Annotated in this window: 59 protein-coding genes (1 of these 59 running past the window's edge); 34 read left to right on the forward strand and 25 right to left on the reverse strand. The window is 69.5% G+C overall.

Annotated elements, in window-relative coordinates:
- Positions 1-239: 239 nt before the first annotated feature.
- Positions 240-1,778: an OmpA family protein gene (locus SM418_RS35170; RefSeq protein WP_371945912.1), complete on the forward strand. Its 1,539-nt coding sequence runs from the start codon at positions 240-242 to the stop codon at positions 1,776-1,778.
- A gap of 44 nt (positions 1,779-1,822) precedes the next feature.
- Here SM418_RS35170 and SM418_RS35175 read toward each other — a convergent pair whose 3' ends face one another.
- Genes SM418_RS35175 through pdhA form a run of 3 tightly spaced genes read right to left on the reverse strand, consistent with a single transcriptional unit; the run spans position 1,823 to position 5,300 of the window.
- Positions 1,823-3,190 carry a dihydrolipoamide acetyltransferase family protein gene (locus SM418_RS35175; RefSeq protein ID WP_371945913.1) on the reverse strand — a complete coding sequence of 456 codons (1,368 nt, stop codon included), beginning with the start codon at positions 3,188-3,190 and terminating at the stop codon, positions 1,823-1,825.
- Between the two features lie 5 nt (positions 3,191-3,195).
- The gene (locus SM418_RS35180) at positions 3,196-4,173 is read right to left on the reverse strand and encodes an alpha-ketoacid dehydrogenase subunit beta (RefSeq protein ID WP_371945914.1); all 978 of its coding nucleotides are present in this window, start codon (positions 4,171-4,173) and stop codon (positions 3,196-3,198) included.
- Positions 4,170-5,300: a pyruvate dehydrogenase (acetyl-transferring) E1 component subunit alpha gene (pdhA, locus tag SM418_RS35185; RefSeq protein WP_371945915.1), complete on the reverse strand. Its 1,131-nt coding sequence runs from the start codon at positions 5,298-5,300 to the stop codon at positions 4,170-4,172. Before pdhA ends, SM418_RS35180 begins: the two co-directional genes overlap by 4 nt.
- Positions 5,301-5,515: 215 nt before the next feature.
- On the opposite strand from pdhA, the gene SM418_RS35190 reads away from it, so the two are divergent.
- The gene (locus tag SM418_RS35190; protein ID WP_371945916.1) at positions 5,516-6,646 is read left to right on the forward strand and encodes a hypothetical protein; all 1,131 of its coding nucleotides are present in this window, start codon (positions 5,516-5,518) and stop codon (positions 6,644-6,646) included.
- A 2-nt stretch (positions 6,647-6,648) separates the two neighbouring features.
- Here the strand turns inward: SM418_RS35190 and SM418_RS35195 are convergent, their stop codons facing one another.
- Both SM418_RS35195 and SM418_RS35200 read right to left on the reverse strand, forming a co-directional pair.
- On the reverse strand, positions 6,649-9,057 hold the full coding sequence (locus tag SM418_RS35195; protein ID WP_371945917.1) for a hypothetical protein: 2,409 nt from the start codon (positions 9,055-9,057) through the stop codon (positions 6,649-6,651).
- Positions 9,058-9,143: 86 nt separating this feature from the next.
- Complete coding sequence (locus SM418_RS35200) at positions 9,144-10,763, reverse strand: hypothetical protein (protein WP_371945918.1); 1,620 nt, start codon at positions 10,761-10,763, stop codon at positions 9,144-9,146.
- A 95-nt stretch (positions 10,764-10,858) separates the two neighbouring features.
- Between SM418_RS35200 and purS the strand changes: the two genes are divergently transcribed.
- The 5 genes from purS to SM418_RS35225 all read left to right on the forward strand — a co-directional run bounded on the left by purS (position 10,859) and on the right by SM418_RS35225 (position 16,412).
- Entirely contained in the window at positions 10,859-11,101 is a 243-nt protein-coding gene (purS, locus tag SM418_RS35205) for a phosphoribosylformylglycinamidine synthase subunit PurS (protein WP_371945974.1), read from the forward strand.
- 264 nt (positions 11,102-11,365) lie between these two features.
- Positions 11,366-11,818, forward strand: coding sequence for an ATP-binding protein (locus SM418_RS35210; RefSeq protein ID WP_371945919.1), 453 nt, complete (start codon positions 11,366-11,368; stop codon positions 11,816-11,818).
- 101 nt (positions 11,819-11,919) lie between these two features.
- Complete coding sequence (purQ, locus tag SM418_RS35215; protein ID WP_371945920.1) at positions 11,920-12,600, forward strand: phosphoribosylformylglycinamidine synthase subunit PurQ; 681 nt, start codon at positions 11,920-11,922, stop codon at positions 12,598-12,600.
- Between the two features lie 1,199 nt (positions 12,601-13,799).
- Positions 13,800-16,094: a phosphoribosylformylglycinamidine synthase subunit PurL gene (gene purL, locus SM418_RS35220; protein ID WP_504230355.1), complete on the forward strand. Its 2,295-nt coding sequence runs from the start codon at positions 13,800-13,802 to the stop codon at positions 16,092-16,094.
- Positions 16,095-16,193: 99 nt separating this feature from the next.
- Positions 16,194-16,412, forward strand: coding sequence for a PLDc N-terminal domain-containing protein (locus SM418_RS35225; protein ID WP_371945922.1), 219 nt, complete (start codon positions 16,194-16,196; stop codon positions 16,410-16,412).
- Positions 16,413-16,765: 353 nt separating this feature from the next.
- On the opposite strand, the gene SM418_RS35230 is transcribed toward SM418_RS35225, so the two are convergent.
- Entirely contained in the window at positions 16,766-16,936 is a 171-nt protein-coding gene (locus SM418_RS35230) for a hypothetical protein (RefSeq protein ID WP_371945923.1), read from the reverse strand.
- A 229-nt stretch (positions 16,937-17,165) separates the two neighbouring features.
- On the opposite strand from SM418_RS35230, the gene SM418_RS35235 reads away from it, so the two are divergent.
- The gene (locus tag SM418_RS35235; protein WP_371945924.1) at positions 17,166-17,456 is read left to right on the forward strand and encodes a tyrosine-type recombinase/integrase; all 291 of its coding nucleotides are present in this window, start codon (positions 17,166-17,168) and stop codon (positions 17,454-17,456) included.
- Positions 17,457-17,485: 29 nt separating this feature from the next.
- Here the strand turns inward: SM418_RS35235 and SM418_RS35240 are convergent, their stop codons facing one another.
- The 3 genes from SM418_RS35240 to SM418_RS35250 all read right to left on the reverse strand — a co-directional run bounded on the left by SM418_RS35240 (position 17,486) and on the right by SM418_RS35250 (position 21,806).
- Positions 17,486-18,388 (reverse strand): coiled-coil domain-containing protein, encoded by a 903-nt coding sequence (locus SM418_RS35240; RefSeq protein ID WP_371945925.1) that lies wholly within the window; start codon positions 18,386-18,388, stop codon positions 17,486-17,488.
- A gap of 249 nt (positions 18,389-18,637) precedes the next feature.
- Complete coding sequence (locus SM418_RS35245) at positions 18,638-19,801, reverse strand: S8 family peptidase (RefSeq protein ID WP_371945926.1); 1,164 nt, start codon at positions 19,799-19,801, stop codon at positions 18,638-18,640.
- Positions 19,802-19,943: 142 nt separating this feature from the next.
- Positions 19,944-21,806 (reverse strand): serine/threonine protein kinase, encoded by a 1,863-nt coding sequence (locus SM418_RS35250; protein ID WP_371945927.1) that lies wholly within the window; start codon positions 21,804-21,806, stop codon positions 19,944-19,946.
- 186 nt (positions 21,807-21,992) lie between these two features.
- Here SM418_RS35250 and SM418_RS35255 point away from each other — a divergent pair, with 186 nt between their 5' ends.
- From SM418_RS35255 to purM, 4 genes are all read left to right on the forward strand, one after another.
- Positions 21,993-22,436 (forward strand): sterol carrier family protein, encoded by a 444-nt coding sequence (locus tag SM418_RS35255; protein ID WP_371945928.1) that lies wholly within the window; start codon positions 21,993-21,995, stop codon positions 22,434-22,436.
- A 43-nt stretch (positions 22,437-22,479) separates the two neighbouring features.
- Positions 22,480-23,106 (forward strand): LamG domain-containing protein, encoded by a 627-nt coding sequence (locus SM418_RS35260; RefSeq protein ID WP_371945929.1) that lies wholly within the window; start codon positions 22,480-22,482, stop codon positions 23,104-23,106.
- 488 nt (positions 23,107-23,594) lie between these two features.
- Positions 23,595-25,049, forward strand: coding sequence for an amidophosphoribosyltransferase (gene purF / locus SM418_RS35265; protein ID WP_371945930.1), 1,455 nt, complete (start codon positions 23,595-23,597; stop codon positions 25,047-25,049).
- Complete coding sequence (gene purM / locus SM418_RS35270) at positions 25,046-26,071, forward strand: phosphoribosylformylglycinamidine cyclo-ligase (RefSeq protein ID WP_371945931.1); 1,026 nt, start codon at positions 25,046-25,048, stop codon at positions 26,069-26,071. The genes purF and purM overlap by 4 nt, the downstream gene beginning before the upstream one ends.
- A 250-nt stretch (positions 26,072-26,321) precedes the next feature.
- On the opposite strand, the gene SM418_RS35275 is transcribed toward purM, so the two are convergent.
- Positions 26,322-26,528, reverse strand: a complete 207-nt coding sequence (locus SM418_RS35275; protein WP_371945932.1) for a DUF3073 domain-containing protein — start codon at positions 26,526-26,528, stop codon at positions 26,322-26,324.
- Positions 26,529-26,871: 343 nt separating this feature from the next.
- Positions 26,872-27,954, reverse strand: a complete 1,083-nt coding sequence (locus SM418_RS35280) for a Leu/Phe/Val dehydrogenase (protein ID WP_371945933.1) — start codon at positions 27,952-27,954, stop codon at positions 26,872-26,874.
- An 85-nt stretch (positions 27,955-28,039) separates the two neighbouring features.
- Between SM418_RS35280 and SM418_RS35285 the strand changes: the two genes are divergently transcribed.
- Both SM418_RS35285 and bldC read left to right on the forward strand, forming a co-directional pair.
- Positions 28,040-28,957: a DUF8083 family protein gene (locus tag SM418_RS35285; protein WP_504230354.1), complete on the forward strand. Its 918-nt coding sequence runs from the start codon at positions 28,040-28,042 to the stop codon at positions 28,955-28,957.
- Between the two features lie 273 nt (positions 28,958-29,230).
- On the forward strand, positions 29,231-29,434 hold the full coding sequence (gene bldC / locus SM418_RS35290; protein WP_012850682.1) for a developmental transcriptional regulator BldC: 204 nt from the start codon (positions 29,231-29,233) through the stop codon (positions 29,432-29,434).
- A 265-nt stretch (positions 29,435-29,699) separates the two neighbouring features.
- Here bldC and SM418_RS35295 read toward each other — a convergent pair whose 3' ends face one another.
- The gene (locus SM418_RS35295; RefSeq protein WP_371945935.1) at positions 29,700-30,389 is read right to left on the reverse strand and encodes a TetR/AcrR family transcriptional regulator; all 690 of its coding nucleotides are present in this window, start codon (positions 30,387-30,389) and stop codon (positions 29,700-29,702) included.
- Positions 30,390-30,659: 270 nt separating this feature from the next.
- On the opposite strand from SM418_RS35295, the gene SM418_RS35300 reads away from it, so the two are divergent.
- The 4 genes from SM418_RS35300 (at position 30,660) to SM418_RS35315 (ending at position 34,737) form a co-directional block, all read left to right on the forward strand.
- On the forward strand, positions 30,660-31,766 hold the full coding sequence (locus SM418_RS35300) for a LacI family DNA-binding transcriptional regulator (RefSeq protein WP_371945936.1): 1,107 nt from the start codon (positions 30,660-30,662) through the stop codon (positions 31,764-31,766).
- Positions 31,767-32,067: 301 nt separating this feature from the next.
- Positions 32,068-32,304, forward strand: coding sequence for a hypothetical protein (locus tag SM418_RS35305; protein ID WP_371945937.1), 237 nt, complete (start codon positions 32,068-32,070; stop codon positions 32,302-32,304).
- An 86-nt stretch (positions 32,305-32,390) separates the two neighbouring features.
- Complete coding sequence (locus tag SM418_RS35310; protein WP_371945938.1) at positions 32,391-33,212, forward strand: N-acetylmuramoyl-L-alanine amidase; 822 nt, start codon at positions 32,391-32,393, stop codon at positions 33,210-33,212.
- A gap of 109 nt (positions 33,213-33,321) precedes the next feature.
- Positions 33,322-34,737 carry a DUF7059 domain-containing protein gene (locus SM418_RS35315; RefSeq protein WP_371945939.1) on the forward strand — a complete coding sequence of 472 codons (1,416 nt, stop codon included), beginning with the start codon at positions 33,322-33,324 and terminating at the stop codon, positions 34,735-34,737.
- A gap of 62 nt (positions 34,738-34,799) precedes the next feature.
- Here the strand turns inward: SM418_RS35315 and SM418_RS35320 are convergent, their stop codons facing one another.
- A complete protein-coding gene (locus tag SM418_RS35320) occupies positions 34,800-35,870 on the reverse strand; it encodes a quinone-dependent dihydroorotate dehydrogenase (RefSeq protein ID WP_371945940.1) in 1,071 nt (356 codons plus the stop codon).
- A gap of 251 nt (positions 35,871-36,121) precedes the next feature.
- Here SM418_RS35320 and SM418_RS35325 point away from each other — a divergent pair, with 251 nt between their 5' ends.
- Positions 36,122-36,316: a DUF6243 family protein gene (locus SM418_RS35325; RefSeq protein ID WP_371945941.1), complete on the forward strand. Its 195-nt coding sequence runs from the start codon at positions 36,122-36,124 to the stop codon at positions 36,314-36,316.
- Between the two features lie 55 nt (positions 36,317-36,371).
- On the opposite strand, the gene SM418_RS35330 is transcribed toward SM418_RS35325, so the two are convergent.
- A complete protein-coding gene (locus SM418_RS35330; protein WP_371945942.1) occupies positions 36,372-37,412 on the reverse strand; it encodes a phage tail tape measure protein in 1,041 nt (346 codons plus the stop codon).
- A gap of 186 nt (positions 37,413-37,598) precedes the next feature.
- Between SM418_RS35330 and SM418_RS35335 the strand changes: the two genes are divergently transcribed.
- From SM418_RS35335 to SM418_RS35345, 3 genes are all read left to right on the forward strand, one after another.
- Positions 37,599-38,612 carry an SCO0930 family lipoprotein gene (locus SM418_RS35335; protein ID WP_371945943.1) on the forward strand — a complete coding sequence of 338 codons (1,014 nt, stop codon included), beginning with the start codon at positions 37,599-37,601 and terminating at the stop codon, positions 38,610-38,612.
- A gap of 433 nt (positions 38,613-39,045) precedes the next feature.
- On the forward strand, positions 39,046-39,702 hold the full coding sequence (locus SM418_RS35340; RefSeq protein ID WP_371945944.1) for a nucleotidyl cyclase domain-containing protein: 657 nt from the start codon (positions 39,046-39,048) through the stop codon (positions 39,700-39,702).
- 200 nt (positions 39,703-39,902) lie between these two features.
- Positions 39,903-40,604, forward strand: coding sequence for a class I SAM-dependent methyltransferase (locus SM418_RS35345; RefSeq protein WP_371945945.1), 702 nt, complete (start codon positions 39,903-39,905; stop codon positions 40,602-40,604).
- A gap of 4 nt (positions 40,605-40,608) precedes the next feature.
- Here SM418_RS35345 and SM418_RS35350 read toward each other — a convergent pair whose 3' ends face one another.
- Positions 40,609-41,634 (reverse strand): helix-turn-helix domain-containing protein, encoded by a 1,026-nt coding sequence (locus tag SM418_RS35350; RefSeq protein ID WP_371945946.1) that lies wholly within the window; start codon positions 41,632-41,634, stop codon positions 40,609-40,611.
- Between the two features lie 392 nt (positions 41,635-42,026).
- On the opposite strand from SM418_RS35350, the gene SM418_RS35355 reads away from it, so the two are divergent.
- Both SM418_RS35355 and SM418_RS35360 read left to right on the forward strand, forming a co-directional pair.
- Positions 42,027-42,611, forward strand: a complete 585-nt coding sequence (locus SM418_RS35355; RefSeq protein ID WP_371945947.1) for an NlpC/P60 family protein — start codon at positions 42,027-42,029, stop codon at positions 42,609-42,611.
- Between the two features lie 152 nt (positions 42,612-42,763).
- Positions 42,764-43,288, forward strand: coding sequence for a DinB family protein (locus tag SM418_RS35360; protein ID WP_371945948.1), 525 nt, complete (start codon positions 42,764-42,766; stop codon positions 43,286-43,288).
- A 9-nt stretch (positions 43,289-43,297) separates the two neighbouring features.
- On the opposite strand, the gene SM418_RS35365 is transcribed toward SM418_RS35360, so the two are convergent.
- On the reverse strand, positions 43,298-43,831 hold the full coding sequence (locus SM418_RS35365) for a GNAT family N-acetyltransferase (RefSeq protein WP_371945949.1): 534 nt from the start codon (positions 43,829-43,831) through the stop codon (positions 43,298-43,300).
- A 93-nt stretch (positions 43,832-43,924) separates the two neighbouring features.
- Here SM418_RS35365 and SM418_RS35370 point away from each other — a divergent pair, with 93 nt between their 5' ends.
- Together SM418_RS35370 and SM418_RS35375 are read left to right on the forward strand one after the other, a co-directional pair.
- Positions 43,925-44,404 carry an RrF2 family transcriptional regulator gene (locus tag SM418_RS35370; protein ID WP_371945950.1) on the forward strand — a complete coding sequence of 160 codons (480 nt, stop codon included), beginning with the start codon at positions 43,925-43,927 and terminating at the stop codon, positions 44,402-44,404.
- An 80-nt stretch (positions 44,405-44,484) separates the two neighbouring features.
- The gene (locus SM418_RS35375; protein WP_371945951.1) at positions 44,485-44,934 is read left to right on the forward strand and encodes a carboxymuconolactone decarboxylase family protein; all 450 of its coding nucleotides are present in this window, start codon (positions 44,485-44,487) and stop codon (positions 44,932-44,934) included.
- 31 nt (positions 44,935-44,965) lie between these two features.
- Here the strand turns inward: SM418_RS35375 and SM418_RS35380 are convergent, their stop codons facing one another.
- Positions 44,966-45,466, reverse strand: a complete 501-nt coding sequence (locus SM418_RS35380; RefSeq protein ID WP_371945952.1) for a nuclear transport factor 2 family protein — start codon at positions 45,464-45,466, stop codon at positions 44,966-44,968.
- A gap of 102 nt (positions 45,467-45,568) precedes the next feature.
- On the opposite strand from SM418_RS35380, the gene SM418_RS35385 reads away from it, so the two are divergent.
- Positions 45,569-46,546 carry an alpha/beta fold hydrolase gene (locus tag SM418_RS35385; protein WP_371945953.1) on the forward strand — a complete coding sequence of 326 codons (978 nt, stop codon included), beginning with the start codon at positions 45,569-45,571 and terminating at the stop codon, positions 46,544-46,546.
- A gap of 150 nt (positions 46,547-46,696) precedes the next feature.
- Positions 46,697-46,897, forward strand: a complete 201-nt coding sequence (locus SM418_RS35390; RefSeq protein WP_371945954.1) for a hypothetical protein — start codon at positions 46,697-46,699, stop codon at positions 46,895-46,897.
- A 66-nt stretch (positions 46,898-46,963) separates the two neighbouring features.
- Here SM418_RS35390 and SM418_RS35395 read toward each other — a convergent pair whose 3' ends face one another.
- Positions 46,964-47,494, reverse strand: a complete 531-nt coding sequence (locus SM418_RS35395) for a TetR/AcrR family transcriptional regulator (RefSeq protein ID WP_371966146.1) — start codon at positions 47,492-47,494, stop codon at positions 46,964-46,966.
- A gap of 12 nt (positions 47,495-47,506) precedes the next feature.
- Positions 47,507-48,673 (reverse strand): acyl-CoA dehydrogenase family protein, encoded by a 1,167-nt coding sequence (locus SM418_RS35400; RefSeq protein WP_371945956.1) that lies wholly within the window; start codon positions 48,671-48,673, stop codon positions 47,507-47,509.
- Positions 48,674-48,799: 126 nt separating this feature from the next.
- Here SM418_RS35400 and SM418_RS35405 point away from each other — a divergent pair, with 126 nt between their 5' ends.
- From SM418_RS35405 to SM418_RS35415, 3 genes are all read left to right on the forward strand, one after another.
- Positions 48,800-49,384, forward strand: a complete 585-nt coding sequence (locus SM418_RS35405; RefSeq protein WP_371945957.1) for a TIGR03086 family metal-binding protein — start codon at positions 48,800-48,802, stop codon at positions 49,382-49,384.
- Between the two features lie 421 nt (positions 49,385-49,805).
- Positions 49,806-50,090: a hypothetical protein gene (locus SM418_RS35410; protein WP_371945958.1), complete on the forward strand. Its 285-nt coding sequence runs from the start codon at positions 49,806-49,808 to the stop codon at positions 50,088-50,090.
- A gap of 154 nt (positions 50,091-50,244) precedes the next feature.
- A complete protein-coding gene (locus SM418_RS35415; protein WP_371945959.1) occupies positions 50,245-50,616 on the forward strand; it encodes a hypothetical protein in 372 nt (123 codons plus the stop codon).
- Between the two features lie 303 nt (positions 50,617-50,919).
- Here the strand turns inward: SM418_RS35415 and SM418_RS35420 are convergent, their stop codons facing one another.
- On the reverse strand, positions 50,920-51,456 hold the full coding sequence (locus SM418_RS35420; protein ID WP_371945960.1) for a gamma carbonic anhydrase family protein: 537 nt from the start codon (positions 51,454-51,456) through the stop codon (positions 50,920-50,922).
- A gap of 53 nt (positions 51,457-51,509) precedes the next feature.
- Here SM418_RS35420 and SM418_RS35425 point away from each other — a divergent pair, with 53 nt between their 5' ends.
- The gene (locus SM418_RS35425; RefSeq protein WP_371945975.1) at positions 51,510-51,974 is read left to right on the forward strand and encodes a nucleoside hydrolase; all 465 of its coding nucleotides are present in this window, start codon (positions 51,510-51,512) and stop codon (positions 51,972-51,974) included.
- A gap of 302 nt (positions 51,975-52,276) precedes the next feature.
- Here SM418_RS35425 and SM418_RS35430 read toward each other — a convergent pair whose 3' ends face one another.
- From SM418_RS35430 to SM418_RS35440, 3 genes are read right to left on the reverse strand one after another with little or no spacing between them, the layout of a single operon-like run.
- A complete protein-coding gene (locus SM418_RS35430) occupies positions 52,277-52,462 on the reverse strand; it encodes a DUF397 domain-containing protein (protein WP_371945961.1) in 186 nt (61 codons plus the stop codon).
- Complete coding sequence (locus tag SM418_RS35435) at positions 52,459-53,082, reverse strand: DUF5753 domain-containing protein (protein WP_371945962.1); 624 nt, start codon at positions 53,080-53,082, stop codon at positions 52,459-52,461. The genes SM418_RS35430 and SM418_RS35435 overlap by 4 nt, the downstream gene beginning before the upstream one ends.
- Entirely contained in the window at positions 53,046-53,282 is a 237-nt protein-coding gene (locus tag SM418_RS35440) for a helix-turn-helix domain-containing protein (protein WP_371945963.1), read from the reverse strand. The genes SM418_RS35435 and SM418_RS35440 overlap by 37 nt, the downstream gene beginning before the upstream one ends.
- Positions 53,283-53,414: 132 nt before the next feature.
- Here SM418_RS35440 and SM418_RS35445 point away from each other — a divergent pair, with 132 nt between their 5' ends.
- Together SM418_RS35445 and SM418_RS35450 are read left to right on the forward strand one after the other, a co-directional pair.
- Positions 53,415-53,846 carry an ATP-binding protein gene (locus SM418_RS35445; protein WP_371945964.1) on the forward strand — a complete coding sequence of 144 codons (432 nt, stop codon included), beginning with the start codon at positions 53,415-53,417 and terminating at the stop codon, positions 53,844-53,846.
- A 128-nt stretch (positions 53,847-53,974) separates the two neighbouring features.
- Positions 53,975-54,181, forward strand: coding sequence for a hypothetical protein (locus SM418_RS35450; RefSeq protein ID WP_371945965.1), 207 nt, complete (start codon positions 53,975-53,977; stop codon positions 54,179-54,181).
- Positions 54,182-54,209: 28 nt separating this feature from the next.
- On the opposite strand, the gene fahA is transcribed toward SM418_RS35450, so the two are convergent.
- Together fahA and SM418_RS35460 are read right to left on the reverse strand one after the other, a co-directional pair.
- A complete protein-coding gene (fahA, locus tag SM418_RS35455) occupies positions 54,210-55,376 on the reverse strand; it encodes a fumarylacetoacetase (protein WP_371945966.1) in 1,167 nt (388 codons plus the stop codon).
- On the reverse strand, positions 55,373-55,427 hold the end of the coding sequence (locus SM418_RS35460; RefSeq protein ID WP_371945967.1) for a hypothetical protein. 782 nt of this gene lie beyond the right edge of the window; only the last 55 of its 837 coding nucleotides appear in the window; the start codon falls outside the window, past its right edge — the gene reads right to left on this strand; its stop codon occupies positions 55,373-55,375. The genes fahA and SM418_RS35460 overlap by 4 nt, the downstream gene beginning before the upstream one ends.

The following is a 55,427-nucleotide window of genomic DNA, read 5'->3' on the forward strand; positions in this document are numbered from 1 at the left end:
AATCAACCGGCCCTCACCGAACAACACCTCAATCTGCGCACGCTCACCGAGCGTAAGACGACGTCCTGGCACAACAAGATCCTTCCAGAAGGACCTCGTTGCAACAGACACTAGAAACCGCCCCTGCCATAACAACGACACGCCGCAAGTCAACGTGTGAGGTGGGGTGTGTGGCGGGGGGTGACGGCGTTCACTACCATCGGCCGGGTCCCCGCCCGTTTCCCCCGACCGGATGGGCTATGCGCGCTTCGCCCCTCGCCGTCTCCCTCGCCGGCATGCTCCTCGTCGCCGGTTGCGCCGACAGCAGCAAGGCCGAGAAGGTGGCGCCGCCGACCGTCACGGTTGGCGGTGCTTCGAGTCCCGCCGCGCAGAGTGGCGGGGCGTACTCGAAGGAGGGCTGGTTCGGCGGCGCTGACGGCCTGCACGCGCGGGTCGACATCAGAGGCGTCGAGCGGCAGGCGGCCAAGGCGGTGCTGCGGTACAGCGTGACGTCGCTGGACTCGTCCACGAAGTCCGTCCCGTTCGAGATCGCGCTGGTCGATCCGGTCGGACGCCGGCTCTACAAGCCGACCGGGACGACGAGCGGCTCCGGCTTCACGCCAGGTGCCACGCGAGAGATGGCCGCCGAGTACCCGCCGATGCCGACGGACGTCCAGAAGGTCACGGCGCTCACGCCGGGGACGGCCGGGGAGTTCACCGGCATCCCGGTGACGAATGCCGTCTCGTCCAGCCCGAGTGCTCCTTCCACGACTCCTTCCACGGCCCCCACCACGCCGTCGTCCACGCCGTCGGTCGGTGTCGAGCCGTCCGTGGGAGCCGAGCCCTTCGGCCGCTTCACTTCGTTGACGCCGTCGCCGTCCACGTCCCCCAAGACTGGGGCGAACCCAGTGGACTTGTACGACATCGTCGAGGGTGAGACGAAGGACGTGACGTCCAGCAAGTCGGACATCACCCTCAACTTGCGCTCCGACGTGCTTTTCGACGCCGACTCGGCGAAGCTTTCGAGCCGCGCGAAGGCCGTTCTGGACGAGGCCGCGCAGCAGATCAAGGCGAAGGCCACGCGCTCGCTGACGTTCGAGGGGCACACCGACGGCAAGGGCGTGGACTCGCAGAACTTCAAGCTGTCGCAGGAGCGCGCCCAGGCCGTCATGACGGAGATGAAGTCGCGGCTCGGCGACGACTTCACCTACATCGCGCGGGGCCGGGGCGAGGCCGAGCCGGTCGCCAAGGAGGGCGGCTCGGACGACGTCGCAGCGCGCGCCCGCAACCGCCGCGTCGAGATCTACTACCAGGTCAAGGAGACCACGACGTCCGGCTCCGGAGGCGGCGCCGCCGCGCCCGCCGCGTTCCACACCGAGGACGGCGCGAAGGTGGCGAGCCGCTACGGCCGCTTCGGCGCGGCCAAACGGCGCATCGACGTCAAACGCTTCTACCGGGACGGCGCCTACATCGTCGCCGTCTTCGACATCGTGAACGAGGGCCCCGGAACCACCCCACCGGACGCGTCCTACCCGCACAGGGACTATCCGGGAGGCGTGTTCAACGCGTTCTCCATCCAGGTTCCGGGCGGGAAGGACGTCTACCGTCCCGCCCGGGTCGGGGCCGGGACGCCGGGCAGCCCCAGCCAGTACGTCGATCCTGGACGCGCCGTCTTCCGCACCGCCGTGCACCAGCCCGTCCGGGGCTTCGTCTACATGCCCGTACCGCCGGGCAAGGTCACGTCCGTCGTCTTCAACGCCGGCCCCTTCGGCAAGGTCGACAACGTCCCCGTTTCCTGAACCGCCCGTGGGGCCGGCACGGGCCGGCCCCACGGGATCGGTCGTCAGCTCCAGGCGAGCATGCGGATCGGGTCTTCCAGCATGTCGCCGACGTCGCGGAGGACGCGGGAGCCCAGTTCGCCGTCGACGATGCGGTGGTCGAACGACAGGGCGAGCGTGGTGACCTTGCGGATCGCCAGTTCGCCCTCGTGGACCCACGGCATGTCCCGGATCTGGCCGAAGGCCAGGATCGCGGCCTCACCCGGGGTGAGGATCGGTGTTCCGGTGTCCACGCCGAACACGCCGACGTTGGTGATGGAGATCGTCCCGTCGGAGAGGTCGGCCGGGGACGACTTGCCCGCGCGCGCCTTCTCCGCCAGTTCGTTCAGCGCGCGCGCGAGGCCGGGCAGGTCGAGGTCCTGCGCGTCCTTCACCTTGGGCACGATGAGGCCGCGTTCAGTAGCCGCGGCGATGCCCAGGTTCACGTAGCGCTTGACGACGATTTCCGCGCCGTTCGGAACGTCCTCCCATGTGGAGTTCACCATCGGGTGCCGTCGGACTGCCGTGAGCAGCGCGCGCGCCACCAGCAATAGCGGCGACACCTTCACGTCCGTGAACTCGGGAAGTTCACGGAGCCGCTTGACGGTCTCCATGGTGCGGGTCACGTCCACCTGGAGGAACTCGGTGACGTGCGGTGCCGTGAACGCCGAACCGGACATCGCCGCTGCCGTCGCCTTGCGCACCCCCTTGACCGGCACTCGCTCCTCGCGGGGTCCGGCCTGCACGGGTACCTGGGGGGCGGCCTGCGCGGCGAGGACGTCGTCCCGCGTGATCGAGCCCTGCGGACCCGAGCCCGTCACGGTGGCGAGGTCGACGCCGAGCTCCTTGGCCAGCTTCCGGACGGGCGGCTTCGCCAGCGGCAATCCGTTATCCACAGGCTGTGGACGACGCGTCGGCGGCGCGGACGGCTTCGGCTGGGCGGGGACCGGTGGCGCGGCGCCGTTGGCCGCTTTGCGCGGACGGCGCTTGGTCGCCCCCTCCTTGACCCCGTACCCGACCAGCACGGGCTGGCGCTTCGGCTCCTCCGCCGCAACGACACCCGGCTCGTTCGCCGTCGGCACGCCCTCCTCGCGGAGCGCGGCCGCCTGCGCCGGAGGCTCGGACACCGGCGTCGCCACGCCGCCCTCGCCGCCGGCGTCCACCGAGATGATCGGCACCCCGACGTCGACGGTCTGGCCCTCGGTGACCAGCAGCTCGGTCACCACGCCGTCGAACGGGCACGGCAGCTCCACGATGGCCTTCGCCGTCTCGATCTCGACGATGGTCTGCCCGTCCTCGACGGTGTCCCCGGGCTGGACGTGCCACTTGACGATCTCCGCCTCCGTCAGGCCCTCGCCCACGTCCGGCAGCTTGAACAGTTTCGGCTCGCTCACCGGCGTCACCACGCGAAGGTCCGGTCGACCGCGTCCAGGATGCGATCGATGTCGGGCAGGTAATGGTCCTCAAGGCGGGACGGCGGGTACGGGGTGGAGAACCCGCCGACGCGCAGCACCGGCGCCTCCAGCCGGTAGAAGCAGTGCTCGGTGATCCGCGCGGCCAGCTCGGCGCCGAACCCGCTGAACACCGGCGCCTCGTGCACGACCACGCAGCGTCCCGTCCGGTTCACCGACTCCGTCACGGTGCCGGTGTCGAGCGGGTTGAGCGAGCGCAGGTCGATGACCTCCAGCGACCGTCCCTCCTCGGACCCCGCCGCGGCCGCCTCCAGGCACGTCTTCACCGACGGCCCGTACGCGAGCACCGTCACGTGCTCGCCCGGCTGGACGACCTGGGCCTGGTGCAGCGGCGTCCAGTCCGTCGAGTCGACGTCCACCTCGGCCTTGTCCCAGTACCGGCGCTTCGGCTCGAAGAAGATCACCGGGTCGGGGGACGCGATCGACTGCTGGATCATCGAGAACGCGTCCACCGGGTTCGAGCAGGTCACCACGCGCAGGCCCGCCGTGTGCGTGAAGTACGCCTCGGGAGACTCCGAATGGTGCTCCACCGCGCCGATGCCGCCGCCGCACGGAATCCGGACGACCACCGGCAGCGACAGCGCCCCGAGCGAGCGCATCCGCATCTTCGCCAGCTGCGTGATGATCTGGTCGGCGGCCGGGTACACGAACCCGTCGAACTGGATCTCGACCACGGGGCGGTACCCGCGCAGCGCGAGACCGATCGCCGTCCCGACGATGCCCGACTCGGCAAGCGGCGTGTCGATGACGCGTTCCTCGCCGAAGTCCTTCTGCAGGCCGTCCGTGATCCGGAAGACCCCGCCGAGCTTCCCGACGTCCTCACCCATGACGAGGACCTTCGGGTCGTTCTCCATGGCCTTGCGCAGGCCCTCGTTCATCGCCTTGCCGAGCGTCAGGGCGGTCACTTCGCCTCCTCCTCGAACGACGCCAGGTAGGCGGCGAACTGCTCCTGCTCCTCCGTCATCAGCGGATGCCGCTCGGCGTACACCTCGTCGAACATCGACAGCGGCTCCGGGTCCGGCATCGCCCGGCAGCCCTCGCGCAGCTCCTTCGCCAGCAGCCTGGCCTCGTCCTCCACCTTCTCGAAGAACCCCGCGTCCGCCAGATCGTTCCGGACGAGGTACGCCTTGACGCGCTCGATGGGGTCCTTGAGCTTCCACGCCTCTTCTTCGGCCTTAAGCCGGTATCGCGTGGGATCGTCCGTCGTCGTGTGGGCGCCCATCCGGTACGTGTAGGCCTCGACGAGCGTCGGCCCCTGACCTGTCCGCGCGTTCTCCAGGGCCTTCCTGGTCACCGCGAGGCACGCGAACACGTCGTTCCCGTCCACCCGCAGACCCGGGAACCCGAATCCCTGCGCCCTCTTGTACAGCGGGATCCGCGACTGCTTCTCCAGCGGCTCGGAGATCGCCCACTGATTGTTCTGGCAGAAGAACACGATCGGCGCGTTGAACACGGACGCGAACACGAACGACTCGTTCACGTCGCCCTGCGAGGTCGCGCCGTCCCCGAAGTAGGCGATCGTGGCACCCGCCGACGGCGTGCCCAGCACCCCGTCCCGCTGGATGCCCATCGCGTACCCGGCCGCGTGCAGCGTCTGGCTGCCGATCACGATGGTGTACAGGTGGAACCCGTGTTCGGCGGGATCCCACCCGCCATGGTTGACGCCCCGGAACAGCCCCAGGAGCTTCAGCGGCTCGACGTCCCGGCACCACGCGACGCCATGCTCGCGATAGGTCGGGAACACCATGTCGTGCTCGGTCAGCGCCCGCCCAGACCCGATCTGAGCTGCCTCCTGCCCCAGCAGCGACGCCCACAGGCCGAGCTCGCCCTGCCGGGTCAGCGCCACGGCCTCCAGGTCGATCCGCCGCACGATCACCAGGTCGCGGTACAGGTCGCGGACGTCCTCGGCGCTGAGGTCCAGTGGATAGTCGGGATGCTCGACGCGCTCCCCCTCCGGGGTGAGCAGCTGGACGAGCTCGGGCTCGGCGAGCGCCGGGGTGTCGGGCGCGCCGCGCACGGAGTCGATCGTCATCGATGACACTCCTCGTTCGGGGCCGGGAACACGGGATCGCCGCGCCGCCGGCCGATGTCAACGGCCACCGCCCCCGGTAAGGGACAAAAGCCGCAATGCCATCGTGGCAGACATCACACCCTGCGATGCAAGTCCCGCCATCGTGATCCCTACCCCACCTCCGAGCCCTGACCCAAACGCGACACAGTCCACGCCGGTCCTGGCATCATCGACAGGTGCGTTACACGAGGGTCATCGCGCCAGTAGCCCTCCTGGCGATCGTGACCGCCTGCACCCGAGACACCCCGTCCTTCAACCCGACCCCGCACCCCACCCGCCCCGGCCAGGTAGTGGTGATCGCAGGCAACGGGGAGAGCGGCTCGGCCATGAGCGGCCGGTGGGCGCTGCGCTCGCCTATCATCCCCGTCGGCGCCCTTGCGGCCGCGCCGGACGGCACGCTCTACCTTCCGGTCCGGCAGAGCGGTGAGAACGCGTCGGTACGGATCGCGCGAATCGCGACCGATGGCCGATTGAGCCTCGTCGGGCCGCCCATCGAATGGCATCGTGCGGACAAGGTGGTCGTGGGGGCGCGGAATTTGTGGATATTGGGTACCGGACCGGAGCCCTCGCTCATCAGGTACTCGATGTCCGGCGCGGAGGAAGTCCGCTATCTCAGTTTGAGAACCCGGCGGGATGGGCCGACGCTCATTGATGAACGAGATGATCCGTCCTCTGAGGATGCGCAGCGGAGCGAACGGGAGAGATGGCTGTCGGGTGAGCATCATCCAGCCGCCGCAGCAGTCCGGACCGATGGGACACCGGTAGTCGCCCTGCGGTCGGGGGAGCTTTTCACAGTGCCGTCACCAGGCAAGATCCGCCGGTGGCGGCCACAGGGTTACGCAGCGGCCTTGGACGATCTCATGCGGCGGGGCGGAAAGGTCGACGTCTTCACGCGGGCCGTACACGCCCTGGTCGCTGATGGCGATGGACTGACCGTCCTCACCAGCGCCGGAGTCATCGCGATTCCGGTCCGAGGGCGGGTGAAGGGCGTTCCGATCGACTATCCGGAACGCCCGGGCTACGGGATCACCTGGGCGGGGGGCGGGAAGACCGCGGACGGCACGCTGGTCCTGGCGACACAGGCGAACCCGCCGGCCGCGTCTGTTCTCGTCAAAGTGCTTCCCGATGGTCGGGTAAGCCGACTCGAACCCGATTGGCCCGCCACCTGCACCGGAGGACCGGCAAGTCTGGCAAGCGGTCAGCCAGGTACCGACCTCATCGGCTTGGCGGTTCGCCCGAAGGACGGCGTGATCGCCGCCGACACTGCCTGTCGAAGGCTGTACGAGATCCGAAGCACTCGACCGTAGAATCATCCACGGGCTGTCCAGGTCGGCGGCGGGTCGACGTCCGACCGGGGTACGGCAGGCGATCCAGTATTGGTGAAACCACTGTTGGCCTGTTCTATCAGGTTCTCTCCAGTGCGGCCGTCACTCAGTTGGAGTTCGCCCCAGCGGCGTAAGACTTCCAGGGCTACATTGTCAATCTTCTTCAGCCTTCCGTCTGCTTGAAAAAATTTGCTGATGTCATAGGTCGTGCCGTCGACGTTGACCTTGGGGTTTCGATCGGTGCCGTCATGGAAAAGACTGATTGCGAGCTCCGTCTTTACGACAGTGCCCCAGCCGTAGCCAACAGTTTGTGTGTTCTCGTCGATGCTGCCGAGCTTTTCCTTCTCGGCTTTACTGAGCAACTGCTCCGGATCGTTGACGATGATTTCTGGCAAGAATTTCCCAGTAAGCCCTGCGCCGGGGAGCGAGGAGAACAATGACTCCGTCAGGCCTCTTGCGGCCTCACCCTCCTTCTGGGCGGCGGCAAGCGCCTCGTTCTCGGCCTTGCCCTGGTCGATGTAGCCGCTCTTGAGGCCGTGGATGATATTTCCCTCTAGGTGGCCGACACGGCTCATCGCGTCTACCAGAGGGACTTGATGGACGCCGCCACGTGCGGCGCCGGCCAGCAGCAGTCGCTCGTAGGATTGCGCAGCCAGTAGGAGCGTTCTACGGCTCTCCTCGTTCGCAGTGAACGTTGATAAAAATTGTTGTGTGGTCCAGCCTGACAGGCGGAACGTCTTCCCTTCGGTGACCGGATCATCATCGAGCAAGGGCGTCGATGGGTCCTCGTCCCCAATGCTTGCGGAAAAACTGCCGATGTAACGCGTGGCGACAGAAAGTAGCGCTTTTTGTAGTTCTTCTGGCAGATCAAAACGGGCTCCGCCGTTGCGGATTCCGTCCGGTGCGGCGATGATGTCGTTTCCGGTGAGGAACTTGCGCACATCGGCGCGTGCCAGGCCGTTCCAACGGGAGACCGCCCAGACCACCTGACGAGCGATGTCCGCGGCCTCGCTCTCGTGTCCCGGAGACGGGCGGATGGCTAGTGCGATGACCGACCCCGCTCGCTTTCCTCCGTCCGGCCAGTCCGGAGCGAGCAACGCGGATGCGTACGTTTGGCCGGGAAGGCGGGTCAGCCAGGGAGGAACCTGGGCCGGGAGGAACTTGGAATTTCGCGGGTCGGTGGTCGCCAGCGCGGCTGGAAGCCTGCCGAGGGCAAGGAGGCGCGCTGCCTCCTGGTTCTTCTCCGAAGCGATCTCGCCGAGAATAGTTAAGGCCGGATCGTATTGCTGGACGCTTCTATGGTCAGCGAGAGTCAGTCCCCAGGCAGCGGCCCACCGTGTGTCGTTGTCGGTCCATCGTGGCTCCTGAAAACCCTTTTCCGTCCAGGTCATACGGTAGGTGGCGTGCTGCTGCCGCCAGCGGAGCGCTGCCTGCCCGAGGGCGGCGAGAGTTTCCGCTCCCCAAGGACCGTTGCCAAGTCTGACCAATAGGGCTTGGCCGGGCATGTCTGCGCCAGCGGGGCCAAGGGCTTTGCCTGCTATCCCTTCGGTTTCCTTCCTGCGGGATAAGGCTGCCAGGGCGGTGCCCATGTCGCCCACTGTCTTCTTGTCTTCGGGGGTCAGGCCGCTGGTCTTGTGCAACTGGTGGAGGCGGTAGGGAAGTTTGCCCACGGAACCTGCCGGGACGTTGGAGAAGAACGTTGCCAGGTAGGCCGTGTTCTTGCTGTTCTCCCGGAGGGTGCGGGCTATCTCGGCCATCAGGGCCGGGGTGGCGGCGCCCGGGTGGGCGGTGTGTTTCTGCCAGGCGCGGGCCTGGAGGCGGGCCAGGTCGGTCATCTCCTTTTCGCCGAAACGTTCCAGGTCAGGGATCTGTATGACCGGGCCTTGGATCAGGGGGGTTGCGCCGACCTCGGTTTCGGCGAGGGCGTACATGATGCGGGTGCGCATCCGGGCGGCCTGGGTGCGGCACCAGGCGGCGGCGTCGTCGCATGGTGCGGTGCTCGGGATGTCCGGGTGGGCGAGGGCCAGGTGGCCGCGGATCATCTTGCCGCGGTGGGGGAGGTCGCCGGCCGCACGGGTCAGGGCCGTTTCGAGGCGTTCCAGGGCGGACGGGGAGACGGACGCGACGCCGGGTTTGCCGGCGGCCGGGGTGACCCGGGGGATGTCCGGCGGGTCGAGGACGAGCGGGACCTGGTTGAAACGGGCGACGGTGCGTTCGACGTCCAGCATCAGGCGGTTCAGTGCCCGGTTGTAACCCTGCAGGTCGGTGGTGAACGCGGCTGCGGAGCCGCCCTGCCAGGTCTGCGGTCCCATGAGGCGGGTGACCTCGGACATCGCCTTTGAGACCGCTTGGAGTTCGGCGTTCACGGCGCGCGCGTCGATCTTCAAGGTCATGACCCGCCTCCTTTCGCCCTGTGGACGTTAATGAAAGGGGAGGCGTCAGGTGCGGAAAGGCTGTTTCGGGCGGCGTGAAACGCGGTTTATTCGCGGGAGAGGGCCCGGGTGGCGCCGGCGGCGACCGTCAGGCCGAGGACGAGGCCGGCGGCGACGATGAGGTTCGCTATCCACTGGTAGACGCCCCTGGGGGCGAACTCGATCTCCTGGCCGAGGCTGCCGATGGGCAGGAGCAGGTCGAGCGTGTAGAAGAACGCGTTGAAATGCGGCTTGTGGCCGTCGTCCAGGACGTCGGGCCTGTGCACGGAGAAGACGATCGTTCCGAACGCCAGGAGGCCGATCAGCCAGCTGGCGGCGCGGAACGGGCGGTAGCCGTAGCCGACGAGGACGTCCTGCAACCAGCCGACGATCTTTCGTGGGAGGCCCTGGGTCTGGCGGCGGTCGCGGGCCTTGGCGAGCAGGACGGAGCGGCCGTCGGCGTCCAGGCCGAGGGAGCGGTAGGTCTGGGCGAGGCGCTCGTAGGGCTGCGGGGCGTAGCCGTCGGTGTCGCGGCGCAGCCAGGCGAGCCGTTCGCGGGCGCTGAGGGGCGGTTCGAGGGTCTCGTACTGGAGTCCGTCGAGCTGGAGGCGTTCGGGCCAGGAGGCGGCGTCGTCGCGGAGCAGGTTGATGCGCGCGTAGGAGAGGTCGGCGGTGCCCTCGATCGGTTCGGCGGTGCGCAGGAGCAGTTCCTCGGCCTGGACGCGCTGCAGGCTGAGGGCCGTCCCGTTTTCGTGGCGCAACCAGGCGTCGCGCAGGCTGAGCTGTCCGGTGACGCGGGCGCCGGAGAAGCTGACGGCGCCGACGGCGGTGAAGCCGTCGGAGCAGTAGACGTCGGTCTCGACGGCGAGGTCGTCGGCGTTGAGGGCGGTGCGCTGCGGGGCGGACAGGCTCGCACCGACGAAGGACAGGTAGCCGCCGACGCGGGCGCCGCGCAGCCGGATCTCGCCTTCGGCGGCGAATCCGCCGTCGCAGAACACGTTCGCGGCCACGTCCAGGCGGCTGGCGTACAGGGCGACGCCGGACGGGTTGTACAGCCGCGCGCCCCGGAAGATCAGCTGGCCGCCGATGCGGGCGCCGGGCAGCCGGACCTCGCCGTTGGCGACGAACCCTTGGTCGCAGTAGACGTTCGCCTCGACGGCGAGGCGGTCGGCGAGCAGCGCGTCCCCGCCCGGGTTGGTCAGCTGGACGCCCGACATGTTCAGGATGCCGGTGATGTTCGCGCCGTCCAGCCACAGGCCGCCGTTGATCCGGCTCCCCTCCAGCCACAGGTGGCCGTCCACCCGGGTCCCGGACGCGACCAGGCCGGGCAGGCGGCAGCGCATCAGGTGGACGCTGGTCATGCTCGCCCAGTACAGGTGCGGCGCCTCGTCGAACGAGCAGCCGGTGAGCGCCAGCGGGACGGTGACGTCCGCGTGCCCGAGGTTCAGCGACCCGGTGATGCGGGCGCCGGCGAGCCGGACGGCGGCGACCTGTCCCGGCTCGGGCTCGACCGCGCCGACGAGGAGCGCGACGAGTACCTCGGCCCTGACCACCCGATCGTGGCCCCACCGGTCGGACTGCCCGACGTCGTCGAACGCCGGATCGCCGGTGGACAGATCGACGGATTCGCCCTTCGGGAAGGCCTTCCACAGGCGGCGTTCCGAGGCGGTCAGGTCGTCTGGATTCATCGGGTGGCTCCGGGGGGTGCGGGCGGCTCCTGAAGAGCCATGGTGCCGTACGCTTCAGATCGTAAGGAAAAGTGCAGATCAGTGAGGGGGCGGTCGTGGCGCGTGTCGTCGTGGACGTCATGCTGAAGCCGGAGATCCTCGACCCGCAGGGCCAGGCGATCGCCAGGAAACTGCCGCAGATGGGCTTCGAGGGCGTGGTCGCCGTCCGGCAGGGCAAGCGGTTCGAGGTCGAGTTGGAGGGGGAGGCCGACGAGGCGGCACTGGAGCGGGTCGGCAAGATCGCCGAAACGCTGCTGGCCAATCCGGTCATCGAGAACTACGAGGTGCGCGTTCTCTGATCGGCTCTGACTGGTTCTGGCCGGCTCCGGCCGGGACCGGGGTCGGCCGGAAATGGCGGGGAATACTGATCGGTATCGGGATGAATCCGGTACGTTCCAAACCGTTGCGCGGCCCCGCGAGATTTCCCGGAACGACCCGTGAGTACCGCGATTACGGAGTAATCCGCCGGGGAACTGTTAGCTGCGTCGAGTCGTCGAGCACGCTCCGGGGCCGGGGGAACGGTCGTTGAGCCCGGGGCAATGACACGAGGTGTCGGGGTGGACATGAGGTTCTCGCTCGCGCTGCCGCGCGAGGCGCTGAGCATCCCGGTGATCCGGCGGGTGGTGGGGGACGCACTGCGGGGGCTGGGCGTATCCGAGGACTGCGTCGACGATGTCCTGGTCGCCACCTCCGAGGCGTGTACGAACGTCGTCCAGCACGCCCGCGCGACCGGGGACTACGAGGTGACGGGACACGTCGACCACGGCGTGTGCATGCTCAAGATCATGGACCGGGGGCGCGGGCCGCGGCCGGCCCCGGCCGCGGCGCCGCAGGATCGCGGCATTTTGAGCGAGTCCGGACGCGGGATTAAAATCATGCGGGCGCTGGTGGACGACCTGAACATCGACTCCTCCCCCGACAGGGGCACCGTCGTTCACCTGCGGAAGCGGCTGACCTGGCGTGACGGGGCCCTGGTAGGCCGCCTCGACGCCCGCCTCATGCACAACGCCGGGTAGATTAGGACGCGCGCGGGGGGTATGCGACGCGCGTAGCGGGGTGCTCGGCGGAGGAGATCCCGACCGTCCCGGCCGCACCTCATTTCGGAGGAACAGAACAGATGGACGCTGCCCGGGTGGGGATCATCACCTTCCCTGGTTCTCTGGACGACAAGGACGCCGCACGTGCCGTCCGGCTGTCCGGCGCCGAGCCGGTGGCCCTCTGGCACGCAGACCACGACCTGCGGAGCGTCGACGCGGTCGTGCTGCCCGGCGGGTTCTCCTACGGGGACTACCTGCGGGCTGGGGCGATCGCCCGGTTCGCGCCGTTGATGACCGAGCTGGTGGCCGCCGCGAAGGCGGGGCTGCCCGTGCTCGGCATCTGCAACGGCTTCCAGGTCCTGTGCGAGTCGCACCTGCTGCCGGGCGCGCTGCTCCCGAACGCGGGCCTGCACTTCGTCTGCCGCGACCAGCGGCTGCGGGTGGAGAACGCCGACACCGCCTGGACCGGCGAGTACAGCGAGGGCCAGGAGCTGGTGATCCCGATCAAGAACCGGGACGGCCGCTACGCCGCCGACCGGGAGACCCTGATCGAACTGGCCGACACCGGCCGGATCGTCGCCCGTTACGTCGACCTGAACCCGAACGGCTCCCTCGACGACATCGCCGGCATCTGCAACGAGGCCGGAAACGTGGTCGGGCTCATGCCCCACCCCGAGCATGCCGTGGAGTCACTGACCGGTCCGTCCACCGACGGGCTCGGTTTCTTCACCTCTGTCGTCAAGAGACTGGTCAACGCATGAGTGAGCAACGGCCCCACGCTTCCGGACGAGCCGCCCGGGACGCCTCGGACGAGCCGTCGATGGAGTGGCTCGGGGAGCTCAAGTCCGACGCGGACGACCCCGAGCTCCAGCCCGTCAACCCGGCGGTGACCCAGGGTTTCAAGGCCATCATCGAGGAGGACCGGCACGCCGACCAGGCGGGTCGGGCGGCGCAGCGGGACCCCGCCGTCCAGGCCTCTCCCAGGCTGTTCACGGGCCCCATGCCCGTCCTGGACGGCGAGCAGCCGTCTCCGCCCTCGGAAACCCCCGAAGGGCCGGAACAGGAGTTCGCCCGTGCCCTGGAGGAGGAGCGCGGCGCCGGCGACCCCTCGTCCACCAATGTGGACCCGTCGCTGACCGGGCCCGACCTGACCGGGCCCGACCTGAACGGGTACGCCGCGCCTCGCCCGCCGGCGATGCCCGGCGGCTCCGGCACCGGCCCGCAACCTGCCGTCGGGACGGGCACGGGCCCGCAGCCCGCCGTGGGTTCCGGCACGGGGCCCCAGCCCGCCGTCGGCCCCGGCGCCGGGCCGCAGCCTCTCGTCGACCTCGACTCGGGCCCGCTGGCCCGCCCCGAGCGGCCTGGCACGGGCCCGCAGCCCGCCGTCAGTCCCGGTAGCGGTCCGCAGCCCGTCGTCGAGCTGAACTCCGGGCCGCTGTCGCCTGGCACAGGTCCGCAGCAGGCCGTCGGTACGGGTACCGGCCCGCAGCCTGTCGTCGAGTTGAACTCTGGTCCGCTGGCACGTCCTGAGGGATCTGGCACGGGCCCGCAGCCCGCCGTCAGTCCTGGCAGTGGCCCGCAGCCCATCCTTGAACTGAACTCTGGCCCATTGGCGCGTCCTGACGGCCCTGGGACGGGCCCGCAGCCGGTCGTCGGCACGGGTACCGGACCGCAGCCTGCGGTGAGCCCCGGTAGCGGCCCGCAGCCTGTTGTTGACCTGAACGCCGGCCCGCTGCTGCCCGTCCGTGCCGAAGGTCCCGGAACGGGCCCGCAGCCTCGCGTCGGCCACGGGACAGGGCCCCAGCCTCGCGTCGGCCAAGGGACAGGTCCTCAGCCGGCCGTCGGCCGGGGGACGGGCCCGCAGCCCGCGCTCGGCCCGGGCAGCGGTCCGCAACCGACCGTCGGGTCCGGGACGGGCCCTCAGCCGTCCATCGGACGGGGGGCAGGTCCGCTGCCCGCGATCGAGGGCTCCGCCCCGGTCGACCAGGGCACCGACACGGTCGCCGTCGCCGCGGCGACCCCCGAGCGTCAGCAGCCGTACGTCGAGCTGGGGATGAACGAGGAGGAGTACCGGCGCGTCCGGCACATCCTCGGGCGCCGTCCCACGTCGGCGGAGCTGGCGATCTACTCGGTCATGTGGAGCGAGCACTGCTCCTACAAGAGCTCCAAGGTGCACCTCCGCCAGTTCGGCGACAAGGCCCCGAAGACGGACAAGCTGCTAGTCGGCATGGGGGAGAACGCCGGTGTCGTGGACATCGGCCAGGGCTGGGCGGTGACCTTCAAGGTCGAGTCGCACAACCACCCCTCGTACGTGGAGCCGTACCAGGGCGCCGCTACGGGCGTCGGCGGGATCGTCCGCGACATCATGTCGATGGGTGCCCGCCCCATCGCGGTGATGGACTCGCTCCGGTTCGGCCCTGCGGAGGCTCCCGACACGCAACGCGTCCTGCCTGGCGTAGTGGCCGGTGTAGGCGGCTACGGAAACTCCCTGGGGCTGCCCAACATTGGCGGTGAGACCGTCTTCGACGCCTGCTACGAGCAGAACCCGCTCGTGAACGCCCTGTGCGTCGGCGTGATGAAGCACGAGGACATCAAGCGCGCCGTGGCCCCCGGCCCCGGCAACAAGGTGATCCTTTTCGGCGCCCTGACCGGGCCGGACGGCATCGGCGGCGCGTCCGTCCTGGCCTCGGCGACGTTCGACGAGGAGTCGCACCAGAAGCGGCCGTCGGTCCAGGTGGGCGACCCGTTCATGGAGAAGCTGCTCATCGAGTGCTGCCTGGAGCTGTTCCGCGAGGACCTCGTGGTCGGCATCCAGGACCTCGGCGCGGCCGGCGTGTCCTGCGCGACGACGGAGCTGGCCGCCGCCGGCACCGGCGGCATGCACGTCGACCTCGACGCCGTCCCGCTCCGCGACCAGACGCTCCGCCCTGAGGAGATCCTCATGAGCGAGTCGCAGGAGCGCATGATGGCGGTGGTCGCGCCGGGCAAGGTCGACCGCTTCATGGAGATCTGCGCCCGCTGGGAGATCCCGGCGACGGTGATCGGGACGGTCACCGACACGCGCCGGCTGGTCATGACGTGGCGGGGCGAGACGATCGTCGACATCCCGCCGGTCACGGCCGCCGACGAGGGCCCGGTCTACAACCGCCCGTTCGAGCCGCCGCACGACCTCGGCGCGCTGCAGGCCGACACTCCTGGACGGCTCACCCGTCCGTCCAACGGCGACGAGCTGCGCCGGACCGTCCTGTGGCTGGCCGGGTCCCCGAACCTCGCCAGCAAGACGTGGGTGACGTCACAGTACGACCGGTACGTCCTGGGCAACACCGTGAGCGCCATGCCCGAGAACGCGGGCGTGGTGCGCATCGACGACGAGTCCGGGCTCGGCATCGCGCTCTCCCTGGACGGCAACGGCCGCTACGCGCGCCTCGACCCGTACTCGGGCGCGCAGCTCGCCCTCTCCGAGGCGTACCGCAACGTCGCCGCGACGGGCGCGCGGCCCCTGGCCGTCACGAACTGCCTCAACTTCGGCTCCCCGGAGGACCCGGGCGTCATGTGGCAGTTCGCGCGCGCGGTCGAGGGCCTCGCGGACGGCTGCCAGTACCTGGGCATCCCGGTCACCGGCGGCAACGTCAGCTTCTACAACCAGACCGGCGAGACCCCGATCAACCCGACGCCGGTCATCGGCGTCCTGGGCGTCCACGACGACGTCCGCCGCCGGGTGAACATGTCGCTGACCAGCGACGGCGCCACGATCGCGCTGCTCGGCGAGACCCGCGAGGAGTTCGGCGGCTCGGAATGGGCGCACGTCGTCTACAACCACCTGGGCGGGCTGCCGCCACTGGTCGACCTGAAGGCCGAGGCCGCGCTGGCGTCGGTGATGGTCGCCGCCATCCGGGACGGCCTGGTCACGGCCGCCCACGACCTGTCGGACGGCGGCCTGTCGCAGACGCTGGTGGAGTCGTGCCTGCGCGGCGGCCTCGGCGCCCGCATCACCCTGCCGGGCGACCCGTTCGTGTCGCTGTTCAGCGAGTCGGTGGCGCGCGCCATGCTGGTGGTCCGTCCGGGCGCGGAGGCGCGCCTGGCGGCCCTGTGCGAGTCCGCGGGCGTCCCGGTCACCCAGATCGGCGTCGCGGGCGGTGACGCGCTCCACGTGACCGGACGGGGCCCGGACGGCGAGCAGCAGGAACTGTTCAGCATCGGCATGTCCGAACTCCGCGAGGCGCACGAGCGGATGCTGCCGAGCTACGCCGACTGACCGCATAGCTGACGAAGGGGGCGTCCCGCACCAGGGGCCGCCCCCTTCGCGACGTCCACCCTCGTCTAGCCTGAGACTGCAACGGGTCTACGGGGAGGCATGGTGGGTTCCAAGCGCTGGTCCGAGCTGAGCCGACGGGAACGCTCGTTCATTGCGGGTGCCACGACGGTGCAACTGTCCCTCCTGGCGGCCGCGCTGGTCGACCTTCAACGCCGTCCGCAGGACCAGATCAAGGGCTCGAAGCGACTCTGGCGAATGCTCACCTTCATCAATTTCGCAGGCCCGATCTCCTACTTCCTCTTCGGCCGCAAGAAGTAGCCTCCGCCGCGAGTGACGCAGTGCGCCGTAATAGGAGTCGCTCTAGCTCCGACCGCTCTGTGGACAGGTAGGACGGCGGCTAGAAGACCGAGTTCTGAACGGGCCAAGATCACGACCTGCGGCAATGACGCCCGTTCCTGCTCTGACCTGCCGCTACTGCCCTCGGTAGTTCTCATCGTCTCGCGCATGCTCGCGGTCCCACGTGCCCCCGATGTGCCCGGCCGCTCGGGCTTCCGCTCCGCAGGGTGGAGCGACCAAGAAGACGAGTAGCCACCCCCTGACCAGCAAACGGACGGTCCCCACCCAGCAGACCGGGGCCGTCCGTTCCATGTTTGCTCCGTGAGTCGCGTGATCTACCGCTTGCGAGCCCGGTAGCGCCTGAGCAACGCAGTGATCTTCTCGTAGTCCCGGTTACCGTTCAGCTCGGCCAGGAGTTCGTCAGGGCACAACTCGTAGTGGTCTCCCCACCACTTGCGTTGCTTGTTGTCCCAGATGCGGTAGCCGCCCGGAACACCACGGGCCACGTAGCGCTTCCTTGCCACACATCACCCCATAGCCAACCCGAGACCCTCGCTCGATGAGCCTACGAACACGCTCGGGCCAAAGCGATCCATTAACCGCCCAGACGGTCTCCCTTGCTCGCGCAGTATCCGTTGCCGCTGGGACCCTGCCATGGAAGACACTGGACGGTGACCCGGTGAAGGCACGGCTGATCTTCACCACTCGGCAGGGGACGCCGATCCATCGCACGGAGTGGAACCGCTCGTCTGGAAGCCGGCGCTCGTGCGGGCTGATGTTCCGGCAACTCGGGACAACGGCTTTCACGCGCTGCGGCACCACTTCGCGAGCGTCCTGCTGGAGCAAGGCGTGGACATTCGGGCGCTCGCCGAGTTTCTCGGGCACGCTGACCCTGGATTCACGCTCCGGACCTACACGCATCTCATGCCGTCCAGCCGGGACAGGATGCGCAAGGCGATCGATGACACCTGGGGAACGAATCCGGGCGCGAGTGCCCTGGATGTGCCCTCTCGGGAGATCTCGTGAGCTGCGGCCCTGGTCAGAGCTGGATGCGGCTAGAAGACCGAGATGTGGACGTGGTCGTAGTGGTTGGCGGTTACGCCGCCTCGGTTCTCCATGGAGCGCCAGCCGGGGCTGCGCATGTCGTAGATGCGCTGGCGCCAGATGACGTACTTGATGCCGAGGGCGCTCGCGTGGGAGATGGCGTACTGGGCGGCGGTGTCGCCTTGGGCCTGGGCGCTGCCCGAGGCCATCACGCCGCCGGTCGTGACCATGAAGTCGCAGGCGTGACCGGTGCCGTGGTCCTGCGGGTCGCCGGTGTGGCGGACGCAGCCGATCGTGGGGAAGGGGCCCGTCTCCAGGTCGATGGTGTTCTTCACCTTGAGCATGCGGGGCGTGACGCCGCCCATGCCGATGCTGGGCGACTCGGGCTTGTACTTCTTGACCAGGGTCTGGATCTGCGCCTTGCGGGCCTTCAGGTCCCTGATCTCCTTCTTCAGCTCCGTCATCTTCTGCTGGGCCTTCTTGCGGGCCTCGAGCTGGTCGGTGACGAGCTTCTGGATCTGCGCGACCTTCGCGGCCTTGTTCTGCGCCAGGTGGCTCACGAGGGTGGCGTTGCTGAGCAGGTCGCTCGGGTCGGCGTCGGCCAGGAATGTGACGGTGGGGTCCTCCCCGCCGGTCATGTACTGGCTCGCGGCGAGCTGGGCGACGAGGTTGCGGGCCTCCACGAGGTCCTTCTGCAGGTCGTTGGACTTGCTCAGCGCCTTCTGCGCGGCGAACTGGGCGTCCTTCAGCTTGGCGAGGTCGCCGCCGTACTCCTTGTCGAGCTGCTCGATCTGCCGGTTCAGCTTGGCGAACTTGGCGCTGTCACCCGGGTCCATGGGGAGAGCCGCGGGCGGCGCCGCGCTGGCGGACGGCGTCGCGGCGGCGATCAGAGGCAGCGCGGCGGCGATGGCCACGAGAGCCGTTGCGGCACGTCGTCCACCTCGCCGGCGCGTGCTGGGCCGACAAGTGGAGGCGGGGGTCTCCACGTGTTCCCCTCTCGTCGTCATGGCCGTAGGTACGGAAGTCCGGTGGCCCGAAGGTCAATGGATGCTAAAGAACCGTCCGGCCTCGCCAAGGGTAGACCCATGGGTCCGGGTGAGACGGCGTGGTACGTGAGAAGCCCGGCTCCCTGCTGGGAGCCGGGCCATCTTACGTGACAGGTCTCACAGCGTGCCCTTGTACAGGAGCCGGTTGGCCTGCGAGCGCAGCCGCTTGAGGCTGTGCGTGGAGTTGTTGTTCAGCCACGCCTGGACTTCCGGGAACGCGGCCGACTTGTGGGTCGACAGGTAGAGCGCCGCGACACCGCTCACGTAGGGGGTCGCCATGGACGTCCCGCTGAGCTTCTCAGCGCCGCCGCCGGGCCAGGTGGACCAGATGCCGTAGCCGGGCGCGTTGATGTCGACGCACTTGCCCCAGTTGGAGAACGTCGCGCGGTTGTCGTACACGGTGGTCGCGCCGACGGCCATGACCCAGCCGGCGCTGGACGGCGAGTAGTTGCAGGCGTCCTTGTTGTCGTTGCCCGCGGCCACGGAGACGAACACACCGGACTTGGACAGGTTCGTCATCGCGGTGTTCACCGCCGCGGACTTCGACCCGCCGAGCGACAGGTTCGCGACGGCCGGCTTGGCGGCGTTGGTGCGCAGCCACTGGGCGGCGGCGACGACGTCCGACATGTAGCCGGAGCCTTCGCAGTCCAGGACGCGGAGCGCCCGCAGGTTGACGGACTTGGCGGCGCCGTAGGTCTTGGAGCCGATGATGCCCGCGACGTGGGTTCCGTGGCCGTTGCAGTCACCGCCGTCGCCGCCGAACCGGCTCGCCGCCCAGGCGACGGAGGCGCGGCCGCCGAAGTCGCTGTGCGTGACGTCCAGGCCGGTGTCGATGATGTAGGCGGTGACGCCGCTTCCGGACGACTTGTAGTAGTAGCTCTTCGAGAGCTTGCTGGACCGCTGGTCGATCCGGTCCAGGCCCCAGGGCAGGGGGGACTTCTGGGTCGTGTTCGCCTTGACGACCTGGTCCTGCTCGATCGCGGCGACGCGGTCGTCGTGGCGCAGCTCGTTCAGCTGGTCGCTGCTCAGCTTGGCGGCGAAGCCGTTCAGGACGCCGTCGAAGCGCTTGACGCCGCCGGCCTTGACGTTCTTGGCCGCTGCGTCGGTGGACGCTCCGGGCTTCAGCGTGACGATGTACTGGCCTGGCACGGGGGTGCCGTGCGCCGCCGTCACCTTCACGAGGGAGGCGGAGTCGTCGGCGAGTACCGGGAGCGTCGCGGCGGCGGCGAGGCACGTCGCGACCGCGCCGGCCAGTAGCAGCCTTCGGTGGACAGCCCGCAAGGCTTCTCCTTCTTTCGGGGGACCGCGCGACGGGCCCCGTCACATGATCGATGTTTCGACCGAGGGAACCCTAGCGGAACTGTCCTGATTTGAGGTGACAAATTGGACGCACTGCCGGATGTGGCTATCCGGCCGACATCGGTCAGCCGCGGGTGAGCCTGCCTCCGTAGCCGAGGTTCGTCCCCGGGCGGCTCCACGTGTACTGCAGCGTCCCGTCCGGCTGGCGGGTGATCTCGACCGTTCCGCTCGTGCACGGCGCGCCAATGGTCAGGTTCATCTTCAGCGCGCTTTCCGTGCCCCTGGCCAGCGTCAGCGTTCCGTTGCACTTCTCACGCGGATACACCGCTTGTGCTGTCGTGCGTCCCGTCTCGAACGTGACCTCCGCCGGGAAGGACACATTGCGGTTGGTGTTGACCAGAGTTCCCTTCCAGGTCCCCGCAAAGGCCGCCGGGATCGTCGTCACCGGACGGTTGTTGGACGCCTGAGTGCTGTCTGGGGGCGCCCCGTCGTCGTCCTTGAGTTGGGGCCACAACACCAGCGCGATGATGGCGATACCGACGCCGACACCGATGAACAGCGAAAGGGCGACACCGAGCACGTGGTTGCTGGGGCGACGCATCCGCGTGATGGAGGACAGCGGTGAGGAATTCCGCCCGCCGCCCTCCCGCGCATGGTGGAGCCCAGGGATGAGGTGCGGTTCGGTGGCGTTCGGGTGGTCGGGCAGGTCGAGCGCGTCGAACGTGGCCGTCGGGTCGGGGCCGAGCGCGTCGAACTTCGCGGTCTGGTCCGCCTCGACGGGCTCGTCCCACCGGCCGGGGCCGTCCGGACGGTCCGCGCTGACCGCGCCGAAGGTCGTGGTCGCCTCGAAGGCCGCCGGGTCCAGGTCGGCCGTGAACGGCTCCGGGACGGGTTCGGGCTCGCGGCGTTCCCGGCGGGTGCGCGAGAGCTTCCCGAAGAGGGGGAGTTGCGGCACGGCCTGCTGCGGCGGCCCTGGGGGGCTTGCTGGTGGCGGCATAGGCGGTGCGGCCGGAATGGGGCCGGGCATGGGAGTGGCCCCCAGAGGACGTGCTGGGGCTCCCATAGGAGAGCGTGGCGGCGGTGCCATCGGCGGGACGCTCGGCCGAGCTGCCCGGCCTGCCGCCAAGGCGCGCCCCTCTTCCACCATTGAAGGGGGCAAGCGGCTGGGCAGCGGGCTGGCCGCACCCAGAAGGCGTTCGAGAATCTGCGGCGGCGTAGGACGCTCTGCTGGATTCTTGGCCAAGGCACTCGCCAGGACCTCGCGCAGGGAATCCGGCGCCCCGGACAGGTCCGCTTCGTCGTAGACGATGCGCTGCATCACCTCGTGCGTTGAACCCTCGCCGAACGGCGGCTTTCCCGTGGCGGCGAACAGAAGTGTCGACGCCCAGGCGAAAACGTCGGCGGCGGGACCGATGCCCATGCCGCTCAACTGTTCCGGCGCCTTGTAGGACGGATCGTCGGTGATGTGGCCGGTGAAGGCGACGTTCACCGCTTCCAGAGCACGCGCGATGCCGAACTCGCTCATCCTGGGCCCGTCGCGTCCCAGCAGGATGTTTCCGGGCTTCAGATTGTGATGAAGGGCACCCGCCCGGTGGACTGCCGCGAGAGCGACCGCCATACCGACCGCCAGGCGCTCGACGACGGCGCCGCCGCGCAGGCCCTCCTCGTCGACGAGCTGCTGGAGGGAGGGGCCGTCGACCCACTCGCTCACCACGTAGGGACGGTCACCGTCCACATCGGCGGCCAGGATCGCCGCCGTGCTGAATCCGGAGACCTTCCGGGCGGCGGAGAACGCGCCGGTGAACCGCGACCTGGCGACGGGCTCGCCGCTGAGCCGCACGTGCAGGACCTTCACGGCGACCCTCGCGCCGGACGGGTCCCTGCCGAGGAAGACGGCGCCCTGCTCACCGACGCCGAGCCGGCCCGTGATCTCGAACGAGCCGAGTCGCCGCGGGTCACCCGGCTGCAGGGGCAGCGCCTCGGGCATCTGACAGACCTCCGTGTCCTCCGGGGACGGCCGTCCCCGGCTTCCCGTCCAACTCACTCCCCCATGCCTGGCACCGGGGTCCTTTTTACCGTCTGCGCGGGGCTCCCCGTGGGGGAGTCGTCGCTCGCCCCGGGGTCCGTCGCCGCTCGGACGTTCACTGTGACCGACCGGGTAGCGTCGTCCGCGATGCCGCGAACTCCGCTTTCTCTCGCCGTCCTGAACGAGCAGCGTGCCGCGCTGGGCCTGCCGCCCCATACCGGTCCGGACGAGCCCGCCGCGCTGCGCCGCGCGGCCCTGGACACCGTCCTGTCCGGTGCGGGGGCAGGAGGCGCCGAACCGTCCCGTCCAGTGGTCAAGGGGGCGGTGCGCTTCCTGCTCGACCGGCTCGCCGAGTTGGCTCCCGGCCGATCGGTGGAGGTCCGGGTCCCGCCGCACGCCGCCGTTCAATGCATCGACGGCCCGCACCATACCCGTGGAACACCACCGAATGTGGTCGAGATGGACGCCGCGACCTGGATCGCGCTCGCCACGGGTGGGTTGGCCTGGGCGGACGCACTGGCGGACGGACGGGTACGCGCCAGCGGCGCGCGCGCGGACCTGTCGAGCTATCTCCCCCTGCCCATCGACTGAGACGCCGACGTGCGGGAGTATCCGCCTTGCTGGAGGTGATCCCGTGCTGATCGCGCATTGGACGTTCGACGTCGACACCGTGGAGGGCCGCAGGGTCGCGGACGCGACCGGGGCCGGACCCGCCGCCGAGCTGGACGAATCCGCGAGGATCGTCCCCGGTCGCCACGGGGAGGCGCTGTCGCTCAGCGGACACGACCGGGCTGTGATTCCCGCCACCCCTCAGCTCGTCCTGAGCCAGGTGTTCGGGTTCAGCCTGGCGTTCTTCGTCCAGGTCACCGAGCCGCCGACCGGCGAGTGGCGCAGCCTCGTCTACAAGCCCGTCGCCGAGAACGACGCGCGGGCCCTCGGCCTCTGGCTGTATCCGGACGCGATGAGGCTGCGTGTCCAGTTGTTCACCGTCAAGGGCCCGGACTACGTCGACAGCCATACACGGCTGTCGCCAGGGGAGTGGACCCATGTCGCCTTCATCGTGAACACGCAGGGGATGTCCCTCTACCTGAACGGCACGCTGGACGTGACCGTCCCGCTGGAACACCCCGTCGTCACACCGGCCGGACCCATCTACCTGGGCAGCGAACCCACCAAGCCTGGATTCGGCGGCCTCATGGACGATTTTCGCGTGTACGCCTCGGCGCTCAACGAGGAGGCCGTCCGCGCCCTGTCGGATTGAGCGTTCGCGCTGGCGAAGGGGAACTCGCGCTCGACGCAGTTCCGGCGTGACGCCTCGTCCGGGTACCGCGCCTCGTTCCCGCACCGCGCGGCCTTGCTCAGGAGCCAGAAGAGCGAACCCGCGCCTATGAGGAGGGCAACGGCGGAACAAGTAACGCCCACGAGGGCGGGACGCCGGTCGGGCTCGCGCCGCAGGAGCGACACCGTCCCCAAGACGAGGCCGACGAGAGCGGGGATCATGCCCGCCAGACAGAGCACGAGACCAGCCAGCCCGGCGATTCCAAGGACCTGCGAAGCCCGCGCCAGACCGCTCCGCCGGGGCGGGGCGGGCGGCGAGTAGGTCTGGTATCCGGGCAATGTCATGCGTCCCTCCACGTGTCGTCCTCAGATTCCCCTGCACCTCGTGATGCCCGTGGTTCAGGGGGGTAAAGGTCCGTTAAGACATGCCACCGATCAGAGCAGGTGAACCCGGCATCTACACTGGCGAACGTGCCTCTCCGTGACGGACGTCTGAGCCACGACATCGATCCCTCCGACCGCGCTCCGCAAGACGCGTGCGGGGTCTTCGGCGTATGGGTCCCCGCCGACCAGGCGTCGCAGGCCGAGGTGAGCAAGCTCACCTACTACGGCCTCTACGCGCTGCAACACCGCGGGCAGGAGTCGGCGGGAATCGCCGTGAGCGATGGCTCCCGCATCGTCGTGTTCAAGGACATGGGCCTCGTCGCCCAGGTCTTCGACGAGTCGGTGCTGAACACTCTGCGCGGCCACATCGCCGTCGGCCACTGCCGCTACTCCACGACCGGGTCGCCCACGTGGGAGAACGCGCAGCCCACGTTCCGGTCGACGGACGCGGGAGGGCTCGCGCTCGTCCACAACGGCAACCTGATCAACACCCCGGAGCTCGCCGCCCGGCTTGAGCCCGGAGTGCTGACAGCCACGACCGACACCGAGGTCCTGACGGCGCTGCTCGCCCACCAGGGTGAGGGCGGCCCCATGGCGGCGGCACGGGAGATCCTCCCGGCCACGCGCGGCGCGTACTCCCTCGTCTTCATGGACGAGGGGACCCTGTACGCCGCCCGCGACCCCGAGGGCGTCCGTCCGCTCGTGCTCGGCGCCCTGGAGGCCGGTGGCTGGGTGGTGGCGTCTGAGACGGCCGGGCTCGACATCGTCGGCGCGCGCTTCGTGCGGGAGATCGAGCCCGGCGAGATGGTCGCGATCGACGGCGAGGGCGTGCGGTCCGAGCGGTTCGCCAAGGCGCGCCCGAAGGGCTGCCTGTTCGAGTACGTCTACCTGGCCCGGCCCGACACGACGATCGCCGGACGCAGCGTCCAGGCCACCCGCGTCGAAGTGGGGCGCCGGCTGGCCCACGAGCATCCCGTCGAGGCCGACATGGTCATCCCGACGCCGGAGTCGGGCACCCCGGCCGCGATCGGCTACGCGGAGGCGTCCGGCATCCCCTACGGCCAGGGCCTGGTGAAGAACTCCTACGTCGGGCGGACGTTCATCCAGCCGACCCAGACGATCCGCCAGATGGGCATCCGGCTCAAGCTGAACCCGCTGCGCGAGGCGATCGAGGGCAAGCGCCTGGTCGTGGTGGACGACTCCATTGTGCGGGGCAACACCCAGCGCGCGATCGTGTCGATGCTGCGGGACGCGGGGGCCGCCGAGGTGCACGTGCGCATCTCCAGCCCGCCCGTCGCCTGGCCGTGCTTCTACGGCATCGACTTCGCGACCCGCGCCGAGCTGATCGCCGGGAACCTGTCGGTGGAGGAGATCCGCGACTCCATCGGCGCCGACTCGCTCGGCTACATCTCCCTGGACGAACTCATCTCCGCCTCGCACATCGCCAAGGACAACCTGTGCCGGGCGTGCTTCGACGGCGTCTACCCCATCCCCGTGGAGCAGGACGCCCGTGGCAAGCACCTGCTGGAGGTCGGCCGGTGACGTCCTATGAGGCCGCCGGTGTCGACATCGCGGCGGGTGAGCGCGCCGTAGAGCTGATGAAGTCCCGGGTGGCCCGCTCACGGCGCCCCGAGGTCGTCGACGACGCCAGTGGGTTCGCGGGTCTGTTCGACGCCTCCGCTTTCCTGAAGTACAGGCGGCCGCTGCTCGCGACGTCCACGGACGGCGTCGGTACCAAGGTCGACCTGGCTCGACGTCTCGGCATCTACGACACGATTGGCCACGACCTGGTCGGCATGGTCATCGACGACCTCGCCGTGTGCGGGGCCGAGCCGCTGTTCATGACCGACTACATCGCCTGCGGCAAGGTCGTCCCGGAACGCATCGCCGACATCGTCGGCGGTATCGCCGACGCCTGCGCCCTGGCGGGGTGTGCCCTCGTCGGCGGCGAGACCGCCGAACACCCCGGCCTCCTTGAGGCGGACGAGTTCGACCTCGCGGGCGCGGGGACGGGTGTCGTCGAGGCCGGCGAGATCCTCGGCCCGGACCGTGTCCAAGTGGGGGACGTCGTGCTCGCCATGGCCTCGTCCGGCATCCACTCGAACGGGTACTCGCTCGTCCGGCACATCCTCGCCACGACGGACCTGACCCTTGAATCCGCCCCCGCCGAACTCGACCGTCCGCTGGGTGAAGAACTTCTCACCCCGACGCGCATCTACGCCAAGGACTGCCTGGCGCTGATCCAGTCCGGCGGGGTGCGCGCCTTCGCGCACGTCACGGGCGGCGGACTCGCGGCGAACCTGGCACGCTCGCTGCCGCCGACCGTCGACGCGGTGCTGGACCGCTCGTCGTGGGAGGCGCCGGCCCTGTTCCGCGTCCTGCAGGGCCACGGCGACGTGCCGCAGCCCGAGATGGACAAGACGTTCAACCTGGGCGTCGGGATGGCCGCGATCGTGAGCCCGGACGCCGCCGACGCGGCGCTCCGCCTGCTGACCTCCCGCGGCGTGCCCGCCTGGCCGCTCGGCGAGATCATCGCGGGCACGGGCGTCGCCACCCTCGCCTGACTGAGCCGCGTGCCTGACGGATCCACTTGCCTGATGGGGCTGTGCGAAGGGCTGAGAGGCGCGGTGAGCGTCTCCCAGCCCTCATCCATCACGCGGGAAGCGTGAGCCGCCGAAGGTGCCTCAGAGGCTCTCTCGGCGGCCGCTGGAAACCATGACCCACACACCCCCATGAGGGAAAACCGCTGCGAACATGCAGGAGTCACGACAAACGCCACTGCCCGTCCACGGGCAGTGGCGCACTGTCAGCCGGTCAACCGGAGGTGCCGTCCTTGCGGGGCTCCGTGCCGTAGTCGTCGGCGTAGTCGGCGTACTTCTCCACGAGCTCGTCGTAAGAGTCGTCGCCGGAGTCCGTGACTCCCAGTTCGTCCTTCAGGCGGTCGAGGTCCGTGTTGCCGGTGTTGTACTTGAGCTGCCGGGCAACCTTCACCTGCTTGGCCTTGGCTCGGCCGCGACCCATTGGCTCGACCCCCTCGATGGTCAGGGCTTTCGTGGGCCCATCAACGCGCGCGTGTACCACACGAACCGGTGCCTGATGAGCCATGCGTCAGTCACGGGTACAACCGTACCCGTTTTGCGCCTGGCTCGGTACATCGACGGTACGTGGCGGCGCCCCTGGTGCTGATAACAACAGTGTATCCGGTGGTCACGAGTACGTGCCAAGGCCGCCGTGGGACGGTCGTATAGTGCCCCACGGCGGCCCTTACAACGGTCTTGCAACGGTCTAAACAGGTCTAGGAAGAGCACCGCCCCAATCGTCCCGGTGCAGGCCGTCCCCAGCCCCGTGCAGACCGGGGGCGACATCAGAGGAGGATGCCCCGGAGCCTGCCGATCTCGGACATCCGGCGCTCCGCGAGCCGGTCGGCGGCCACCGCCGGCGGCACCCCGTCGTCGTCGGCCAGCGCGAAGATCTTCCGGGTGGTGCCGTAGATGCCGGAGGCGCGGGCCTTGGCGCGGTCGAAGTTGAAGCCCTCGATCTCGTCCGCGACCTGGATCACTCCACCGGAGTTCACCACGTAGTCGGGCGCGTACAGGACGCCGCGGTCGGCGAGGCTCTTCTCCACGCCCGTGTGGGCGAGCTGGTTGTTCGCGGCGCCACAGACCACCTTGGCCTTGAGCACGGGCACGCTGTCGTCGTTGAGAGAGCCGCCGAGCGCGCACGGCGCGTACACATCGAGGTCTGCTCGGACCATCGCGTCGGCGTCTGCGACGACCTCCACCTCCGGGTGCAGTGACCGGACCCGGTCGACCGCGGCCTCGTTCACGTCGCAGACGACGACGTCCGCACCGTCCTCGCGAAGGTGCTCCACCAGCCGGTGACCGACCTTCCCGACACCCTCTACCCCGACCCGCTTGCCGCGCAGGGTGGGCGCGCCCCACATGGTCTCGGCGGCGGCGCGCATGCCCTGGAAGACGCCGAACGCCGTGAGGATGGAGGAGTCGCCCGCGCCGCCGTGCGCGACCGTCCGCCCGGTGACGAAGCGGCACTCCCGTGCCACGACGTCCATGTCCTCGCTGAACGTGCCGACGTCGCACGCCGTGTAGTAGCGGCCGTTCAGCGACTGGACGAAGCGCCCGTACGCCCTCAGCATCGCCTCGGACTTGTCGATGGCGGGGTCGCCGATGATGACGGCCTTGCCGCCGCCGAGGTCGAGGCCCGCCAAGGCGTTCTTGTAGGCCATGCCCCTGGACAGGTTCAGTACATCGGCGAGTGCCTCTTCCTCGGTGCCGTAGGGGAAGAAGCGGGTGCCCCCCAGGGACGGGCCCAGCGCGGTGGAGTAGATGGCGATGATTGCGCGCAGGCCGCTGGCCTCGTCCTGGCAGAAGACGACCTGCTCGTGTCGGGGTTCGGTGCCCTTGTGGGGCGCCCCGAAGACATTAGGCACGGTAGTGCCCTCCTCTCTGTCTTGAGATCAGACTAGGGCGCAGGATGGCCTCACGGACGCACTGATCTCGTGCCACGATGCGGTGGTGCTTCCGTACGCCGCGTACCTACGGATTTATGAACCGGTGACCGCCTTCCCGGAGCCCGCGCGGACCCTGTGGACGGTCTACGCCGAGTCCAGGCGGCGCCCGCGGCGGATCCACGCACTCGGTGTGGAGCACCGGGAGGCCGCGCTCAGGCTGACCGGCACGCCGCCCGAGGTCGTCCCGGAGCGGGAGAGCAGGGACGCCTACATCCGTCGCCTCGACGACACGATCTACGTGTGCCCGTGGGGGACGCGGCTGCGCTCATGGCTGGCCTTCGAGCGGTTCAGGAACGAGCACGCCGCCGGTGTCGCGGCGGCGTTCGTCCCGCCGCCGCTGGCCGAACGCGTGCGGAGCGACTTCGAGCGGTGGAAGAACGCCGGCCGGTCACTGCGTCCGCACATCCTGACGAGCACCTGGCATGTCCCGCTGGACTGGTTCGTGCCGTTCGCGCGCGGCGAGCGGTGCCTGATGCTCGGCACGCCGGGGACCGGGTACCGCAAGTCCGACGACGCGCCGGAGGAACTCGCGGGTCATGGCCCGGCGACGGCCGCGCCCGAGCGCACCCTCAGCTACGTCACCTCGATGGAGGAGGCGCGCCGCCGGGTGGCGGCGGCGCTCCCGGTGGTGCGCGAGAACCTCGGCGACGGGACGGAGGAGGTCTACCTCCTGTCGGCCGGTCGCCTGGAGACGCTCGGACGCTGGCTGGGCGATTTCCACTCGCGCGCCCTGGTGGAGCTCGACTACGGCGGGCTCGTCCACCTGCTGGACGACCAGGCCCTGCGCGCGGACGAGTCGGTGGCGGAGATGACCGTGGCCCTGACCGGGATGGAGCGCGGCGAGGTCGAGCTGACGGTGGCGATGTACAAGCGCCTCCTGGCCCGCTGGCGGCCCGTCCGGGCGCTCGAGGCGGCGAACTAAAACAAATTTCCCGAATCCGCGCGCGATACGACTATACGTGTCGCTAGAATCACGCAGCGTGACCCAGTGGCCGGCGCTCAGCTGCACACTCCCGCTGTCGCGGGGATGTTTGCACGCAACTACCGCCAGGAACTTGCTTGTTGCGCTGAGTGGTGGCAAGGTTACACGTTGTGATGTCATAGTGGCTCTTTCGGGCCATAGGGGACATCAGTGACCACGCGAGGATCAATCGCAGGATCGCTGTCATCGGTCCACGGAGGAGAGGCCGCAAACATGTCAGCACGTACGCCAGAGGCCGAGCCCCTGCTGACGCCGGCGGAGGTGGCGACGATGTTCCGCGTCGACCCCAAGACCGTCACGCGGTGGGCGAAGGCGGGAAAGCTCACGTCCATCCGGACGCTCGGGGGGCATCGCCGCTACCGCGAGGCGGAGGTGCGGGCGCTGCTCGCCGGCATCCCGCAGCAGCGCTCGGAGTAACGCGCACGGCAACACAGGGGGGACGGCCGGGAGACCGCTGGAGGACCTCGCTCGCGAGGGTCGGCCCAGAGGTCTCCCGGACGAGCGGCCGGGGCCACGGTCATCCGAGAACCGTGGGGCCCGAGCCGGTCACCGTTCGGCTGCCATCCCGCCCGCTGACCCGCGGGCGGGATCTGGCCTGCATAGAATTTCGGACACCCTAGTCGCAAGCGTCCACAATCGGACACAGGACCCGCCGGCCCCGGCGGTCCCGTGAGCCCCGCGGCTACCTGCCCAGCTCCTCTTGGGAGAGGCGGTCGACGAGGGCGGCGGTGCCCGGGTCGTGGCGCCCGGCCGCCTGCATGATGACCACCAGCTGGTCGACGAGCAGGCGCTCCAGGTCGGTGCGTGGCACGTCGCGGTTCTCCAGCCAGTCCAGGCCCGCGGTCTCCACGGTCGCCATCCAGCAGCGCAGCGTGATGCGCAGGATCGGCGGCGGGACCTCCACGTTCAGCGTGTGCAGGATCCGGTCCAGCAGCAGCTGGCGGATGCCGTCGACGATCTCGCCCGCCTCGCCCGACCGGTCCGCCGGGCCGCCGCGCAGCAGCGCCGTGTAGCCCGCCGCGTGGCTCTCCACGAAGTCGAAGTACCGCTTCAGCGAGATGTGCAGGCGTTCGAGCGGCTTGCCCTCCGTGGGCGGTTCGAGCAGCACCGACAGCTTCTTCGCCGCGCTGCCGAGTGCCGCGATGTACAGCTCGTACTTGCCGCCGAAGTAGTGGTAGACGAGTGCGCGCGAGGCGCCGGCCGCGGCGGCGACGTCGTCGATCGAGATGTCCTCGGGCGAGCGCGTGCTGAACAGCTGCAGCGCCGCATCGATCAGTTCGTCTCGCCGCTCGTCCACGCTGAGCCTGCGACGGCCCCGTCCGCCGCTCTGCCGGCTCCGCGTCTTGCCGCCGGTCACCGCACGATCTCCCACCTGGAAAGCGTATCCGAGCCGGACGGGCGGCAGCTCCCGCCGAGTGCGGCGAGGCGGCTCTCACCGGGTCGTGATCGGCTGCGAGCAGGGCTGTGATCCGGAACACCACAGGCCCGAACCACCATTGTCGGATGCCCGTTACTCCCTGTTGCGACGGTATGGGGGGAAGGCGCGGCATCATGGCATCTCCTCCCGAGCGGAGGACGGCGCGCCGGTCCCCGTTGGCGCGCCGTCGCGGCAGGTCCTGCAGGTCCCCCCGGACGGAGCACCATGTCAGCTGATGAACCGAATCCCCCGCACGCCAGACAGGGAGAGGGCGCGGTGCCGAGGCCGCGCAGCGGATCCTCTCCCGCCGCGCCCGGCGAGGGGAGGGCGGTGCCCGCGCCGAAACCGACGATCCGCAACGTCGCCGAGCGCGCCGGTGTCTCCAAGTCGCTCGTCTCACTGGTGATGCGGGGGTCGCCGCATGTGAGCGAGCGCCGCAGGCAGGCCGTCCTGCAGGCCGCCCGCGAGCTCGGCTACCGGCCGAACGCCGTCGCGCGGAGCCTGGTCGAGGGCCGCACCCGGCTGATCGGCGCCATCGTCGCCGACCTGCACAACCCGTTCTTCGCCGAGTTCCTCGACGGGCTGCAGGAGAGCCTGCACGGTGCGGGCCTGCGGATGCTCGTCGGCAGTGGCCGCTGGGACCCGCTGTTCGAGGCCGAGGCGGTCGAGGCGTTCCTGGAGATGCGGGTGGACGGCCTGGTGCTGCTCAGCGTCGTCCCCGAGTCGCTCAAGGAGGCGGCGGCGAGCGTCCCGGTGGTGGTCGTCGGCGAGCGCGACGTCCACGGCGTGGACATCGTGGTGGACGACGACGAGCTCGGCGCCAGCCTGGCCGTCGACCACCTCGTCGAACTCGGGCACCGCCGGATCGCCCACATCGAGGGGGCGCGCTCGACCACCGCCCGTTACCGCCGCGCCGGCTACGAGAAGGCGATGCACCGGCACGGGCTCACCGCGGAGATCGTCGTCGAGCTGGGCGACTTCACCGAGGACGGCGGCTACCGGGCCGCGAGTTCCCTGCTGAGCGGCCCCGGCCGCCCCACCGCGATCTTCGCTCCCAACGACCTGGTCGCGACCGGCGCCCTCTCGGCCGCCGACGAACTCGGCATGCGGGTGCCCGCCGACCTGTCGATCGTCGGCTACGACAACACCCATCTCGCCGCGATCCGCCACATCTCGCTGACCAGCGTGGACCAGCCGCGCCGCGACATGGGACGGGTGGCCGCCGAGTTGCTGACCGCGCGGATCGGCGACCCGTCCCGGCACGCCCGGCAGAACCTGGTCGTCCCGCACCTGGTGGTCCGCTCGACGACGGGACCCGTTCCGGCCCTGTGACCCGCCGTCCTCGGTGACTCCGAGGCACGTCCTCCGCGTCGGACCGCTCGTGCCGCGCCCCGGCCGATGAGGTCGCGCCGACGACCGGTTATGGCCCGGGTAGGGGGACGGTCGATCGTTCCTGGAACCGGTCTTCGCCGGGTAAGGGGCTGGCCAAGCCTGCCGTATTCGCCGGTCCCCGGCCTGCCGCCGGCGGGTTATATGGACTCTCCGTCCGGCCGAGGGGACCCGGGGGGCCTCGGGAGGCCGCCCGGACGAAGCCCCGCCGGACACCGGGAAAGTCCACTGGGGGGTTGAGCCCGTGCGTGATCCGGAACTGGTGTCGTGCGCGCAGCGCGCGGCGAACGAATTGGAACGTGCGTGGTCGGAGTGGCGGCACGCGCGCGGCCTGGCCGAGCAGGTCTCGGAGTCCGTCGCCAGCTACGTGGCCCATTCGATCGACCACCCGTGGGGGCGGCCCCGCGTCGTCCTCGGCCTGGACGCCGACGAGGCGCGGGCCCTCGCCGCGCTGCTCGGCAGGGAGGACCCGCTCCGCTGATTTCCCGGACTTCCGTTTGACGAAGCCCCGTGGCCGTGCAGACTGTCAGGGTCCCGGTAACGAAGTCATCACGGAGGAATCGCCCTGTGCGCATCCATCCAGGCGGCCCCGCGGTCGTCGGTCTCGCGCTGTGCCTCGGCGCGCTCGCCGCGTGCGACGGCTCCGCCGCGTCCGTCGGCGACCCCGCGGCCCCGCCGACGGCCCCGTCCTCGCAGAGCGCCCGGAAGCCGGGGTCCGCGAAGGACGGCGCGGCCCGGCTGGACCGCAAGGTCGTCGTCATCGACCCCGGGCACAACGGCGGGAACGCCGACCACCCGTCCGAGATCAACAAGCAGGTCAAGATCGGCAACGGCAGCAAGCCGTGCGACACGACCGGCACCGAGACGAGGGCCGGCTACACCGAGCACGCCTTCACCTGGGACGTCTCGAACCGGCTCGCCAAACTGCTGCGGGCCAAGGGCGCCAAGGTCACGCTGACCCGCCAGAACGACAAGAGCGTCGGCCCCTGCATCACCGAGCGCGCCGCCGTCGGCAACAAGCTGAAGGCCGACGCCGCCGTCTCGATCCACGCCGACGGCGCGTCCGCGTCCGGGCATGGCTTCCACATCATCGAGCCCGTCTCCATCGGCCGGAACGCCGAAATGGTGTCCGGCTCGGCGAAGCTCGGCAAGGCGCTGCGCGACGCCTACCACGAGGGCACCGGCATCCCGTACTCCAACTATCTGGGCAAGAACGCCATCGACCGCCGCGATGACCTGGGCGGCCTCAACATGTCGACCATCCCCAAGGTCTTCATCGAGTGCGGCAACATGCAGAACAAGGCCGACGCGGAGAAACTCTCCAGCTCGGCCTTCCGTCAGCGCATCGCCGAGTCCCTGGCCGAGGGTTTCGAGAACTACTTGGGTTAACTGGGTGTGCCCCTGTACACCCCGGCTGCGTTAGGGCGCTGGAGTGGTTTCCCTCGGCGAGCCGAGCAGCGGCTGGGGGGAGGATGTACGGGTGAGTGGTCTTCTTCGGGTGCGTGAGTTGTTGGTCGGGGCCGGTTACACCGTGGCCGGAGTGCGGGAGCTGCTCGGGAACGTCGCGGGCGGGGCGTTGGCGCGGGACGAGATCGTGCCGGCGTTGCGGGCCACGCGGGGCGGGTCGCCGGTCGAGGTGCTGACGCGGTTGTTCTGGTTGCAGGTCCCCGTGGCGGTGGACGCGATCGGGTCGGACGAGCTGCTGGCGGCGGGGCTGGTCGAGGCGTCCGGCGGGGAGTTGCGGGCGCTGCTGCGGGTGGAGCCGGTGGAGGGCGTCGGCGGCGAGGGGCACGTCGGTTACGTCGTGTCCGATCTGAAGCACCGGCCGGGCGCCGGTGTTCCGGCCGCTGATCATGTTGTGGGGGCGGGCGGGGCGTCCGGGAACCTGGCGCGGCTGGTTGTCCACAGGGGTGTGGACAACGTGCTCGATCTCGGGACGGGGTGCGGGGTGCAGGCCGTGCATCTGGCGGGGCGGAATCCGCCCGCGCGCATCACGGCGACGGACGTCAACCCGCGGGCGCTGGAACTGGCGGCGATGAGCTTCGCGCTGTCCGGGGTGGAGGGCGCGGAGCTCCTGGAGGGGTCGTTGCTGGAACCGGTTCAAGGGCGGCGGTTCGACCTGATCGTGTCGAATCCGCCGTTCGTCGTGGCGCCGGGCGGGCGCCGGTTCACCTACCGGGAGTCCGGGATGGAGGGGGACGACTTCTGCCGCTCGCTCGTCCGGGAGGCGCCGGAGTACCTGAGCGACGGCGGATACTGCCAGCTCCTGGCCAACTGGCTGCACGTCGACGGTGTTCCGTGGGACGAGCGCGTCGGCGCCTGGGTGGACGGGTGCGACGCGTGGATCGTCCAGCGGGACGTCCAGGATCCGGCGGAATATATCGAGTTGTGGCTGCGGGATTCCTGCGAGGCCGGGACGCCCGAGTACCGGGCGCGGTACGAGGAGTGGCTCGACCACTTCGAGCGGCGGAACGTCGTCGGGGTCGGCTTCGGGTGGATCACGTTGCGGCGCGGCGAGCGTCCGGCGGTCAGGATCGAGGACCTGCGGCACGCCGTCGAGGAGCCCGTCGGCGCCTACGTCGGGGAGATCCTGGACGGGCTTCGCCGGGGCGCGGAGTTTTCCACAGGGTGTGGACAGGTGGTGGCGGCGGCGCCCGGGCTCGTCCAGGAACAGGTCGGGCCGCCCGGCGCCGAGGATCCGGAGCGGATCGTCCTGCGGCAGACCGAGTGCCTGCGCCGCGCGGCCGGGGTCGGGACGGTCGAGGCCGGCCTTGCCGGAGTGTGCGACGGCACGCTGGCCGTCGAACCGTTGCTCGACGCCATCGCCCAGCTCACCGGCATGGATCCCGGTCAGGTCCGCTCGCACGCCGACGTCGTCCTGCCGGAACTGATCGCGGACGGCTTCTTCGTCTAGACCGCACGACCGTCGCCGTCGCCGAGCCAGGACGAGCAGCGTCCTGCGCGAGGACCGGGCGGTCAGCGGCGGGCTTCATCCAAGGTGCGGAAGGCGCTCGCGCGGAGGCGGCGGGAGAGAGCGCGGTTGACGCGGTGCGCCCAGAGCGGGCCGCCGTAGATCATGCCGGTGTAGCCCTGGACGAGGGTCGCCCCGGCGCGGACGCGTTCCCACACGTCGTCGGCCGTCTCGACGCCGCCGACCGAGACGAGCGCGAGCCGTCCGCCGGTGCGGGCGCGCAGCCGCCGCAGAACGTCCAGCGACCGTTCCTTCAGCGGCGCCCCGGACAGCCCGCCGGTCTCCTTCATCAGCGCGGGCGGGCTGAGCAGGGCGTCCCGGCTGATGGTGGTGTTGGTCGCGATGATGCCGTCCAGGCCGAGGTCGAGGGCGAGGTCGGCGACCGCGTCGACGTCGTCGTCCGCCAGGTCGGGGGCGATCTTGACCAGCAGCGGGACGCGGCGGGCGGACGCCCGGTCGGCGGCCTCGCGGACGGCCGCCAGCAGCGGCCGGAGGTGCTCGACGGCCTGGAGGTCGCGCAGGCCGGGCGTGTTGGGCGAGCTGACGTTGACGACGAGGTAGTCGGCGTGGGGGGCGAGCCGTTCGGCGCTCGCCACGTAGTCGGCGGCGGCCGAGGCCTCGGGGACGGCCTTCGTCTTGCCGATGTTGACCCCGACGATCGTCCCGGCGCGGCGCTCGCGGAGCCGGCGGGCGGCGGCCTCGGAGCCCTCGTTGTTGAAGCCCATCCGGTTGATGATCGCTCGGTCGGGCGCGAGCCGGAACAGCCGGGGGCGCGGGTTGCCGGGCTGCGGGCGTCCGGTGACCGTCCCGATCTCGACGTGGCCGAAGCCGAACGCGCCGAGCGCCTCGTAGGCGACGGCGTCCTTGTCGAATCCGGCGGCGAGGCCGAGCGGGCTCGGGAAGTCCAGCCCGAGCGCGTGCACGGCGAGCGCCGGGTCGCGGGGCGCGAGCAGCCGGCGCAGCAGCGGCGCCGCTCCGGGCACGGCCTGGACCCCGCGCAGCGCCCGCAATATCAGGTGGTGGACGGTCTCCGCCGGGATGCGGGTGATGACCAGTGAGAACAGGAGTCGATACATCACCGCGAGTATCTCAGGCGGCCCCGTCGAAAACCCGTTGAGGGCGGCCGGAGGCGTTGCCTAGCCTGACGGCATGCTGACCGATTTCGTTGCCACCGCCTGGTGGCCCGCCTCTGAGCGCGTGTACCGCGACCGTCCCGGCGCCGGGTCCGGCCGGGACGCGATCCGCGTCTGAGCTGCAGCTGCACGCTCCCGTGCGGCCGGACCTGGGTGCAGGCAGTCCGAGCACACCCAGCCGAACGGGAGACACCATGTCCAAGGGCCGCGGCCGAAACCGGATGCTGGGCGTGGGCGGCCAGCGCAAGAACCTGTCGCGACGCGAGTTGCGCGGCGGGCGAGCGCAGGCCTCCGGCGCCGCCGGCGATCCGGTCGCCGAGAAGAAGGAGCTGCTCAGGAAGATGCGCGAACGCGCCGAGCGGCGCGCCGCTTCCGAAAGCGACGAGTAGCAGGGAGGACCGCGCCGGCTCCGGCGGCCGGACGGCCGCGAGGGCCGGCGCGGCCTCAGTTGCCGCGGAAGGTGCGGCGGAGCGTGAGCCGGACGTCCCGGCTCGCCTGCCGCATCGTCATGCTGACGGCGCGGGCGGGTTCGCGCACCGAGACCCGCCATGCCGTCCCGATGCCGTGCCCGATCGGGCGCAGCACACTGGTCCGCACCCAGCGCGCCGGGGCGACGATCGTGACCCGCACCGGGATGACGACGAGCGTCCGCCAGAGCCAGCGGAGGAGGCGGGACGCGAGCCGCCACGTCCCCGTGGCTCCCGCGACGACCGGAGCCAGGACATAGCACCACAAAGCCTGAGCGGGGAGGACGAACAGCACGCGTCCCAGCCATCCGAGGCCTCGGCCGAGCAGGCGCCATGACCAGACCAGCCCGTCCGCGAGGGCCCGCAGGCCGGCCGCGAGGACGCTTCCGAGCGCGCCGAGCACGGCGAGGGCGCCGCGTCCGAGCCAGGCCAGGCCGAGCAGCGGCGGGCGCAGAACGTACCGCCACAGCAGCACCGCCGGCATGACCACGAGCACGCCGATCACGAGCCCGATCCCCTGGAAGAGCAGTGCGGAGCCGCGCCCGGTGACGGACAGCAGCCAGAGCAGCCCCCGGCCCAGCGCCCGCAACGGACGAAGCAGGACGAACTCCAACATCCGGCCGAGCCAGCGTCCGATCATGGTGAGGAACCCGAGGATCACCACGACGACGAGCCACCGCAGCGGCCGGACGAGAAGAACGTCGAGCAGCGCGCCGATGCCCCGTCCGATGGCCGCCGCCAGCCGCCCGATCGGGGCCAGAACCCACCGGTAGAACGCGGACCCCACGCCGCGCAGCATCCGCCCGATGAAGCGCGCAAGCCGTCCCGTCCCCCGCGTCACCGCGTCCCACGCCCGCCGAAGGCCCCGGCCGATCAGGACGAACAGGTCGTGGACGAGGCGCACCGGCAGCACGACGATCAGCGCGATGACCCGCGCCGGGACGACGATCCAGGCCGGGCCCGTCCGCGCCCGAACCGGCTCCTTGCTCAGGTCGATCGCAGGTTCGTTCCCGGTCACTGCTGCCTTCCTTGCCGATCTTCGTCTGCTTTGACCTGTTCGGCGGGCGTCCGGTTCCCGGTTTGAACCCATTCGCGCGGCTCACCGTACTCCTCCTCGATCTGGGAGAGCGGTGCGGCGGCTCGCCTTGATCGACGTACGGGACCTGGACCGGAGCCGGGCCCTGACGAGCTGGAGGACAACCACATGAAATTCCCACGATGGCTGATCCCCGTCACGGCCGCCCTCGCCGCGTCGGGCCTGGTGCTGAGCGCGTGCGGGCAGGAGAAGGCCGGGGGAGGGCGGAGCACCGCCGCGGGCGCCAAGGCGCCGGCCGCGCCGGCCGCCGCCGCGCCCGCGCCCGCCGCCGCGCCGACCACGCTGGAGGTCGCGAGCGTCACCAGGCTCGGCAAGGTCGTCACCGACGGCAGCGGCAGGACGCTGTACCGGTTCGACAACGACACCGCCCGACCGCCCGCCTCCACCTGCGCGGACGCGTGCGCCAAGGCGTGGCCGCCGGTGGTGGCCGGGACGGCGGCGACCGAGGTCGAGGGCGTCCAGCGGTCACTCGTCGGCAAGGTGAGGCGGCCTGACGGAACCTGGCAGGTCACGCTCGGCGGGTGGCCGCTGTACCGGTTCGCCAAGGACCAGAGCCCCGGCGACGTGAAGGGTCAGGGCGTCGGCGGCACTTGGTACGCCGCGTCCCCGACGGGCAAGAAGGCCGCCCCGGTCAAGCAGGCGACCGGCAACCGCTGGAAGGGCTGGACGGTCGTCAAGGCGAGGAAAGACCCGAAACTCGGCCTCATCCTGACCGACGGCCAGGGCCGGACGCTCTACCGCTTCGACAAGGACACCAACGAGCCGCCCACCACCACCTGCTTCGGCGCCTGCAAGAAGGCATGGCCGCCGGCCACCTTCAAGGGCTGGAAGAAGCTCAAGCTCGAAGGCGTCAGCCGGAAGGTCGTCAACTTCATCGAGCGCAAGGACGACGGCAAATGCCAGCTCACCATCAACGGCTGGCCCATGTACTACTACGAGAAGGACGAGCAGCCCGGCGACACGAACGGCCAGGGCGTCGGCGGGATCTGGTGGGCGACCACCCCGACGGGCAAGAAGGCCGCCGTCACCGGCTCAGGCACGGGCTCGGGCACGGGCACCGGTTCGGGCACCGGCTCAGGGACCGGTGACGGAGGCGGCGGATACGGCGGTGGCGGCTACTAGCCACGCGCCATGTAGCCCCCGCCATGACCGCCTCCACGGGCGAAGGCGCGGAGGGCTCGCGGATCGGTCGGGGTCCGCGATCCCTCCGCGCCTTCTTCACGTCCGGTACCGAGACGCCCCGGCTCCGCGTCCCGGAGCACGATAATGGAAATCTAACCAGACGGATAGCTGATGGAAAGTACCGATCTGCCACATGGCAGTTGGCTGGATGGCGGTATCCGCTGACCTTGTTACCTGCAATGCCGTAACGGACGGGGAGTGCCGCAAGCATGGTGTCTCATGGCTTTGCGCTGAATGGCCATCTGCCATATGTCAGATTGCTCTACGCCCTTATCAAGGTGGCTGGCAGGAGGGGCCTTGAGGTGCGATCCTCAAGCCCAAAGCTGACCGGGTCACGCCCGGAAAGCAAGGCCCAATCGGGACGAGGGCGACCATGTCGATCATTTCCGCATTGCCGAGCGAATCCGGTCCTTCCGCCCGTCTGCTCTTCCGGCTACTGCTCGCGGTCGACATCCAGGGATACAGTGCCAGGTCGCCCCGCATGCAGCTGCAGGCCCAGCAGGATCTGCTGGAGGCGATGGAGGTCGCCGCCACCGAGGTCGAACTCGACCGGGGGCAGTGGCTGCAGCAGGTCAGCGGCGACGGGGAACTGGCGGTACTGCCGGCGGATGCGGACATCGTCACCGTCATCGGCACGTTCGCCCCTACCCTCGAACGCGTGCTCGCGGAGATGAACCGGCGCGACGCGCGCGATCCCCGGCTACGTGTCCGGCTCGCCTTCCATCACGGGGCGTTGATCATGGGACGGCCCGCCTCGCTCGGCCCGGCCGGGGACGCGCCGGTCGTCGTGAGCCGCCTGCTCGATGCCCGTCCGCTCCGCCAGTATTTGACCTCCCATCCGGAACGGAGGGTCGCCCTGATCGTTTCGGAACAGGTCTATCGCGAGGTCGTCTGCAGCGGCTTCTGCTCGCTGCCGCCGAGCAATTTTCGGTTCGTCCGGACGACGATAAAGGGAATGATGTATCAGGGATACATCTACGATCCCGATCGTAAGAATGGCGCGGGAGAGGGCGAGATAGTGACTCGCTGACCGGTTTCGTATCGTGAGCGCGTCACCGCGGACACGGCGTCCTCGCGCCGGACGGTCGTGACTCCTTCGAGTCCTCGGCCGGCCCAGGAAGTCCACACCGCCGTCCGGTGCTCGGCGAGATAGATCCTCCGCTCCCCGGGCACGGAGGATCTGACCAGGATCGGACCCTTGCCTGACAGGACGAGTTGATCGTTTCTGGCATGATCAACACCATGTACGAACGTTTCGCGCACGAGTATGCAATCCACGCCGAGGACAGCGCCTACAACGCCCTCTACGATCGTCCCGCCGTGCTCGGCCTCGCCGGCGACGTGGCCGGGCTTTCGGTCTTCGACGCCGCCTGCGGACCCGGCCTGTACGCCGCCGAACTGCTGGACCGCGGGGCCCGCGTGACCGGCTGCGACGCCAGCCCCACCTTCGTCGAGATGACCTCGGCGCGCACCGAAGGCCGCGCCGACGTGCGCGTCCACGACCTGTCCCGACCGTTGACCTGGGTCCGGGACGGCTCGTGCGACCTCGTCGTCCTCGCGCTGGCCCTGCACTACATCGACGACCGCGTTGCGCTCCTGTCGGAACTGCGCCGGATCCTGGCTCCGCGTGGCGCGCTCGTCATCTCGACCGAGCATCCGACCATGAGCTGGCTGCGGCTGGGCGGCTCGTACTTCACGCAAGAACCCGTGGAGGAATCGCTCAACCCCGACCGGGATTGGCCGATCCGCGCCTGGCGCCGTCCGCTGACGTCGATCTGCGCCGAATTCCGCGCGGCCGGGTTCGTCATCGAGGAACTGCTGGAGCCGCGTCCCGTCCCCGAGATGGCCGACCGCTACCCGGAGGACCACGCGAGCCTGGAGGCCCTCCCGGCTTTCATCGCCTTCCGGCTGATCCCGGCCGCACCGCGGTAGGCGCTCAGCCGACCTGGTCGTCGCGCAGGTTGTAGGGGCGGCAACCGTGGTGACCGCTTTTCGGAGCCAGCCCCTCACGGCTGATCAGATGATCGGTGCCGTAGCCGCGCCGCTGCTGGTAGGCCCAGTAGGCGGTGTGCTTCCCGCTGGTCCACCGCTCGAAGATCAGCACTTCGCGGACGCCGGCGCTGCCGCTCGCCTTGATGACGAGATCGCCGGGTCGCAGCGCCGACTGCTGGATGTAGCGGCAGTACGACGCCTGGAGCAGCGCCGAGTTGGGGCCGGGCTTCGGCAGGCCGAGCACCATCGACGCGTAGCCCGAGCCGTCCGTCCGGTACCCCTGGTGGCTGGCCGCCTGGTCGTACGGCACGCGCTGCGGACTGTGCGGATGCCACGCCCGCGTCCGCGCGAGGGCCTCCTGCCGAGTGATCACCTTGACCTGGGGACGGGCCGTCTGCGGGGACGGCTGCCCGCCGCCGTCCCCCGACACCGGCGTACCGTGCAAGGCCGCCCCGAGCGCCACTCCGGCGGCCCCGGCGGTGACCGTGCACCCCACCATGGCGCCGAGGAACAGCACCCGCCGCCCGCCTGAGCGCCCAGCCTTGGACGACCCCGCATCCTCCGGACCGGCCGCGGGCATCTCATCAGCCTGAGCCGCCGTGTCCTGCAACGGCGCTGCGTCCGCCACGGGCACCGCGTCTGCCACTTGCACCGCGTCCGCTACGGGCACCGCCTCTTCTCGCGAGGGCTGGGGGTGGCGGCGGGCCTGGTCCGCTATCTCCCAGAGGATTTCGAGGCGGCGGACGTCCGCGCCGCACAGTTCGGCGAGTGACGCGACCGCGTCGAGGGGGATCCAGGTCTCGCCGCTGAGCCAGCGCCCCCAGGACGAGCGGCTCGCGTGCGTCTTGCGTTCGAGGGCGCGGAGGTCGTACCCGGAGCCCTCTTTCATGTCGCGCAGTTCGGTGAGCAGGGTGCGCACCGCCTCCGGCAGCGCGTCGGGCAGCGGAATCGGTGGTCGGCTTCGGCTCATTCGCGATTCTCCCGCAGGTCACACCGCCGGCCGGAAGTCACCGGCCCCTATGTGCGCATCGGAAACTCGGTCAGGGCCGACCCATTATGCCCGTTCCGCAGTTGCCGTGACGAGATCCATGACTTATCACCCACGGTCCATAATTGCGCACCCGCGGTGATCGGAGCGCGTCATGCGATTCTGTCCCGTTGTCCCATCGCGGATCGTCTTGAGGTTGCGGATGTGCAGGTCAGTGCTGTCCCGGTGGGCGCGTGTCCCAACTTCCCGGGGAAGAGGGCGCATTCGGCGACGCAGTCCCTATGGTTTGCCGAGTCGATCGACGCTCCCGACCAGACGCCCCCCTCGGCGTCCCCCGAAAGATGAATTCCCCAGCCATTCACGGAGGATTATCAATGCCTTCCCCCCGTACCCTTCTCATCGGCGCCAGTGCGCTCGCGCTGGCCGGCGGCACCGCCCTCGGCCTGGCCGGGGTGTCTTCCACGTCCGCCGCGCCGGCGGCGCCCGCGCAGGGCGTCCAGTTGCAGGCGGCGGACGGGCAGGTGGCCGTGGCCGCCGTCCCGAAGGTCACCCGCGCCCAGGTCATCGCCCGAGCCAAGCTCTGGCACCCGCACACCAGCAGCCGCGTCCCCTACAGCCAGTCCCGTACCCGCGGCGGCTACCGCACCGACTGCTCGGGCTACGCGTCCATGACGCTGCGCCTGCCCAAGCCCGGCCCCAACACGGTCGGCCTCGCGTCGTCCACGTACAGCAAGCGCATCAAGATGTCCTCGCTCAAGAAGGGCGACCTGATCATCGACGCGATCGGGAGCAACACCACCCGGCACGTCGTCATCTTCGAGAAGTGGACGTCCAGCAAGCACACCGCCTACTGGGCGTACGAGCAGCGGGGCGGCTACGGCACCGACCACCGCACCCGCACGTACGGCCTGGCGAGCGGCAGCCAGTACAAGGCGTACCGGCCGAAGAACATCGTCTGAACTGACCGCCCCCCGCGAAACGCCCGGCCGTGCTCCCCGGCCGGGCGTTTCACTTTCGGCGGATCAGAAAGTCCCCACGATCTGCAATCGGCCTCCCTGCCGGGCAGATAATTGCCTGGCCGCCTGTCCTGGGCGCGGTTACGGTCCGCTGCATGACCGAAGAAACAGCGGTGGCCGAGCCACCGGACACGCTGACCGACAATCGTGACCTCCTGCTCGGCTACCTCGACTACTACCGGGCTGCGCTGCTGCGGAAGCTCGACGGCATGCCGGACGACGAGCTGCGCACCAGCCGGCTCCCGTCCGGCTGGACGCCTCTGGCCCTCCTCAAGCACCTGGCGTTCGTCGAGCGGCGCTGGTTCCGCTGGGGCTTCGCCGCCGAGCGGGTGGACGAGATCTGGGGAGATCGGGACCCGGACGACGGCCGCTGGCACGTCCGTCCGGACGAAGCGGCGGAGGAGATCAGACGACTCTTCCTGGACGAGTGCGCACGATCCCGCGAGATCGTGGCGAGCGCCGATCTGCGGGATCGGGCGCGCAGCGGTGGCGGCTTCGACTCGTCCGACCACCGGCCGGCGCTTATCTGGATTCTGTTCCACATGGTCCAGGAGTACGCCCGTCACGTCGGCCAGCTCGACATCGTCCGAGAGTTGGCAGACGGCGTCACCGGCGAATAGCCCCGCGGCTCAGTCGAGTGTTTTCACCAGGAGTTCGAACTCCAGGTCGTCCCGCTTGGGCAGGCCGAAGCGCTCGTCGCCGTAGGGGAAGGGGCTCTTCTTTCCGGTTCGGACGTAGCCGCGCCGGACGTACCAGGCGATCAGGTCCTCGCGGACGCTGATCACCGTCATGTGCATCTCCTTCGCGCCCCACTCCTCGCGCGCCAGCCGTTCGGCTTCGGCGAGGACCTGCCTGCCGAGGCCGCCGCGCTGGCGGGCGGGATCCACCGCGAACATGCCGAAGTAGGCGTGCCCGCCGCGGTTCTCCAGATGGCAGCAGGCGATCGGCCCGCCGCCGGTCTCGGCGACCAGCATCCGGCTTCCGGCGCCGCTCACCGCGTCCGCGACCATCTCCGGGTCGGTGCGCCGGCCGTCGAGGATGTCGGCCTCGGTGGTCCATCCGGCGCGGCTGGAGTCGCCGCGGTAGGACGACTCGACGAGCGTGACGAGCGCCGGGACGTCGGCCGGCGTCGCCGCACGGAAAGTCGGGTTCACAATGCTCACAGGCGGGACTCTAACGCCGGGCCCGCGGTGCCCCGGTCCGGTCCGCCGGGTTGCACGGGTAATCCTGGACGTCTAATATCCAGAATCATGCGGATGAGCGAGGGGGTCGAGTGGGCGCTGCACAGTTGCCTCAACCTGACCTGGCTTGAGCCGGGCGAGGCCGTGACGGCGGCCAGGATGGCGGCGTTCTACTCGCTGCCCGCGGCCTACCTGAACAAGCAGTTGCAGGCGCTCGCCCGCGCCGGGATCCTCGCGTCCACCCCCGGGCCGCGCGGCGGGTTCCGGCTCGCGCGCCGCGCCGAGGACATCACGATCATGGACGTGGTGACGGCGATCGAGGGGCCGGACGAGGCGTTCCGGTGCGATGAGATCCTGCGGCAGGGGCCCGGTGAGCACGAAGGGGTCGACTATCGCAAGCTGTGCGCCATCTCCCAGACGATGCGGCGGGCGGAGATGGCCTGGCGCAGGGAACTGGCCGGGCAGACCCTCGCCGAACTCCGGGAGACGGTGGAGCGCCGTCACCCGTCCGCGCCCGGCGATACCCGCTCCTGGTTCGCGAACCTGCGGACCTGATCGACAGCCGGTCGGGACGGCCTCGACCATCGGCTAATTCTGGACATCAAATATCCAGGTTTACGGAAGGAAAGCACACCATGCAGGCACGAATGAACGTCGTGAAGCCCGCCATGGCGGGGTACAAGGCCATGCTCGCGCTGGAGTCGTACATCAACGGGAGCGGCGTCCCGCACAGCACACTCGAGCTGGTCAGGCTCCGCGTCAGCCAGATCAACGGCTGCGCCTACTGCGTGAACATGCACGCCACCGACGCCAAGAAGGCCGGCGAGACCGACGAGCGGCTCTGGTCGGTCGCGGCGTGGCGCGAGGCGCCCTACTACACCGACGAGGAGCGGGCGGCGCTCGCGCTGGCCGAGGCGGCCACCCGGCTCGCAGACAACCCGGCCGGCGTCCCGGACGACATCTGGAACGACGCCGCCGACCACTACGACGAGGCGTCCCTCGCCGGCCTCGTCATGGTGATCGCGGCGATCAACGCGTGGAACCGCATCAACGTCACCGTCCGCAACCCCGCCGCCTCCCCCTGAAGGGACGGGACCGGCGGCGGGCCCGCGGTCGCTACCCGCCGGCACCCGCCTGATCGACGCGGCAGTCATCGCCGATCGGGCGGGTGATCGACCAGTAGCGGTTGAAGTGGCACTTCGACATCTTCCAGCGGCCGTCCTCGATGACGTACTCGTCGTCGTACTCGCCGGTCGTCACGGTCTCGGTGCCGTCGAGCAGGTTGACCTGGCGGAACTTCAGCGTCCAGCGGCCGGACGCGCCGGTCGCGGAGTGGACGGTGATGTCGGGGTGCATCGCGTGATGCATGTCGAGGATGACGTTCTTGCCGTCGACCTGCTGGAGCGCGATGCGCTCGAAGACCCGGGCGATGCCGTCCGCGTCGTCGAAGGAGCCGAGCCGGCCGTAGTCGATGGAGGCGCCGGAGGCGATGAAGCAGGCCCGGAACTCGCCGGGGTCCTTGGCGTCGCAGGCGCGCAGGTACCGGTGCTTGAGGGCCTTGATGTCCTCGATGGCCTCCAGGCGGGCGATGCGCTCGGCGAGATCGGGGCTCGGCATGGTTGCCGACTCTTGCCCGGCGGGGGACGGCGCGTCCAGCGCCGTCCCGGTGAACGGGAAGGGAGAAGAGCGCGGCCGGGACCGACGCCGAGGATCGTCGGTATGGGCCTTGGCGAGGAGGACGTCCGGCATCGGATGCTCGACGTCGGTGACCTCGCGCTTCACGTGGTCGAGCAGGGGCACGGGCTTCCGGTGGTGATGTGCCACGGGTTTCCGGGCCTCTGGTACAGCTGGCGCCATCAGCTTCCTGCGCTGGCGGCAGCCGGGTATCGGGCTATCGCGGTGGACATGCGCGGCTATGGCCGGAGCGGTCGTCCCGCCTCGCCGGAGGAGTACGACAGGCGTCGCACGGTCGCGGACATGGTCGGTCTCCTGGACGGCCTCGGCATCGAGGAGGCCGTCTTCGCCGGACACGACTTCGGCGCCGCTCTCGTCTGGGACCTGCCCCAATGGGCCCCTGGGCGAGTCAAAGCGCTGATGCAACTGAGCGTGCCGCGTATGCCGGTATCGAATCGTCCGCCCACGGAGCTTTACGCGCGGATGGCCGAACAGCACTTCGTCCACGTGCACTACTTCCAGGAAGAGGGACCGGCTGACGCGGAACTGGGCGCTGCACCTGAGCGCTTCCTGGCGAACGTGTTCTGGGCGCTCAGTGGTGGATACCGGTACCTCGACATCTGGCAGCACCCGAGCGAAGGCAACGGCTACCTCGATGTCCTGCCCGAGGCTCCGTCACTGCCCTGGCCATGGCTGTCACGAGACGAGTTCGCCTACTACGTCGATGAGTTCCGCCGGACGGGCTTCACCGGTGGCCTCAACTGGTATCGGGCTTACGACCACGTCTGGAGGGAGAAGCAGAGCCGTCCGGACGAGCCCGTCACCGTTCCGACGATGTTCCTCGTCGGCGAGCGTGATCCCGTCCTACAGATGATGGGGGCCAACGCCCTGAACCAGATGGAAAGCCTGGTGCCGGGCCTACGCGACGTCCACATCATCGAAGGAGCCGGTCACTTCGTCCAGATGGAAGCGGCACTTCGGGTCAACGGAGCCATGCTCGGCTTTCTCGCTCAACTCACCTGACCAGGCCCCCATCGCTCTCGGTGCTCCGGCGGCCGGGCGCGTCGCTTATCGGTGGGTAAGCGCAGGTCGGCGGGGTAGCAACAGCACCATGGCCGGCGCGGGCCGAAGCGCGGGGGCCTTGAGAAGCATCCGGAAACCGGGGGACCCGATATGAGCAAGGAACCGACCAGCAGTCCCGCCGAAGAGGACATGAGACGACGCATCCACCGTGTCGGAACGGGAGCGAGCAACGCCCCCGGTCACCTCGACGCGGACAAGGGCCCGAGCACCGACGACGCCCAGAAGGACATCGAGGGACGCATCCGGCGCAGGGGGACGGGCGGGACCGGCCATCCGGGAACGGCCGACTGACCCGGCCGGCGGTCGACGGGCGGCGGCGCCCGCCGACCGGGCGGTGACCGGCAGCGGTCGGCCGGGTCACGCCAGCAGGATCTCCAACGTGGGTTCGGACAGGTCGGAGCCGTCGTCACCCGGCATCAGGTAGCCGCCCACCCACGAGCGCAGCATGAGCCGCGCCCGCAGCCGCGCGTCCTCGCCGCCGAACCCGAGATCCTCCAGGCAGGCGGCGATGTGCCCGAGCAGTGCCCGGTCCGCGTGCCGCACCGCCTCCTCCGCGGACGGCTCGTGCTGCGCCCACAGCCGCATCGCCCGGTCGATCGGCGCGATCTCGCGGCCGAGCGCCTGGATGCGGCGCAACCGTTCGCGCGGGTCGGCAGTGCTGCCGAGGGACAGGCCCAGCACCTCGTCCGTCCGCTCGTGCGCCCACCGGTCGAGCAGCGCTCGCATCAGCTCGGGGCGGTCCGTGAAGTGCCAGTAGAAGCTGCCCTTGGTGACGCCGAGCCGCGCCGCGAGCGCGTTGATCGTCACGCCGCGCTCGCCGGCGCGGGCCAGCTCCTGGTAGGCGGCCTCGATCCAGTCGCGCCGCGCCACCCTGGTGCGGGTCGTCACGCCCACCGCCCGTCAGACGAGGACGACCGGGCCGGCGTCCAGGCCCAGCCCGATCCTGCCGTAGAGGGCGTAAGCCGCGTCCGGATCGAACACCACATGACCGGAGATCGTATTCACATCGCGCTGCGCCCGCTGGAACGGGGAGGAGGTGAACTGCGCGCTCGCGCCGGCGGCGGAGCACAGTTCGTTCACCACCCGGCGGGAGGTCGCCGCCACGTGCGCCGCGACCAGCCGTGCGCGCGCCCGCTCGTTCATGTCGAGGGCACGGCCCTCGGCGATGGCGCCGGTCACGTCCCGTAGCGCGCCCTCCAGGAGCAGCCGCGCGGCGGCCAGGTCCGCGGTCGCCGCGGCGAACCGGATCTGCCCGCTCATCAGGTCGCGCTGCCGCTCCCCGCTGTAGGCCATCACCCGCGTCGTCATCCGCTCGGTGAACCGCGCCAGCACCCCCTCGGCCACGCCGAGCACGGGCGCCGCGCCGGTGAGCGCGAACACCGGCACCAGCGGCGTCCGGTAAAGGGGCGAAGGGTTGACGCGCGACCCCGGTGACCGGCCCGCGGTCAGCTCCAGCAGCGGCACCGAGCGATGCTCGGGGACGAACACCCCCGGCACCTCGATGTCGTTGCTGCCCGTGCCCCGCATCCCGCTCGTGTGCCAGACGTCGTGGACGGTCACGTCCTCGCGCGGAAGCATGAACAGCCGCGGCTCGATCGTGTCGTCCACGGTGACCAGCGCCATGACCATCACGTGGTCGGCGTGCATGACCCCGCTTCCCCACGACCAGCGCCCGGTGACGGTGTGGCCGCCGTCCCCGCGCTCCGCCGTGCCGGACGGCGACAGGACGCACGGGATCAGACCGTAGGGCCGGTCCGCCCAGACCTCGGCCTGCGCCTGCTCCGGGAACAGCCCGACCATCCAGTTGTGCAGCGTGTAGATCACCGACAGCCACCCGGTCGACGCGCAGGCCGCGCCCACCTCCCGGCAGGCGTCCGCCATCGCCTCGAAGCCCAGCTCGGGCCCGCCGAACCGCTTGGGCACCAGCATGCCGAACAGCCCCGTGGCGGCGAGGTCCTCGATGGTCTCGTCCGGCAGCCGCCGCGCCGCCTCGGCAGCCTCGGCGCGCTCCGCCAGCTTGGGCGCGAGCTCCCGCACGCGCCGCACGATCTCGTCTCCATACTCCATAGTACGGAGACCATACTCATAGGTATGGTGGCGCGGAAGGGGTTGGCGCCAGGATTCGTCAGGGGCCGGAAGTAGCGTGGAAGGACGAGCGGCCGTCTGGAGGAGCGCCGTCTGGAGGTGGAGCGCATGACGTCGACCCCTGTCGAAGACCTGGCCACGGTGCTGGCGATGGCAGGTGACCTGGTCGCCGGCGTCCGCCCTGACCAGTGGGACGACCCGACACCTTGCACCGACTGGAACGTCCGCCAGCTCGTCTCTCACGTGGTCGCCGGTGATCGCCTGTTCGCCGCCGTCCTGCGCGGTGAGGCGCCCCCGCCGCCGGACGCGCTGGACCCGAAGAAGAGCGGCGCGCTGGGCGACGATCCTGTGGCGGCCCAGCGAACGGCCGCTCACGACCTGGTCGCCGCGGTGTCCCGTCCGGGGGTGCTGGAGCAGACCTTCCAGATCCCGGTCGGATCGGTACCGGGCGTCGCGGCGGTGCGCATACGCGCCGTCGAGGCCGTCGTCCACGGCTGGGACCTGGCCCGCGCCACCGGCCAGCAGGCCCGCTTCCCGGACGACATCGTCCAGCGGGTGCTCGAATTCAGCCGTGCCCAACTCGCCGACATCCCGCGCGACCGCACCCCCTTCGCCCCGTCCCGCCCGGCGCCTGCCGACGCCCCGCCCATCGACCAACTCGTCGCTCTGCTGGGACGTCCCGTCCGACGGTGAGCCGGGCTCCTGTGGGGGATGGCGATGGGGCCAGGTGCACGACGGCCATCGCTCATGGTGGTGCCCTCGATGCGTGTTGGCGCTATGCGCGCGGTTTCAGCCTGCGTGCTCGTCCGCTCGCTCTTCCTGGGGCTCGGCATCGTGCCCCTCTTCTTCTAAGCCCTTTCTAAGTGGTGTCCTGGCGACCGTTCTCCTAGGTGACATTGTTCGCACTAAGCGTGACCGTGGTGACTTTCGCGTGCGGGCGTGTCGCCGTAACCCGTCGCCAATGATTGGCTGACCTGCGCTTGAGTCTTCGGGCGGCAGCGGGAACGGCCGCGGCGGGATGGCCGAAAGTGGCCTGTTCGGTCCGTCTGGAGATCCTCCGTCCCCTCCTCGCTATGATCATCCAGCTTCGACACGCACATTCAGAAGGACCTTTATGAACATCGACTTCAGCGCCGATGCCGCATTCTCGTGGTACGTCGTTTTCCTGCTGGTGTCCGGCATCGCCTTGCTCGCCATGGCGGCCATCGGGGGCGGCCAGAGTGGTGGTGAAAGGCTGCTCAACCTCGTCTTCGGCGTCGGGTTCCTCGGCTACGCCGTGTACCTCGGGTTCATCTTCGACGGTGGCGACTACTTCATATTCTTCTACGCGTTCATTCTGCCGGTACTCATGCTCTTCAGGTTCCTGAAGGCAGTCTTCGGCGAGCGCCAGAGCGCCTGAAGTCAGCCCGGTACACGGTGCAGGCGGGTCGCGGGGACGGAACCCCCGGCCCGCCTGATCACCCTGATCGGCCGCACAACCAGTCCACAATCCGGCTGACCAGAGGGATACCGACGCCTCCGGAAAGACCGATGGCTCTCCTGGATTGGGATGCATGGAGTTCGAACTCGACGGACGGCGGGTGTCACTCGCCGCGAGAAGGCCGGCGTCCAGCGATTTCCGGGTTCTGGTGGACGGCGACCCGATCCCCATGGAAGTGACCAGGATCGAGAGGCATACGGGCAACCTCGGGACGCACACCCGAGAGCTCGAGGCTCAGCACCCTGCGCCGTGGGTCCGAATCGAAGGCACTCCGTGGGAACCGGATATTCGGGGCCCACGGACCGCCTACATCTTCTTCGAGCTGCCGGCCGGCTACGTGTACAACACGTCGGTGTGGCGCAGCCAGTCGGTCGGCCTGACGTTCACGGACGATTTCTCCAGCGTCGCCGTAATCTGCATCGAGTCGGTCGATACCTCGACCTGATCGCCACCTTCCAGCCGCGTGTCAAGGCTGTGGCGCGGCCAGGCTTTACGCGGGGATGGCCTCACAGACTTCACGGACCGAAGTGACGCCGTCACAAGCGAGAAAGGTGCTCATCAGCACGCAACCCTCGCGGGCCCACGACGAGCGGGTTTTCTGGTGCGACATCGACGTTTTTGCCGATGTCGACCGTGGGTTGTGTGCGCTCGGCGCCCTTGTCTACCGCTTCAGTTGAGATCACAGCCAACCGGGCAGGGTTGCTTCGTTGTGGCACCCGGCATGCGCGCGAGGGTCACCGCCGACTCTTTAGGGAGATGAGATGACGGGGCGCACCCCTGCCCCGTGGCGGGAGGCAAGTTCCTGGTAGGCCTGAGGGTTGGTGGCCACCCAGAACTCCGCGCCGGTGCCTGCGATGGGTCCCTTGACCTTGGCGGGGCTGCCAACGGCGACGACCTCGTCGGGGATGTGGGTGCCACCCAGCACCAGCGCTCCGGCGGCGATCATCGACCGGGCGCCGATCAGGGCGCCGTCCAGGACGGTGGCATGGTTGGCGATCATCGCCTCGCGGCCGACGGTGGCCCCGTGCACCAGGCACAGATGGGCCACCGTGGCACCTTCCCCGATCTCGCAAGGCAGGTCCGGCGGCGCGTGCAGCACCGCACCGTCCTGGACATTGGCACCTGCCCTGACGATCACCGGCGCGAAGTCACCGCGCAGCACGGCGTTGTACCAGACGGACGCGCCGGCCTCCACTATCACCTCACCGACCAGCGTGGCCGTCGGGGCGACGAAGGCGTCCGGGTGCACGATCGGGGTTTTCCCCTCGAACGAGTAGAGCGACATGTGGATCAACCTATCCGCCAACGTGCGGGAACTCCTAGATCCTGGCCGACTGCATCGGCCGACTCATCGTCATGGGCGGCGCCTTCGGCGGCGGTAACATAACGGCCGCCGTCGAGTTCAACATATGGAGCGACCCCGAGGCCGCCCGCCGGGTGCTGGCCGGATCCGCCGTGCCGACGACGCTCGTTCCTCTCGACCTGACTCACCGGATCTTGGTCCCTCTCGACTGCCTCAACGCCCTCGCTCGATCGGGGCCCGTGGACTCGGCCCTGGCGTCCCTCACCTCGCCCGGGCGAGCGCATTACCGTCACGAACTCGGCGTGGACGCGCTCATCGGCCACGATGAGGTGGCCGTCGCCGAGGCGATCTGGCCGGGGACGCTCGATTGCCGGTCCCCGACGGTCGACGTCGAATGCGGCCAAGGCCGCACCTGCGGCGCGACCATCGCCGACCACCGACTCGGAGGTCAGGACCAATCGGCCGGGAGAAAGATTCAGGTAGCCGTCGACCTTGCGTGAGCAGGTCCCGGTCGGCACCGGCCGCCGTGGTTCAAGGCGTCGTCCAAAGCATCATGCCCGCGTCGGTGCTATGGGCACCGGCGTAGGGACGCCTCGGCGAGGAGGGCGGGCGCGGCAGTCAGCGGCCCGGGACCTGCACCGTCCTGGCCGAAGGCTTGGGGGTAAGGACGAGGCGGCGGCGTCGGGCGCTTGCCGTCGCGGACACCGATAGCCCAGGAGAGTTACGCCAGCTTCACACAAGCGCCTCCGGTCTCGTCGCTGTGGCTGGACTTCCGTCAGATGGTTGCGTTCACGGCTTCTCCTCAGTGAGGCAGTTCGTCTCGCTTGGCCTGGGTGAGGAGGGCGGCGAAGGCTTGGGGGGTGAGGACGAGGTGCGGGGTGTCGGGGGCTTTGCTGTCGCGGATACCGACTGCTCCGTGGAATGTGGCCAGTTCTACGCAAGCGCCTCCGGTCTCGTCGCTGTGGCTGGACTTCCGCCAAGTGATCATTTGATCAGTCCTCGCATGTGGTCGATCAGCGTCCGTGACTGGTCCTCTGGGAGGGCAAGTGCCCCGATTCGGTCATAGTTTACGCTGAACTCACGTATTTCGGGCGCACGCTCGATGATCCTACCCATGCGCCCGGCCTCCATATAGACGACCTCTGTATCGCGTGCGGTCATGATGAACAGCGACCCGCTCACTCCTGGCCAGCCCGCTGAGACGGGAAGGACCCGCAGGCTTACATGCGGAAATTCGGACAGATTGAGTAGATGACCGAGTTGGTCGCGCATTGCATCTCGGCAGCCGACCTGCCACCAGAGAACGGGCTGTGCGAGGACGATCCACAGGTGGGGCGGGGTTGGCTCGTGAAGGCGTTGCTGCCGTTGCAAGCGCTCGTTGACTGCCGTTTCGATGTCGTCCACCACCCCTCCGCGCTTGAAAAGCGCGCGTGCGTAGTCCTCGGTCTGGAGGAGGCCGGGTATCACGTCGGAGCTGTAGTTCTTGATCGACGTGGCCGCCTGCTCGTACTTGAGGAAGGAACCCACGCGGGGGCGGTCGTGGCCGTCCTTGGCGTGTTCGGCGAGGGATGTCAGGAGGTCGATGTCAGGAGGTCGGCGGTGTCCCATGCCTCATCGAGAGGTGCGAGATTGGCCTGGCTGGGACGCCTGCGGCCCGCTTCCCAGTTTGAAACATGTGAGCGGGATGCGTTGGCCACGTCGCCCACCTGCTGACACGTCCAACCGTGGTTCAGACGGAGATTGCGCAGCTGAACGGCTACGAGGTCCCATAGGCACGAGCGCGGATCCAGCGAGTCGTGGCTCTCCATTATGACTCCCCCCGAAGATCTGTTGTTTTCGGTGCCATTGAAAGTGTGGCCAAAGTAACTCGCCGATCCCACGCTTGTCTCGAAAACGCGAGAGAAAGGGAGGTGGGTGAAGTGGGAATGAAAGCCTTGGGTATGGGCGAGTTGGACATTTCTTGTCTCGCGGCCGGGACGGCGCCGGGGCTGGTGCGGACGCTTGTCGAGTTCCGGCTTGCGGAATGGGGGCTGGAGAAGATCGCGGACGATATTCTGCTGATCGCCGGTGAGCTTGTTGCCAATGCTGTGGAGCACACGCCCCTGGATCGGGAGATCCGGGTCAGGTTCACGCGGGAGCCGGGTGCTGTCGTGCTCGCGGTGTGGGACTCGTCCGATGCCCTGCCGGTGGTGCGGCCGGTCACGGAACTCACGCTGGACGACATCGTGCCGGATGCTCGGGCGCTGGACGACGGGCACGACGACGGGACCGGTGGGTGGGGGTTGCCGCTCGTCCGCGCGCTGGCGTCCGACTGCCGGATCGGCAAGACCGAGCCGTGCGGCAAATGGGTGTACGCCACGGTCGCCGTCTGATGCGAAGGGCCGTGCTCTGGGGACGGACGCTGCGGCGGCGCCGGACGGCCGTACGGTGTCTCGACCAGCTCGCCGATGCGGTTAGGGCGCGCGGGTATCGGTATGTCCGGCTTTACCAGGTGGGATGGGTGCCGATGTTGTGGGTCTACGCGCGGGGCCCCGTCCGGGACGTCGGAGTCGTGGTCGGTGTGCGGGCCGCCCCCGGAGGCGGGGTCGCCTACTACGAAACCGAGCGGGGATGGGCGGGCTACCTGTTGCCGTGCGGGGAGCTTGAGGGCGCGGTCGAGCAGGTCGATCTGCTGCTCAAGCACCGCATGTTCCCGTCCACCTGGTAAACGTCCCGAGGTCGGCGCCCTCGCCCGGTCAGCGGGCGGGGAGGATGCGGCCCGTGACTTCGCCGAAGCCTATGCGGGTGCCGGATGGGCCGGGGGCGGTGGCGGTTATCGAGACCTCGTCGCCGTCCTCCAGGAAGGTGCGGGGTTCGCCGTTGATTTCGACGGGCTCCTTGCCGCCCCAGGTCAGTTCTATGAAGGCGCCCCGCTGGTCCTTGGCGGGGCCTGAGACCGTGCCGGACGCGTACAGGTCCCCGGTGCGGGACGAGGCGCCGTTCACCGTCATGTGCGCGAGCATCTGGGCGGGCGACCAGTACATCTCGCGGTAGGGCGGACGGGAGACGACCTGGCCGTTCCACGAGACTTCGAGGGTCAGGTCCAGGCCCCATGGGTTCTTCTCCTGAAGGTACGGGAGGGGCTCCGGGTCTTGCGGCGGGGTGGCTACGCGGGCCGCTTCCAAGGCAAGGAGGGGGACGACCCAATGGGAGACGGACGTCGCGAAGCTCTTTCCTAGGAACGGCCCAAGGGGGACGTACTCCCATGCCTGGATGTCGCGGGCCGACCAATCGTTGACCAGGACGACGCCGAAGACGTGTTCGGAGAAGGCGTCCGTGCTAACCGCGTCGCCCAGGGGTGAGCCAGTGCCTACTACAAAGCCGACTTCGGCCTCGATGTCCAGTCGGCGGCTCTCGCCGAAGGTGGGCGCGTCCTTGCCCTTGCGCTGCCCTGTGGGACGGACGATGTCCGTCCCGGACGGAATCACCGTGCCGGCGCGGCCGTGGTAGCCGACCGGGAGGTGCTTCCAGTTCGGCATCAGCGGCTCGGAGCCGGGACGGAACAGGCGGCCCAGGTTGGACGCGTGGTGTTCGGAGGCGTAGAAGTCGACGTAGTCGGCGACCTCGAACGGCATGTGCAGAGTGACCGCGTCCACGGGATGGACGGCCGAGTCGGGAATGTCGTCCGAGACCAGGTCGGGGATCTGTTCGCGGACCTCTACCCAGCGCTCGTGGCCCTGGGCCATGAATGGGTTCAGGGATGGTGCGGCGAAGACGTCGTCGCCGAGCGCCAGAGCCAGGTCCACGACGGAGTCGGCTACGCGGACGCCGACGCGGGGTGTCCCGCCGGGGAGAGAGAAGACGCCGTACGGGAGGTTGGCGAGCCCGAAAAGGGAGTCTTCGGGGATCGCGATGCGGGTCATCGGGGGGTCTCCTGGAGGGCGGACGACAGCAGGCCGAGGTCCGCGAGTTCG

The sequence above is a fragment of the Actinomadura chokoriensis genome, from assembly GCF_041463665.1.
GTDB classification, from domain to species: domain Bacteria; phylum Actinomycetota; class Actinomycetes; order Streptosporangiales; family Streptosporangiaceae; genus Spirillospora; species Spirillospora chokoriensis_A.

Coding starts and splice junctions, on each gene's coding strand:
- SM418_RS35170 (WP_371945912.1), top strand. CDS start 240: ATGCGCGCTTCGCCCCTCGCCGTCTCCCTCGCCGGCATGCTCCTCGTC.
- pdhA (WP_371945915.1), bottom strand. CDS start 5,300: ATGACGATCGACTCCGTGCGCGGCGCGCCCGACACCCCGGCGCTCGCC.
- SM418_RS35195 (WP_371945917.1), bottom strand. CDS start 9,057: ATGACCTTGAAGATCGACGCGCGCGCCGTGAACGCCGAACTCCAAGCG.
- SM418_RS35200 (WP_371945918.1), bottom strand. CDS start 10,763: ATGAATCCAGACGACCTGACCGCCTCGGAACGCCGCCTGTGGAAGGCC.
- SM418_RS35210 (WP_371945919.1), top strand. CDS start 11,366: ATGAGGTTCTCGCTCGCGCTGCCGCGCGAGGCGCTGAGCATCCCGGTG.
- purQ (WP_371945920.1), top strand. CDS start 11,920: ATGGACGCTGCCCGGGTGGGGATCATCACCTTCCCTGGTTCTCTGGAC.
- SM418_RS35225 (WP_371945922.1), top strand. CDS start 16,194: ATGGTGGGTTCCAAGCGCTGGTCCGAGCTGAGCCGACGGGAACGCTCG.
- SM418_RS35250 (WP_371945927.1), bottom strand. CDS start 21,806: ATGCCCGAGGCGCTGCCCCTGCAGCCGGGTGACCCGCGGCGACTCGGC.
- SM418_RS35255 (WP_371945928.1), top strand. CDS start 21,993: ATGCCGCGAACTCCGCTTTCTCTCGCCGTCCTGAACGAGCAGCGTGCC.
- SM418_RS35275 (WP_371945932.1), bottom strand. CDS start 26,528: ATGGGTCGCGGCCGAGCCAAGGCCAAGCAGGTGAAGGTTGCCCGGCAG.
- bldC (WP_012850682.1), top strand. CDS start 29,231: ATGTCAGCACGTACGCCAGAGGCCGAGCCCCTGCTGACGCCGGCGGAG.
- SM418_RS35300 (WP_371945936.1), top strand. CDS start 30,660: ATGTCAGCTGATGAACCGAATCCCCCGCACGCCAGACAGGGAGAGGGC.
- SM418_RS35320 (WP_371945940.1), bottom strand. CDS start 35,870: ATGTATCGACTCCTGTTCTCACTGGTCATCACCCGCATCCCGGCGGAG.
- SM418_RS35325 (WP_371945941.1), top strand. CDS start 36,122: ATGTCCAAGGGCCGCGGCCGAAACCGGATGCTGGGCGTGGGCGGCCAG.
- SM418_RS35335 (WP_371945943.1), top strand. CDS start 37,599: ATGAAATTCCCACGATGGCTGATCCCCGTCACGGCCGCCCTCGCCGCG.
- SM418_RS35340 (WP_371945944.1), top strand. CDS start 39,046: ATGTCGATCATTTCCGCATTGCCGAGCGAATCCGGTCCTTCCGCCCGT.
- SM418_RS35345 (WP_371945945.1), top strand. CDS start 39,903: ATGATCAACACCATGTACGAACGTTTCGCGCACGAGTATGCAATCCAC.
- SM418_RS35350 (WP_371945946.1), bottom strand. CDS start 41,634: ATGAGCCGAAGCCGACCACCGATTCCGCTGCCCGACGCGCTGCCGGAG.
- SM418_RS35355 (WP_371945947.1), top strand. CDS start 42,027: ATGCCTTCCCCCCGTACCCTTCTCATCGGCGCCAGTGCGCTCGCGCTG.
- SM418_RS35360 (WP_371945948.1), top strand. CDS start 42,764: ATGACCGAAGAAACAGCGGTGGCCGAGCCACCGGACACGCTGACCGAC.
- SM418_RS35370 (WP_371945950.1), top strand. CDS start 43,925: ATGAGCGAGGGGGTCGAGTGGGCGCTGCACAGTTGCCTCAACCTGACC.
- SM418_RS35375 (WP_371945951.1), top strand. CDS start 44,485: ATGCAGGCACGAATGAACGTCGTGAAGCCCGCCATGGCGGGGTACAAG.
- SM418_RS35380 (WP_371945952.1), bottom strand. CDS start 45,466: ATGCCGAGCCCCGATCTCGCCGAGCGCATCGCCCGCCTGGAGGCCATC.
- SM418_RS35385 (WP_371945953.1), top strand. CDS start 45,569: ATGGGCCTTGGCGAGGAGGACGTCCGGCATCGGATGCTCGACGTCGGT.
- SM418_RS35390 (WP_371945954.1), top strand. CDS start 46,697: ATGAGCAAGGAACCGACCAGCAGTCCCGCCGAAGAGGACATGAGACGA.
- SM418_RS35400 (WP_371945956.1), bottom strand. CDS start 48,673: ATGGAGTATGGAGACGAGATCGTGCGGCGCGTGCGGGAGCTCGCGCCC.
- SM418_RS35405 (WP_371945957.1), top strand. CDS start 48,800: ATGACGTCGACCCCTGTCGAAGACCTGGCCACGGTGCTGGCGATGGCA.
- SM418_RS35410 (WP_371945958.1), top strand. CDS start 49,806: ATGAACATCGACTTCAGCGCCGATGCCGCATTCTCGTGGTACGTCGTT.
- SM418_RS35415 (WP_371945959.1), top strand. CDS start 50,245: ATGGAGTTCGAACTCGACGGACGGCGGGTGTCACTCGCCGCGAGAAGG.
- SM418_RS35420 (WP_371945960.1), bottom strand. CDS start 51,456: ATGTCGCTCTACTCGTTCGAGGGGAAAACCCCGATCGTGCACCCGGAC.
- SM418_RS35430 (WP_371945961.1), bottom strand. CDS start 52,462: ATGATCACTTGGCGGAAGTCCAGCCACAGCGACGAGACCGGAGGCGCT.
- SM418_RS35435 (WP_371945962.1), bottom strand. CDS start 53,082: ATGGGACACCGCCGACCTCCTGACATCGACCTCCTGACATCCCTCGCC.
- SM418_RS35440 (WP_371945963.1), bottom strand. CDS start 53,282: ATGGAGAGCCACGACTCGCTGGATCCGCGCTCGTGCCTATGGGACCTC.
- SM418_RS35445 (WP_371945964.1), top strand. CDS start 53,415: ATGGGCGAGTTGGACATTTCTTGTCTCGCGGCCGGGACGGCGCCGGGG.
- fahA (WP_371945966.1), bottom strand. CDS start 55,376: ATGACCCGCATCGCGATCCCCGAAGACTCCCTTTTCGGGCTCGCCAAC.